Here is a 56,503-nt window from a genome sequence, read left to right as displayed (position 1 = left end):
CCGCGCCCGAGCACGCCTATACGCGTGAGCTGCTTGCGGCTGTGCCAGGGCAAAAGGAGCGCGCGACGGCGGCGTGAGAGATCCGTCGTGGCGGGTTCGCAAACTTTGCGATGGTTCCAAAAACTTGCTCGCTGCACGGCGCGAAACATATTTGATCCAGCAGCATTTGCCTTGTGAGACTGCCCCTGCTGATCACCGCAGGGGGGTAAGTAGACCCCAGCATCCGGTCGCTTGCGGGGCGCGGTCACGCGCTTGTTATGCCGTCGTGACTGGCCGCGCGGTTTCAAAGCCAAAGGCGGCACCATAGATGGCGTTAACATGATCAACGTCATCTCATGATGATGGACTTGTTAACTGATATCCGGAGCCAACATGGGCGAAATTATTCAGTTTGTCTCGAGGTCCGAGCGCGAGCGAGTACGCCTCATTCAGGAGGCACGCGCCATCTACGACAGCATCTTCCCGGCGGCCGATCCGGCCAGCGAAGAGCAGGATAAAACGATGGTTGGCCGCGCATTCATCGGCGGCGACAGAGGTAACCTGTCGTGATCAAGATCATCGCCGTGCTCTGCAGTCTCGCGTCTCCGGCCAATTGTCACGAGCAGATCGTCACCACCTCGGACTTTGCCCAGGTCTCGGTGCAGTCCTGCCTGATGGGCGCGCCGCAGCTCGCCGAGTGGATGAACCAGCATCCGGCCGAACGCCTGGCGGCATGGCGCTGCGTTATCGGTCAACAAAGCGGCCGGGGAATTTAGAGTAGCAGGCCCGCTGAAGGATTCGAGCCGCCTGGCGTTAGCGGGGGACCGACGAGGACTTTTTCGAGCCAAGAGCCGCTCGAGCTAGGCAGTGACGACATTCCATCGCCGGTGTAACCTGCAGTGCGGCCGTTGGCAGCAAGGGGGAAACCAGATGGAGGTCGCCAGCCTCGTTCTTCCCGTTTTCGCGATCATCGTCACCGGCTGGCTCGCCGGCGAGCTCGGCTATCTCTCCCGCTCGCTGGCCGACGCGCTGGTGCATTTCGCCTACAACGTGGCGATGCCTGCGCTGCTGATCGTCACGATCGCGCAGGAGGCGGCGCGCAATCTCCTGGAATGGCGCTTCCTGCTCGCATTCGGGGGCGGCTCGCTTGTTTGCTTCGCGCTGGTTTTCCTGGCCGTCCGCGCGGGCGGCAAGCACGATCTCGCCAGCAGCACGATCCATGGAATGGCAGCGGCGATGACGAATACCGGGTTCGTCGCGCTGCCGATCCTGCACGCGATCTACGGCCAGCCCGCCGTTCTGCCGGCTGCGGTTGCGACACTGTTCGTGGCGGCCGTGATGTTTCCGATCACGGTCATTCTCCTGGAAAAGCAGCAAGTGCGCGGGCCGGCTGCGGATTCTCCCGGGCTGGCGAAGCAGATTCTGCTCAATCCGATGGTGCTGTCGACCCTCATCGGACTCGTCTGGGCAATCACCGGTCTGCCGATTCCGGCGCCGGTCGCAGCCTTTCTGAATATGATCGCCGCGGCGCTCACGCCCTGTGCGCTCTTCGCGATCGGGCTCGGCCTGTCCGTCGAGGGACTGCGGTCTAACCTGAAGACATCGTTCGCGCTCGCGGTCGTGAAACTGGTGATCATGCCGCTGATCGTCTACGGACTCTGTGCGGTCCTGGGCCTCAATGCACTCTACACGGTCGCCGCCGTCGTCTGCGCGGCCGTTCCGACTGCGAAAACCGTGTATGTCCTCGCGCACGAACACAAGGTCGAGGAGAAGCTGGTCGCGGCCACGGTCTCGATCACGACAATGCTGTCAGTCGCAACATTGCTGGTCGCGCTCTACCTGCTCTCTGGCCTCGCGCCCGGCACACGTTGACCGGCAGCGGCTCACGTCTTGCAGAATGTGGTCCCTATCTGGTGGTGTTGCTCCAGGTGGGAACCGCGTTGGTTACGCCGACCGAGGGCCAATTGTACGATCCGATCGACGGCGCCGTGACCGTGCCGACCGTCTGTCCGGATGACCCATAAGACGCTCTGGGCTGCGGCGCCGGCGATGCGGCGCCCCCGTAGGCCGGGGCCACGACGCGCGTGCTGTAGTGTCTGCTCGACCGGTACTTCTTGGCTTCAGCCGCGAAGGGCGCGGCAAGCAGTCCGGCAGTGATGAGTGTAGCAATAGCGAATTTGATGGTTGTCATGGCTGATCCCTTCTGCGGGTCCGCTGTGCCATCTGTTGATTGATTGGAGGATTTCCATAGCACCCCGATCATAACTCCGTGCGCGCACGAAGGTGCCGCGGCGCGCCGTGTACGCTCCTCGCCTTCGGATGGACCCGAATCAGCGCTAGTGCATTCACCTCGGCGATCTCGCGTAACGAGGTGACATGACCGGCCCCGAACTGAAGCAACTCCGCGACGACCTCTCCGCGGCCCTCGAGCGGAAGCTCACGGCAGCTGACATGGCGAAGCTGTGCGGATTACCGGAGAAGGGCGGCGCCGACACCATCCGGCGCTGGGAGGTGCGCGGCCCAACGCCATCAGCGACCAAGGTGCTGCGCGTGCTTGCCATGGCGAGCGAGCGCTATCCGATCCTGGAAAATTTCGACGTCTTCGATCGCCACGACGTGCGCGAGGAAGACCGGCCAGCGCGTCGCGCGGCGTTCCGCGCGCAGATGCGCGACGAGGCGCTGCGGCGTCTTGGTTAACGAGGTATGCACGCAAGTTACCTGCGAGCTTCAAAGTTAAACCTTCCTTCAGCATTTCTTAAGTCGCCATTAAGTACAAAAAGCATTTACAGCCCAATAAGTTACGTTGGGTGCCGCTGTGCCATGCATGTGACAGCATTTTCGTCAAAAGCGGGCTATCTGCAAAACAACGACGGCGCAGAAAGCGCGCCTGCCGGGGACCTGAGTGTTGGAGTTAGGACTATGAAGAAGATTCTGTTTGCGACCGTGGCGCTGATCGTGCTGGGCGCGGCCGCGCCGGCCCTCGGTGCCGATCTCGGCGCCCGCCCCTATTACAACAAGGCCGCACCCGCCTATGCCGCGCCGATCTACAATTGGACCGGTTTCTATCTCGGCGCCCATGTCGGCGGCGCGTTCTCCAGCGACAACAATTTCAGCGGCCTCTCTACCGGCAACAACGGCAACGGCCGCTTTCTCGGCGGCGTGCAGGTCGGTGCGGACTGGCAGTTCAACCCGAACTTCGTGGTCGGCGTCGAAGGCCAGTATTCCTGGCTCTCCGGCAGCGTCGGCGCGGTGTTCCCCGGCGGCGTCGCCTACACCAACGACCAGCGCGGCCTCGGCTCGATCACCGGCCGCGTCGGCTACACCTGGGGTCCAGGCCTGCTCTACGTGAAGGGCGGCTACGCCTATTCGGACAACAACGAGAAGGTGACTGTCGGCGGCGTGCCAACCGCCTTCGTCATCACTGGCGATCACCGCAACGGCTACACCGTCGGCGCCGGCCTCGAATACATGTTCGCGCCGAGCTGGTCGGCAAAGGCCGAGTACCAGTACTACAATTTCGGCGACGCGCACTTCACGGGGGGCCCACTGGCGGGCACCGGCAACTTCACCACCGACGACCATACCGTCAAGGCGGGCGTCAACTACCGCTTCAACTGGGCCGGCCCGGTGGCCGCGCGTTACTGATCGGTTAGCAAAACCCTATGCTGACGAAGGGCCGGCACGTTTGCCGGCCCTTTCTTTTTTCGCTGTGCGGAACGCGCAACCGTTTGTGCAACTTGCGATTTTTTAACCCACACCACGGATACTCCGCAGCGAAAATATAAAGATCACACGTGGGGGAATTTCGATGGCGATCCGTCTTGGCCGTGTCCTCGGCCGTTTCAAGCCTCGCTTCAAGATGCCGAAATGGGGCGTGCGCGGCAGCCTGTTTGCGGCCTTCGCCGTGATCGCGGGCATGGGCCTCGTGATCTCGGCGGGCGCCGGCTTCGTGCTGCAGAATCTCGGCGGACGCATGACTGATCTGAGCGGACGGGACATTCCGCGCCTTGCCGCAAGCCTGCAATTGTCGGCACTGAGCGCGAGTCTCGCGGCACAGGGACCGGCGCTACTTGCAGCTCAAAGCGAGGATGCCCTGAACGAGCGCACCAAGAAGCTCAGGGAATTGCAGGAGCAGACGCAGCAGAAGCTCGGCGAGATCGTCGAGCTCGGCGCCGACAAGACCATCGTCTCCGGACTCAGCGAGACCATAAAGAGCATCAACGAGGCGGCCCAGAGCCTGGCCAAGGCCGCCCGCGAGCGGCTGGATGTAGCCGCACTCCATGACAAGCAATATGACGCGCTGCGCAGCGCACAGAGCGGTTTCGTCGGCGCGGCAAGTCCAGCGATGCTGAACGCCCAGACCCAGGTGAACGCCATTCTCGGGTCGGCCAACCTTTCCGCCGAAGATGCCACCGAAGCCGCCCAGACAGTCGGCCAGCTCGGCAACGTCGTCGCCAGCGGCAATCTCGCTGCCGCCGACATGAGCGCGGCACTGTCGGCGAACACGAGCGACAAGCTCGACGACATCCAGAAGGAATTCAAGACGGCACAGGGACGCCTGCGGTCCAACCTCGATCTGTTGCCGGACAATCAGGGCACCAAGATGCTGCGCGAGACGGCGGAAAAGCTGCTCGCGCTCGGCACCGGCAAGACCGGCGTGTTCAACCTGCGTGAGAAGGAGCTCGACGCCATCGACTACGGCCAGACCATCCTGGACGAGACCCGCAAGCTCAATGTCGGCCTCGGCATCAGCGTACAGCAGCTCGTCGACGGCGTGCAGAAGGAGACCAATGCCTCGACCTTCCAGGCGCGGCAGGAGATATCGCTCGCGACCACGAGCATGCTGGCGCTGGGTGCGCTGACGCTGGTCGGCTCGGCGCTGTTCGTCTGGCTCTATGTCGGCCGCAACATCCTGCGCCGGATCGGCGCCCTGCAGCAGTCGATGCAGCTGCTCGCGAACGGCGACCTCGAGACAGAGATCTACCGCTCGAACAATCACGACGACGAAATCTCGGTGATGGCGAACACGCTGCAAGTGTTCCGCGAAAGCATGATCGAAACCCGCGCGATGTCGAGCGAGCAGGACAAGGACCGCATCGCCAAGGCCGAGCGTGCCGCGCGCGTGGAGGCGAAGATCGCCGAGTTCGAGAGCACCGTGCGTTCCGCGCTCGACAATCTCGCGCAGTCGGCCAATTCGATGCAGTCGACCGCGCAGAGCATGTCGAACACCGCCGACCAGTCCAACGCGCTGGTGAACGCGGTCGCCTCCGCCGCCGAGGAGACATCGGTCAACGTGCAGACCGTGTCGGCCGGCACCGAGCAATTGTCGTCCTCGATTGCCGAGATCAGCCGTCAGGTCGTCACCTCGGCCGAGATCGCCAGGAAGGCGGTCGACGAGGCCGGCTCGACCGACGCCACGGTGCAGAGCCTTGCCGACAGCGCGAGCCGCATCAGCGTCGTGGTCGATTTGATCCAGACCATCGCCTCGCAGACCAATCTGCTCGCGCTCAACGCCACCATCGAGGCGGCGCGCGCGGGTGAGGCCGGCCGCGGCTTCGCGGTGGTCGCCTCCGAGGTGAAGAGTCTCGCGAGCCAGACCGCGAAGGCGACGGAGGAGATCCGCTCCCAAATCGCCAGGATGCAGCAAGTTACCACCTCGGCGGTCGGCGCCATCCAGGGCATCGGCCGGATCATCGGTGAGATCAACGACGTGACCACGACGATTGCCGCTGCGGTCGAGGAGCAAGGTGCGGCCACCCGCGAGATCGCTCGCAACATCCAGCATGCCGCCGGCGGCACCAGCGAGGTCTCCAGCAACATCGTCGGCGTCTCCACTGCATCAGCCGAAGCCGGCGCAGCGGCAAGCGAGGTGCTGGGCGCATCGGATGCGCTCCGCCGCGAGGCCGACATGCTGCGCGGAGAGATCGACGCGTTCCTCAACAACATGCGGGCGGCGTAAGCTTCGCTCCATCCGGGCTACGGAAAACTGGCTGGAATGACCGCTATGCGGGCCGGCCACGCGTCCTTTTTCGGCTGGCGCGCCGCAGCCAGTGGGTTTAAGCCGGTGGCATGAACTCAAAAACCGACACCGTGCAGTCCTCCGCCGAGGCCCTGCGCTATCCCTGGGATCAGCATCCCGGCCCCGAAGAGGTCGTGGAGATACGGCCAGGCGTGCTGTGGGTGCGGCTGAAATTGCCGTTCCGCCTCAACCACGTGAACATCTACCTGCTCGCCGACGGCGACGGCTATGCGATGGTCGATGCCGGCTTCGGCAATGAGGAAACGATCGAAGCCTGGACCAGGCTGTTCGATGGACCGCTGAACGGCGTCCACATCACCCGGCTGATCGTGACCCATTCGCACCCCGATCATGTCGGGCTCGCGGGGTGGATCGTCGAGCGTTTCAGCTGTCCGCTGGTGATGTCGCAGGTCGAATATCTGCAATCGGTCTATCATCAGAACCGCGGCACCGAGGAGCGGCGCGAGGCGCAGCGGCTGTTCTTCCGCCGTCACGGCATGGACGAAGACCTGACCGACAAGCTGCTCGGGCGCGGCCAGGATTATCTCAAGCGCGTCTCGGTGCTGCCGCCGTCCTACCGCCGCATCTCGCATGGCGACGAGGTCGTGATCGGCACGCGGCGCTTCAAGGTGATCACGGGCGGCGGCCACGCGCTCGATCAGGTGATGCTGTATTGCGCCGACGACAAGCTATTCCTTTCCGCCGACCAGGTGCTGAGCAAGATCTCCCCCAATGTCAGCGTCTGGGCAGTCGAGCCCGACCAGAATTCGCTTGGCGAATATCTGGCCTCGCTGGCCAGCCTCACCACCACGCTGCCCTATGACCTCTTGGTGCTGCCCGGCCACGGCGTGCCGTTCTACGGATTGAAGACCCGCATCAAGCAGCTCGCCGACCACCATGAGGACCGCTGCCGGCTGATTGCGGAGGCCTGCCGCGAGGTGCCGCAGACCTCGCGCGAGCTGGTGCCGGTGGTGTTCAACAAGTATCCCCTCGACGTGCACCAGATGGGCTTCGCCTCCGGCGAATTGATCGCCCATGTCAACTATATGCTGGTCGAGGGCCGGTTGACCGCCGAGACCGCCGACGGCGTGCTGCGTTTCAGGACGACGTGAGCGCTGCCTTCATCTCGCTATTTGATCGCTATTTGACCGTCGAGACCGACCGGGACGCCCCTATCGCACAGCAACATTGGCGATCCCGTCGGTACTTTTGACCCACGTCAAGCCGCCGCACGCCCGATAGGGCATTTTGCCCAAATGCCCCACAGGCCCAAATGTGGGATAGCGCATAGACATTAGAGCTGGAAAAGCTCTAAGAAGATGCGAGCCCTTGGTCAGGTTCCGTTGCAGGTTTTGCCGATGGATTACAGCCAGTTCTTCAATTCCGCCCTTGATCGTCTGCACACCGAGCGGCGCTACCGCGTGTTCGCCGACCTTGAGCGTATCGCCGGCCGGTTCCCGCATGCGCTCTGGCACTCGCCCAAGGGCAAGCGCGACGTCGTGATCTGGTGCTCCAACGATTATCTCGGCATGGGCCAGCACCCGAAGGTGGTCGGCGCCATGGTCGAGACCGCGACCCGCGTCGGCACCGGCGCAGGCGGTACCCGCAACATCGCCGGCACGCATCATCCGCTGGTGCAGCTCGAAGCCGAGCTCGCCGATCTTCACGGCAAGGAAGCCGCGCTGCTGTTCACGTCGGGCTATGTCTCGAACCAGACCGGCATCGCGACCATCGCAAAACTGATTCCGAACTGCTTGATCCTGTCGGACGAGCTCAACCACAATTCTATGATCGAGGGCATTCGCCAGTCCGGCTGCGAACGGATGGTGTTCCGGCACAATGATCTCGCCGATCTCGAGGCGCTGCTGAAAGCGGCCGGTCCGAACCGGCCGAAACTGATCGCCTGCGAGAGCCTCTATTCCATGGACGGCGACGTCGCGCCGCTGGCAAAAATCTGCGATCTCGCCGAGAAATATGGCGCGATGACCTATGTCGACGAGGTTCACGCTGTCGGCATGTACGGCCCGCGCGGTGGCGGCATTGCCGAGCGCGACGGTGTGATGCATCGCATCGACGTGCTCGAAGGCACGCTCGCCAAGGCCTTCGGCTGCCTCGGCGGCTACATCGCCGCCAACGGCCAGATCATCGACGCTGTGCGCTCCTACGCACCGGGCTTCATCTTCACCACCGCCCTGCCGCCGGCGATCTGCTCGGCCGCGACGGCAGCGATCAAGCATCTGAAGACCTCGAGCTGGGAGCGCGAACGCCATCAGGACCGCGCCGCCCGCGTCAAGGCGATCCTCAATGCCGCTGGCCTGCCTGTGATGTCGAACGACACCCACATCGTGCCGCTGTTCATCGGCAATGCCGAGAAGTGCAAGCTGGCCTCCGACCTGCTGCTGGAGGAGCACGGTATCTACATCCAGCCGATCAACTATCCGACCGTCGCCAAGGGCACCGAACGCCTGCGCATCACGCCCTCGCCTTATCACGACGACGGCCTGATCGATCAGCTCGCCGAAGCCTTGCTGCAAGTGTGGGACCGCCTCGGTCTGCCTTTGCGCGAAAAGTCGCTGGCGGCGGAGTAGGTCCGCTTTCGCCTCTCCTTACACTCAACTTGCACCGTCCCCGGAGCTACCCCCTCGCCAACCCTCCCCCCGCAAGGGGAGGGAGCGAGAGAGCTGTGCCTGCCTCACGTCGACTAGCCGCAACTGACGCCCAACGCAGTGCTTGTCGGGCCCTCGTTGCGACGATCGACGCCCTCTCCGTTCCCTCCCCCCTTGCGGGGGAGGGTCAGGGAGGGGGGTGCCACACGGGGACTCTCTCGTCGGATCCGAGAACGCCGCGCGCTCAGGCTTAACGACAACCCCAGCTCCTGCCCCAGCACGGCATTTCGCTGTCGCTTGCGCCTGCCCAACGCGCTAGATTTGCTGGGAAAATGAGATCGGGCGCGGAGCTGTCGCGCCCTGGGAGAGCCCGACGCAATGCTCCACGACTGGGGCGTGATCGCCGCCGCCTTCGGCTATATCGGCTTTCTGTTCCTGGTGGCGAGCCACGGCGACCGCCGCTCGCTGGCCGGGCGCGGCCGTGCTTCCGGGCTGATCTATCCGCTGTCGCTGGCGATCTATTGCACCTCCTGGACCTTCTTCGGCTCGGTGGGCTTTGCTACCCGCACCTCGACCGACTTCCTCGCGATCTATGTCGGCCCGATCCTGATGATCGGGCTCGGCACTGGCGTGCTCCGCCGCGTGATCCAGCTCGCGAAGGCTCACAACATCACCTCGATCGCCGACTTCATCGGCGCGCGCTATGGCAAGAGCCAGGCGGTGGCCGCAACAGTGGCGCTGATCGCGATCATCGGCTCGGTGCCCTACATCGCGCTGCAGCTCAAGGCGGTCGCCTCCTCGCTCGAAACCATTTTGAGCGAGGACCAGGCGTTCTCCCACATCCCGATCCTCGGCGACGTGGCGCTGGTGGTGACGCTGGCGATGGCGGCCTTTGCCGTGCTGTTCGGCACGCGACAGACCGACGCCACCGAGCACCAGCACGGCCTGATGCTCGCGGTCGCAACCGAATCCATCGTCAAGCTGGTGGCCTTCCTCGCCGCCGGCATCTTCGTCACCTTCTGGATGTTCTCGCCGCACGAACTGATCGAACGTGCCATGAAGACGCCGGAGGCGATGCGCGCGATCAACTATTCGCCGTCGATCGGCAACTTCCTCACCATGACGCTGCTGTCGCTCTGCGCGATCATGCTGCTGCCGCGCCAGTTCCATGTCAGCGTGGTCGAAAACTCCTCGGATGCCGAGGTCGGCCGCGCACGCTGGCTGTTTCCGCTCTATCTGGTCGCGATCAATTTGTTCGTGATCCCGATCGCGCTCGCGGGTCTCGTCACTTTCCCGTTTGGCGCCGTCGATCCTGATATGTACGTGCTGGCGCTGCCGATCGAGGGCGGCGCGAACCTGCTCAGCGTCGCCGTCTTCGTCGGCGGCCTGTCGGCCGCAACCGCGATGGTGATCGTCGAATGCGTCGCGCTCTCGATCATGGTCTCGAACGACCTCGTGGTGCCGCTGGTGCTAAAACGACGGCCGGAAGGGCGCACCGGCGGCGCCGATTTCAGCGACTTCCTGCTGCGCTCGCGCCGGCTCGCGATCTTCGCCATCATGGTGATGGCCTATTTCTACTACCGCGCGCTCGGCAACACCCAGCTCGTGGCGATCGGCCTGCTCTCCTTTGCCGCCATCGCCCAGTTGGCACCAAGCTTCTTCGGCGGGCTGTTGTGGCGGCGCGCAACCGCGCGTGGCGCCATCGGCGGCATGTTGGTCGGCTTCGCGGTTTGGCTCTACACACTGTTCATTCCGAGTTTCATGGACACCTCGACTTCAGGAATCCTGTTGCTCCAGCACGGGCCGTTCGGGATCGAGGCGTTGCGGCCGCAGGCGCTGTTCGGCGCCGACCTGCCGCCGCTGATGCATGGCGTCATCTGGTCGCTCTCGCTCAATATCCTCACCTATGTGCTGCTGTCGTTGGCGCGGCGGCCGAGCTCCATCGAGCTGGTGCAGGCCGATCTGTTCGTGCCCGACACGCTCGCCCCGATCTCTCCGAACTTCCGCCGCTGGCGCACCACCGTCACCGTGCAGGATATCCAGACCACGGTCGCGCAATATCTCGGTCCCGACCGCGCCCGGCATTCGTTCGAGGCGTTTTCGGCCCGGCGCAATGTGCGGCTGGAGCTCGCGGCGCCCGCTGATTTCGAGCTGTTGCAGCACGCCGAGCACCTGATCGCCTCGTCGATAGGCGCGGCCTCCTCGCGCCTCGTGATGTCGCTGCTGCTGCGCAAGCGGACGGTTTCCGCGAAAGCGGCGCTGAAGCTGCTCGACGATTCCCATGCGGCACTGCATTTCAACCGCGAGATTCTCCAGACCGCGCTCAACCACGTGCGCCAGGGCATCGCGGTGTTCGATGCCGACCTGCAACTGATCTGCTCCAACCGGCAGTTTGGCGATCTCCTCAACGTGCCGCCGCACTTCATCCAGTTCGGCACGCCCTTGCGCGAAATCCTGGAATTGATGGGCGTGAGCGAACCGGCCGATCCGATCGAGCGCGAGGCGATGCTGGAGCGCCGGCTGGCGGCCTACACCACCGACAGCGAGCCCTATCTCGAGCGCCTGCCCGACCGCCATATGGTGATCGAGATCTTGACCAACCGCATGCCCGGCGGCGGCTTCGTGATCACCTTCACCGACGTCACGCCGACGTTCGAGGCGGCTGAAGCGCTGGAGCGCGCCAATGCAACGCTGGAAAAGCGGGTGCGCGACCGCACCGAGGAGCTGACCCGGCTGAATTCGGAGCTGGCGCTGGCCAAGAGCGCGGCCGAAGACGCCAGCATCTCCAAGACCCGCTTCCTGGCGGCAGCCAGCCACGACATCCTCCAGCCGCTGAACGCGGCGCGGCTCTATGTCACCAGTCTGGTCGAGCGCCAGCATAGCGGCGAGGAGACGCGGCTGGTCGAGAACATCGACGAGTCGCTGCAGGCGATCGAGGAGATCCTCGGCGCGCTGCTCGACATCTCGCGGCTGGATGCCGGCGCGATGACCACTTCGATCTCGAGCTTCAAGATGGCCGATTTGATGCGCTCGCTGGAGATCGAGTTCGCGCCGATCGCGCGCGCCAAGAACCTGGAGCTCGCCTTCGTGCCCTGCTCCCTCCCGGTCGAGTCGGACCGGCTGCTGCTGCGGCGGCTGCTGCAGAACCTGATCTCCAACGCGATCAAATATACCCCGCGCGGGCGCGTGCTGGTCGGCTGCCGCCGCCGTGGCGCCTCGCTCAAGATCTGCGTCTACGACACCGGCGTCGGCATTCCACAGATCAAGCGCGGCGAGATCTTCAAGGAATTCCACCGCCTGGAGCAGGGCGCACGTATCGCGCGCGGACTGGGGCTCGGGTTGTCGATCGTCGAGCGGCTGGCGCGCGTGCTCAACCACGGCATCGCCATCGACTCCAATGCGAGCGGCGGCTCGGTGTTTTCGGTGACGGTGCCGACCGCGAAGGCGATTACCCACACAGCCGCCGTGACCAGCGCGACGCCGCTCGCACGCACGCCGATCTCGGGCGCTCTGATCGTGTGCATCGAGAACGATGCCGCGATCCTCGATGGCATGCGCACGCTGCTGAAGGCCTGGGACGCCGAGGTGATCGCGGTGGCCGATCCCGAGGGCGCGATCGCCGCCATCGAAGCCGCCGGGAGACGGGTCACTGGCCTGCTCGTCGACTATCACCTCGATCGTGGCAACGGCATCGCCGCCATTCGCGACATCCGCCGCCGCTTCGGCGACACTATCCCGGCGATCCTGATCACCGCCGACCGCAGCCCCGCCGTGCAGGTGGCCGCGCGTGATGAAAAGGTCGCGGTGCTCAACAAGCCGGTCAAGCCGGCCTCGCTCCGCGCGCTGCTCGGTCAGTGGCGCACGCAGCAGATGGTGGCGGCGGAGTAGGCTGGTGTCATTTCATGGCCCGAGCGAAGCGAGCCCGGATAACAACAGCAGTTGCTACCCCGTCGGGGTGCCCTGCCTCCACTGCCCGCCGGCGATCTTCGCGGCGGCGATCACAGCCTGGGTGCGGCTTTCGACACCGAGCTTTTGCAGAATCGCCGAGACATGGGCCTTGATGGTGGCCTCGGAAACACCGAGCTCGTAGGCGATCTGCTTGTTGAGAAGGCCCTCCGACAGCATCATCAGAACCCGCACCTGCTGCGGCGTCAGCGTCACCAGGCGGTCGCGCAGCCGGGTCATGTCGGGGTCGGCGGCGCCCGACAGATCGGTGTCGGCGGGAACCCAGACATCTCCCTCCATGACTTTGAGGATCGCATCGCGCAGCGTCTCGACCCCGAAGCGCTTCGGAATGAAGCCGGAGGCGCCGAAATCGAGCGAGCGGCGGATCGTGGCGCTGTCGTCGGAGGCCGAGACAATGACCACCGGGATCGCAGGATATTGCGCGCGCAGATAGATCAGGCCGGAAAAGCCTGAAATCCCGGGCATCGAGAGGTCGAGCAGGATCAGGTCGACATCGGACGTCTGCTCCAGGAACTTGGTCAAATCCTCGAACGATCCGGCCTCATCGATCTTGGCCGAGGTCAGGACGCCGGCCACCGCCTGCCGAAGCGCATCGCGGAATAGCGGGTGATCATCGGCGATGATGAGATGGGTCGAGGGAGCGTTCATCGATCTCTTGCTATCGTTCGCGCGGGGCCAGTCAGCCGAATCCGGGTCGGCTCAATTCTTCCCCGACCGGCCGTGGCATGCAAGTGCACATTATCCCTTTGTAGCAAAGGGGTTAATCCACAAGCCGCGTGCTACTGCGCGGCACCCAATACCCGCGCATCATGCGAGCGTCGGTGCGCAAGGCCGAAAGTCGTATTGGGGTCGGTTTCACGGCGATGTTACTTTAGTGGCAAGGCCCTGGTCGATCCGGGAGGATCCGGACGTCGGGGACATGAGGAAACACGTTTCGGGGAGCGATCGCAACATGTCGACAATGGCTGTGTCTCAGGCGCGCACAGGAGGTATGACGAAGGACGAACGTTTCGTCATTCTCGCCTCCTCGCTCGGTACCGTCTTCGAGTGGTACGACTTCTACCTTTACGGATCGCTGGCTTCGATCATCGGCGCGCAGTTCTTCTCGGCCTATCCGCCGGCAACGCGCGACATCTTCGCGCTGCTGGCGTTTGCTGCGGGCTTCCTGGTCCGCCCGTTCGGTGCCATCGTGTTCGGCCGTATCGGCGACATCGTCGGCCGCAAATACACCTTCCTTGTCACCATCCTGATCATGGGTCTGTCGACCTTCATCGTCGGCCTGCTGCCGAACGCCGCGACCATCGGCTTCGCAGCTCCCGTGATCCTGATCGCGTTGCGTCTCGCCCAGGGTCTCGCCCTCGGCGGCGAGTATGGCGGTGCGGCCACCTATGTCGCCGAGCATGCGCCGAACGGCAAGCGCGGCTACTACACCTCGTTCATCCAGACCACCGCGACGCTCGGCCTGTTCCTGTCGCTGCTGGTGATCCTGTTCACCCGTTCCGCGATCGGCGAAGCCGATTTCGCTGCGTGGGGCTGGCGCATCCCGTTCCTGGTCTCCGTGCTGTTGCTCGGCGTCTCGGTCTGGATCCGTCTCCGCCTCAATGAATCGCCGATCTTCCAGAAGATGAAGGACGAGGGCAAGAGCTCGAAGGCGCCGCTGACGGAGGCCTTCGCCAACTGGAAGAACGGCAAGCTCGTGCTGCTCGCGCTGCTCGGGGGCACGATGGGCCAGGGCGTGGTCTGGTACACAGGCCAGTTCTACGCGCTGTTCTTTCTGCAATCGATCCTGAAGGTCGACGGCTACACGGCGAACCTGCTGATCGCCTGGTCGCTCCTGTTCGGCACCGGCTTCTTCATCGTGTTCGGCGCGCTCTCGGACAAGATCGGCCGCAAGCCGATCATCCTCGGCGGCTGCCTGATTGCGGCGCTGACCTTCTTCCCGATCTTCAAGATGATCACCAGCAATGCCAATCCGGCGCTGGAGAAGGCGATCGAGGCAACGAAGGTCGAGGTGGTGGCCGATCCCGCGGGCTGCGGCGACCTGTTCAACCCGGTCGGTACCCGCGTCTTCACCTCGCCATGCGACACGGCACGCGCCTTCCTGTCGCAGTCGTCGGTCAAGTACGCAACAACCAGCGGCGCGGCCGGCTCCGGCGTCAAGGTCGTCGTCAACGGCAAGGACGTGGCCTACGCCAATGCCAAGGACAGCAACCCGGCGGTGCTCGCTGCGGTGCAGGCGGCCGGCTATCCCAAGACGGGTGACGCTGGCATCGTGAAGATGTCGAATCCGTTCGACATCTTCCGCCCGCAGGTCGCAGCGATCATCGGACTCTTGTTCATCCTGGTGATCTTCGTCACGATGGTCTACGGGCCGATCGCGGCGATGCTGGTCGAACTGTTCCCGACCAAGATCCGCTACACCTCGATGTCGCTGCCGTATCACATCGGCAACGGCTGGTTCGGCGGCCTGTTGCCCGCGACCGCATTCGCGATCGTGGCCTCGACCGGCGACATCTATGCGGGCCTCTGGTATCCGATCGCGTTCGCGGTGATCACCGCAGTGGTCGGCTTCCTCTTCCTCCCCGAAACCAAGGACGTCGACATCAAGTCGAACTGATCGCAGGATGCCGGCGTACGACGCCGGCTCCACGGACTACAAACCGGCCGCAGGCACCTGCGGCCGGTTTTATTTTGTCATCGCGACGCGCCGATAAATTGCAGCACGACCTCGCGCCGATGCGGGCGGATACGATGCTCGATCAGATAGATCGCCTGCCAGGTGCCCAGCGCAAGCGCGCCACCTAGGACCGGTACCTGCAACGAGGTCCCTGTCAGCATGGTCTTGATATGCGCGGGCATATCGTCCGGCCCTTCGGTGTCGTGAGTCCAGCCTGCATCTTCATCGTCCGGCGCGAGCCGCGCCAGCACCGTGGTGAGATCAACGAGCACGGAAGGATCGGCATTCTCCTGGATTGTCAGCGACGCAGAGGTGTGCCGGATAAACAGCGTCAGCGCGCCGTCCCGCGCATGAACGTCGGCGATGAACTTCGCAGCTTCGGGCGTGAGGTCGATGAAGCCGCAGCCTGAGGTCTGCACCGTCAGCGTCGCAGTGCTGACGCTCGTGGCGTGCACAGTCGACGGTGTCGAGCGGGTCTGCGCTTTGGTTGAGGTCATGAAAGCTCTCGATGCGTTTCCCCGGCAAAGGCCGGGGCACATACTCCCAAATGCCTGACGTGGCGAAAGGTGGCGACGCGCATCTGGAAAACAAAGACGCCGCGGCGTATGGGTTCCGGCCTACGCCGGGATGCCGCCGCAGACAATTCAAATCTTCCCCGACACGTCCTTCTGGACGCGGCTCGCCATGTCGATCAGCCGCCGCCAGGCCTTTTCCAGGAACGACATCACGCGGTCGATGTCCTGGTCACTCGGCAGCGGGATCTCGATCTTGCGGTCACCGTCGGCAACCTTCGGCTCCGCCTTCTTCAACGGATCTGACTTCGGCAGCGCCTCGTCGACCTTGCCCGACACAGTCGGCCCGGTAGCGAGTTGGCCCTTCAGCTTGTCCACCTCGGCCTGGAGCCGGCCGATCTCGGCATCGAATGCAGCGCGCTCGTCGGGCACTGCGTAACAGGCCCAGTCGGTGCCGTTCTTCGTGCAGGTCGACATCGTGCCCGTGCGGGTGTCGAGCCGCAGCACGCCCTCCGGGATGGGCGTCATGGAATAGCGGCCATTGTCGCTGTCGGGCGTGGATTGCGCGGCAACGAGGCCGCCGCTGATTGCAACCAGGGCGGCGAGCGCCAAGGCTGCAAGCCATGATGTTGTGGATGATTTGGTTGGTCTCATCGCGCTCTCCGCCACGGCGCTGCTGCTTCTTTCCTGCAAGTCTACACCGCGGCGGCGGTATCCGCCGCCTAAACCGGTCAATGAAATCAACGGCCGCAGCGATCCTTTTGATCCCGGCGGCATGGCGAAATCTCGGCCGCATCGGCAGATCGCGCGGGCAGCTGCTGCGCTGCGGCGTCACGCTATGTGCGGCGCTGGCGCGCACGACAATATCATCAATTAAATCAAATGGATAATCGGAGACGACGCATTCGTGACCCGGCTTGACTTGATTATGTGTGCTCAGTATGGTCCGCGCGGCTTTTGAGGGTGGCGGACGTAATTTCCACTTGGGCGCGGCGTTTCGGGTCTTTGTTGCATGGCACAGAGCGCGGGACACGGCGAGAATGGAAACGGCGATAGATCGTCCGAGGAAGCTGCGCTTTCCGAACGGCTCGGAAGTCTTGACCAACGGTTGTCCGAATTACGCGACCGACGGATCAAGACCGAGCAACCCGCAGGTGACGGTGAAGACAGAGCGGCCAGAGCCTCGGCGATGGCGCTTGGTTTTCGGTTATCCTCCGAGTTGGTCGCCGGGGTCGTTGTCGGAGCGGGGATTGGCTGGGGTTTCGACCGCTTGCTGTCGACGTCGCCTTTCGGATTTATCGTGTTCCTGCTGCTGGGCTTCGTGGCCGGCGTGGTGAATGTGGTGAGAACGGCAGGTGCGGGTCAAAACAGGCGCGGTGGGTCGTAGCTGATCCGACAAGAGGAGAGGAACTGATCGTGCCGGCTTCGCCGGTACGGGCCGGCCCGGCCGGTAGACCGAGACCAGCCGGCTAGTCCGGCAGACCAAGAGATGCCGCGCTGATGAAAATCGATCCGATCCACCAGTTCAACATCGAGCCTCTTTTCACGATCGGCCATATCGGCAATCACACGATCGCCTTCACCAATTCGTCGCTCTACATGCTGGTGGCAGTGGTGGTGATCTCGCTCCTGATGCTCGCCAGCGGCACCCAGCTGGTTCCCGGGCGCCTCCAGTCGGTCGCCGAGATCTCCTACGAGTTCGTGGCGTCGACCATCCGTTCGACTGCCGGCTCGGAAGGCATGAAGTTCTTCCCGCTGATCTTCTCGCTGTTCATGTTCATTTGCGTCTCGAACCTGGTCGGGATCATCCCCTACACCTTCACGATCTCGAGCCATCTGATCGTCACCGCGGCGCTCGCGCTGCTGGTCTTCTTCACCGTCCTGATCTACGGCCTTTACAAGAACGGCCTGAAATTCTTCAAGATTTTCGTTCCCCACGGCGTCCCCATCTACATCCTGCCGCTGGTCATGTTCATCGAGATCCTGTCGTTCTTCCTGCGGCCGGTCTCCCACAGCGTCCGTCTCTTCGCCAACATGCTGGCCGGCCACATCGCGCTGAAGGTGTTCGCGGGCTTCGTCGCGATGCTCGGCTTCTCGCTCGGCGCCGTCGGTTGGATCGGCGGCGTGCTGCCGCTGGCGCTCACGGTCGCACTGACATCGCTCGAACTCCTGGTCGCGTTCCTCCAGGCTTACGTGTTCGCGATCCTGACCTGCATCTACCTCAACGACGCCATTCATCCGGGACACTGAGCGGTCCGGGGAGTTCCCACCCACAACCCAATCTTTCCTCCAAGGAGTCAAAAATGGATCCGGCAGCAGCAAAACTTATCGGCGCGGGCATCGCGTGCATCGGCATGGGCGGTGCGGGCGTCGGCGTCGGCGTGATCTTCGGTAACTACCTCGCCGCAGCCGTTCGCAATCCGTCGGCTGCTCAGGGCCAGTTCGGCAACCTGATCTTCGGCTTCGCCGTGACCGAAGCGCTCGGCATCTTCTCGCTGCTGATCGCGCTGCTGCTGCTGTTCGTTCCGCTCTGAGGACGTACTTCGCGCCGCTTCAACCGAAGCGGCGCACTTGACAGCAACAGGAGTACTCCATGGCTGAAAGTCATGGCGGCGCAAAGAGTCCGGCGGCGGGCGCTCACACCGAGGCTGACGGTGGTCACCACGGTAGCGGCTTTCCGCCGTTCGAGAGCAGCACCTTTGCCTCGCAACTGGTGTCGCTCGCGATCTTCTTCGTCGTGCTTTACGTGATCGTGTCCAAGCTCGCTCTGCCGCGCATCGGCGGTGCGATCGAGGCGCGTCAGAACAAGATCGAGGGTGACCTCGCCGAGGCGCAGAAGCTGAAGGACATGTCCGACGCGGCGCTGAAGGCCTATGAAAGCGAGCTCGCTTCGGCGCGGGCGCGGGCGCAGGCGATCGGCAACGAGACCCGCGATAAGCTGAACGCACAGGCGGAAGCCGAGCGCAAGGCTTTGGAAGATCAGCTGGCAGCCAAGCTCGCCGAGGCGGAGAAGACCATCGCCTCGACCCGCACGGCTGCGATGAGCAACGTCCGTGGCATCGCGGCCGATGCGGCGGGCACGATCGTGCAGCAGCTCACCGGCGTTGTTCCGGACGCTGCGTCGATCAATGCCGCCGTTGACGCGTCCTTGAAGGGTTAGTCGATATGTTCTTCGAACCTGAATTCTGGGTCGCCGTCGCCTTCGTCATCCTGATGGTCGTGTTCGCCTATCTCGGCGTCCACAAGACCGTGCTGACGACGCTCGATCATCGCGCCGCCCGCATCAAGGCCGAACTCGACGACGCAACGCGTCTCAAGCAGGAAGCCGCCAAGGTGCTGGCCGGCTACAAGGCCCGCAGCGCCACGGCCGAGCGCGAGGCCGCCGATATCATCGCCAACGCCAAGGCCGAAGCCGACCGCATTGCGGCCGACGCCAAGGTGAAGATGGAAGACTTCGTCGCCCGTCGCACCAAGACCGCGGAGGGCAAGATCGCGCTCGCCGAGGCCCAGGCGCTCGCCGATGTCCGCGCCGCAGCCGCGGAAGCCGCCGTCCAGGCCGCCTCCACCATCCTGTCGCAGTCGGTCAAGGGCCAGGTCGCCGACGACCTGCTCGCCAAGGGCATCACCGAGGTCCGGCAGAAGCTGAACTGAGGCGAGCTTCCCTCACCAATCAAAAAGCCGGCGCGATGAGCGCCGGCTTTTTTTCTTTGGCAAGATGCTTCCCTATCGTCATGGCCGGGCCTTGTCCCGGCCATCTACTTTCTTATCGCACGGAGCCAAGGCGTGGATGCCCGGGACAAGCATGACGAGTTTGCGGAACGACCCGCCGCCCAAACGCGCATCGGGCTGTACGCTACTTCTTCTTTCCCCGCGGCTTCGGTTCGGGCGACAGCGCCTGCGGATCGAAGCCAACGTAGAAGATGTAGGAATCTGCGACCGCCGCCGAGGGCATCGGGTAGGAGAGATCCTCGGCGACGAATGTGAAGGGCACGCTGCCGGCCTCCGACATCTCGACCTTAGTCCGGTAGGCCTTCGAGGCGATCACCTTTTCCCCGATGCCGCCCTGGACCACAGCGACGCGCAGGGGGACATCGACCGAGGTCGGCGCGCCCGCAGGACCTGCAATGACGCGGCCCTGGATGCCGACACGCACGGTGATGTCGCCGCCGTTGCGGGCGCATTCGCGCGCCATCTTGGTGATGGAGGCCTGGAAGCGAACGTCATTGCCGACCGCCTGCTTGCCGTTGGCACCAACCGCATAGGTCGACGCTCCGGCACGCACCGTAACCTGGGGACAATCGATCTCGTCGTCGGCTGGCGGCTGCCCCGGCGCGGGCGCCGGCTTCGACTGGGCCGGCTCGTCGGACGTGCCGCCGAACAAGCCCTTGAAGCGGTCGGTCAGCGACTGGGCCGCCCCCGGCGAGATCGTCGCACACGAGACCGACAGCGCCAGCGCGATCACCGAACCTCGCCGTAGCGCATTCCGCAATGATCGAAGCTCCTTCATGAACGCCTGTACTCCTTGACACGTCCCGGCTGATGCCAGCCGGCCCGCGCCGTTATATCGCCAAAATCGGCGATCCCAAGGCAGGAAGTAGAGCAGGAAACCAGAGGGCTGGAATGAGATTGATCTCGCGCATGAAGCCCCCGGCTCAGCCGCGGAAATCCTCGTGCAGCAGGCCGAACAGCAGGTGGTCCTGCCAGATCCCGTTGATGCAGAGATAGCGGCGCGCCAGCCCCTCTCGAGAGAAGCCACACTTCTCCAGCACCCGGATCGACGGTGCATTGGTGGGAATGCAAGCGGCCTCGACCCGGTGCAGATTGAGCTCGCCGAACAGCGTCGGCAGCAGCACCCGCAGCGAGGCCGTCATGTAGCCGCGATGCGCATAGGGCTGCCCGACCCAGTAACCGATAGTGCCGGCCTGCACGATGCCGCGCCGGACATTGGCCAGCGTGATGCCGCCGACCATGGCGCCGTCGAGCTCCCGGAAGACCAGAAAGGGATAGGAGCGGTCCGCGGCGATGTCCTCGGAATAGCGGCGCAGGCGACGGCGGAAGCCGGACCGGGTGAGATCATCCGACGGCCAGATCGGCTCCCAGGGCGTGAGGTAGTCGCGGCTGGTCTCGCGCAGGTGGGCCCATTGCAGGTAGTCCGACATCTGCGGCGCGCGCAGCAATAGCCCGTTACCGCGCGGCGCGAGGGCGGCGGGTCCACTGGATGGCAGGCGAAACAGGGCCATGGTGATGCTTCCCGAAGCGGGCGGCCCGTACGCGGCTCCTAATGCAGCCGCGCCTTGGCGCGCGCCCGGGTCAATCCTTCCGCAAAAGACACCGCCGTGTCCAGACCTCTTCCGCTGCCCAATGCAACAACGGCGGGCCGGCTGCGCGAAAGCAGTGCACGCGCAGCATCGCGGGTCGATTCGACGCTGACGGCGTCAATCCGGGCCACCAGCTCCTCCACCGTCTGCGGCCGCCCATAGGCCAGCACGTGTCGGGCGAGCTGCTCGGCGCGCGAAGAACAGCTCTCCAGAGCCATCAGCAGGCCGGCCTTCATCTGCGCCTTGGCGCGCGCGATCTCGGCCTCGGTCAGCGTCTCGACCGAATCATTCATGATGTCGATGACGACCTCCATCATCTCGGGGGCGTCGGCGGGATCGGTGCCGGTGTAGAGGCCGAAGAAGCCGGTATCGGTATAGGGCGCGTGGAAGGTGTAGATCGAATAGCAGAGGCCGCGCTTCTCCCGCACCTCCTGGAACAGCCGCGAGGACATTCCGCCGCCGAGGATGTTGGTGAACACCTGAAGCGAGAACAGCGACAAGTCGGTCTGCGGCACGCCTTCGAGCGCTAGCGTCAAATGCGCCTGCTCGAGCTCGCGATGCACCACCTTGGCACCGCCCTTGCCGAACTGTGCGGCTTGGGGCTTCGGGCCCGGCGTCGCCTCAAAACCCGCAAAGCGCATCTCGGCCTCGGCAACCACCTGCTGGTGGTCGACGGCGCCTGCGGCCGCCACCACCATGTCGGGTCCGCGGTAATGCGTCGACAGATAGCTGCGCAACGAGTCGCGGCTGAAGCCGCGCAAGGTCTTTGCGGTGCCGAGCAGCGAACGTCCCATCGGCTGGTCGGGATAGCAGAGCTCGTTGAGATGCTCGAACACGACGTCGTCGGGCGTGTCCTGCGCAGCACCGATCTCCTGCACGATGACGTTCTTCTCGCGCTCCAGCTCGTCCGGCTCGAAGGCGGGATTGGCGAGGATGTCGGCGAGCACGTCGAGCGCGAGCGGGACGTCGGCCTTCAGCACCCGCGCATAGTAGGACGTCGTCTCGGTCGAGGTACCGGCGTTGAGATCGCCGCCGACCGCCTCGATCTCTTCCACGATCTCACGCGAGGAGCGCTTGGTCGTGCCCTTGAACGCCATGTGTTCCAGCAGATGCGAGATGCCATGCTCGTTCGGCTTCTCGTCGCGGCCGCCGACGCCGGCCCAGACGCCGAGCGCTGCGGTCTCGACGTGAGGCATCTTGTCGGTGACGACGGTCAGGCCGGAGGCAAGCTTGGAGATCTCGACGCTCATCCGGCAACTCCCTGTTTTGCGGCACGGCTGACCGACAGCGCGAACCGCTCGACCTCTGCCTGATCGTTCTTCATCACCTTCATGTGCTCGGATTTGGTCATGAGACCGTCGAGCCAGGCCGGCAGTTGCGGCCGCTGGCCGCAGGCCGCCTCCACGGCATCCGGGAACTTGGCCGGATGGGCGGTCGAGAGCACGATGTTGGGCACGGTCGTATCGGTGGTGTCGCGATCGGCGACCGCCAATGCCACCGCGGTGTGGGGATCGACGAGTTCGCCCGCCTCGCGCCAGGCGACCCGAATCGCAGCCGCGGTCTCGGTCTCGTCGGCGCGCCCGGCGTCGAACTCGTCGCGGATCGCCGCCAGCGTCGCGTCAGGCAGCACGAAGCGCCCGGACTGCTTCAGCGAACCCATCAGACGGCGAACGCCGGCCGCATCGCGCCGGCCGGCCTCGAACAGCAGCCGTTCGAAATTTGAGGAGATCTGGATATCCATCGAGGGCGACGCAGTCGCGTGCACCTCGCGCACCTCGTAGATCCCGGTCTTGAGCGTGCGGGCGAGGATGTCGTTGACGTTGGCGGCGATGCGCAGGGTGCGTACCGGCAGGCCCATCCGCTTGGCGACGTAGCCGGCAAAGATGTCGCCGAAATTGCCGGTCGGAACGATGAAGTCAACCGCGCGCGCCGGTGCACCGGCGGCAACGGCGGAGGTGAAGTAGTAAACCACCTGGGCAACGATGCGCGCCCAGTTGATGGAATTGACGCCGGAGAGCGCCGTCGCGTCGCGGAAGCGATGGTTGTTGAACATCCCTTTCACGAGCGCCTGGCAGTCGTCGAACGTGCCTTCGATGGCCAGCGCATGCACATTGGCCGCGCCCGTCGTCGTCATCATCCGCCGCTGCACCTCGGAGATGCGGCCGTGCGGAAACAATACGATGAGATCGACATTCTCCAGCCCAGCAAACGCTTCGACCGCGGCACCGCCGGTGTCGCCGGAGGTCGCGACCACGATGGTGGTGCGCTGGCCCCGCTTGGCCAGCACATGGTCCATCAGCCGCGAGATCAGCTGCATCGCCACGTCCTTGAAGGCGAGCGTCGGACCGTGGAACAGCTCCAGCACGAACTGGTGCGGCGACATCTGGCGCAACGGCACCACGGCCGGATGTCGGAAGGTGGCATAGGCCTCGTTCGCCATGCGGCCGAGCTCGGCGTCCGTGATCTCGCCGCCGGCGAACGGACGAATGATCTCGACGGCAACCTCCCAATAGGGGCGGCCGAAGAAGCTCGCGATCGTCTCCGCCGAAAGCTGGGGCCAGGTCGCCGGCACGTACAGACCGCCGTCGCGAGCAAGCCCGGTCAGCATCACGTCGCAAAAGCCAAGTTCGGGGGCCTCGCCCCGGGTCGATATATAACGAGTCAATCTGCCCTCCAAAGGCCGGCCGCGCCTGCGCTCAAGCCGTAAGCCTTTGATTTCACGATGCTCCTGGTTCGCAGCCAGAGGCTTTGCGGCACCATAGAGTGTTTTGCGGCATCGGGAAACCGCTTCCCCGTCCGGGCTCGCCCGACGAAAAAGGGCTGCGGCGATACCGCAGCCCTTCTCTTGGAAGGTCTGTCGTTGTGTGCAGACCGGTTTGCCTCGTTCCGAAGTCGCCTACCCCTGAATTGTGCGCGCAACCTTTCGTCGCCCGTCATCGCGACGTCAAGAGCCAAACGCCAGGCTCCGCGCAAATGTTCCTGTTTTTCCCGATGTGTCACGGCCGCAACCGGCTGCCGCGAGCCGGATACTTGCTGCAAATTGCCATGCTTTCCCGATTTGAGGCGCCGATTGCGGAACGAACGCCGTCTCGACCCATTGTGTCGGCGGATGGCGTCCCTGTAGGCCACGCATTGCCCGGCCGAATAGCGGCACCGATCCGCCGGCCGAACCGGCTGCATCCTGGAGCGGCCGGTTCGGTCCTGACGGGTCAATTCATCCCGATTTCCACCGCGATCCGGATCAGATCGGAATGATTCTTGGCGCCGAGCTTCTGCTTGAGGAGGGACGTCGTGTTGGCGACCGTCTTGTAGGAGATGCCGAGCGCCTCGGCGACCTCGACGATCTTGTCGCCGCGTCCGAGCAGGCGCAGAATCTCGAGCTCCCGCGGCGTCATCTGCGAGGCCGGGTTGGCCTTGATCGCGGCGCCCGAAAACGTCACGGCCTCTGCAAGCTGCGGCGAGATGAAATTATCACCTGCGACCACCTTGCGCACCGCCTTGAGCAGGATTCTGGGATCGTCACCCTTGGAGACATAGCCCTGCGCCCCCAGCTCGACCGCCCGTACCACGAAGGCCGGGTCGTCGTTCATGCTGAACATGATGATTTTGGCGTCGGGATCATCCTTGCGGATCCGCCGCATCAGCTCGAAGCCCGAGACGTCGGGCAGGCTGATGTCGATCACGGTGACGTCGGGCCGCTTGCTGATATAGGCACGGTGCCCGGATTTGGCGTCGGACGCCTCGTCGATGCGGATCGAGTGGTCGGCCGCGAACAGGGTACGGCAACCGGACAGCACCACGGGATGGTCGTCGACGATCAGAACCTTGGTCGCCGGCTTGGCGGTATCTTGCATCGCGCACTCTCTTGTTTTTCGACTCATAGACCGGCGGGAACAAATGGAAAGAGCAAATCCGGCCGATGCGCGTTAGAATTGACCTAATGTGGCAAAGGCTATCCTTCAGGACGCAACTGTTTCTTCCGCTCGGCGTCAGCTTCGTGGCTGCGCTGATCATGGGCGGCGTGCTGCTCCTGGCCTTCGCAACAGGCCAACTGGCCGACGAGAACGAACCGGCCCGACGCTCGACGAAGACGCTGGCCGCCGCGCTCAACAACACCCTGCGTAGCTCGGGCAATCCGCAGCAGACGCTCGATGCATTCGCCCATTCCCTGGACACCTCCTCCGATATCCAATTCCGTGCCGCGGAGGCAGGTCCCGCATCCTCCCCGCGGGACGGCCTACGCAACCTGCATGGCGTCCCGCAATGGTTCATCGACCTCCTTACCATCCCGGACACGGACGCCGCGTCTCCGGTGATGATCGAGGGCAGGCGTGTCGGCGATATCGTGTTTCTGCCTGATCTGTCGGCCGACCTGTTCGAGAAATGGATCGGCTTCCTCGCGCTGACCGGCCTCGTCGCTGCGCTGATGGGGTTCACCGGAATCATCGCCTACATCTTCGCCGGTTCGGCACTGCGCCCCCTGCAAGATCTCGGCGATGGCCTCACGCGGATTCGGCGTGGCGATTACGCAAAGCCGATCCCGGTCGGGGGACCGCCGGAAATCCGGCAAAGCTGCGAGGAGGCCAATGCGCTGGCCGCAACGCTCGCGCAATTAAGCCAGGACAATCGCGACCTGTTGCACCGCCTGGTGTCGCTCCAGGACGACGAGCGGCGCGATCTTGCCCGCGAACTGCACGATGAACTTGGCCCGCTGCTGTTCGGTATCCGTGCCGGCGCGATCGCCCTGATCGAGGCCTCTCCTTTGGCGGGAAATCCCGGCAATTCTGCGCAACAGGTGCTGCAATCGGTCGAGGCGCTGCAACAGACCAACCGCCGCATCCTCGACCGGCTGCGACCGCTGTACATTGAGCAGTTGGGATTGGACACCAGCGTGCAGACGCTGCTGCAGAACTTCCGCAAGCAGGCACCGCATATCGGCCTGACGGAGGCGATTGATCCTGCGCTCAACGGGATCGACGGACCGCTGGCGCAGACAGTCTATCGCCTGATCCAGGAAGGGCTCACCAATGTGTTGCGCCACGCCGGGGCGAGCAATGCCCATGTCCAGGCCGCCATCACGGGTGGCGCACTCGCCATCGAGATCTCGGACGACGGCGGCGGCTTTCCCGCCGACAATGTGTTCGGCCGCGGACTGACCGGCATGCATGAGCGCGTGCGCGCGCTCAGCGGATCGCTGTCACTCCTGCGCGCGGACGAACGAACCTATGTGCGTTGCCGCCTGCCGGTCGAATCAACGCGAGACGCGGCTGCGGCCGGCTAACACGCGCAGCCATCGGGCGGATTCTGCTGCGCCGGCTCGCACAGCGTGCTGTGGATCTTGCCTTCCCGACTGAAGCGAAACGAGGCGTGGATGCGCAGCGAGCCTGCGACGGTATATTCGAGATCGACACCATGCGGCACGGGATTGATCTCCTCCAGGCCGAACCCTGCCGATGAGAAAGCGTTGAGCCGCGGTCCCCAATAGGTTTCGAGCTCACCTCGTCCGCGATAGCGCCGCGTGCCGTTGCAGGTGCATTCGAGCTGGGCGTCATCCGCATAAAGGTCCAGCAGGGTCGCAAGGTCGCCTTTCCGGCAGGCGTCCACCCAGTCGACGACAATTCCCATCTGATCGAAATCGCCCACGCCGCAATCCTGTCTGCCGCGGAAAATTTGATGCGGCTTAGGACCACACTCGTCAATGTCCGCTGAATAATAAACCCCGGGCGATACCGGGTTCCTCAGAGAACCTACGAAAGGCTGGATCGGCGTCCCCTGACCCAAACGCCGAACGCGATCAGCACAGCGCCTGCGAGGGTGAACCAGGTGATGGCGTATTGCAGGTGATCGTCCTTCAGATTCACGTCGAGCGGCCCGGGGCGGGGAATGCCGTTCTCGGGCGCCGGCAGCTCCAGGTCGACGTAGAATGGTGCGACCGCGCCCCAGCCGAGCGCGCCGGCCATCGCCAGATGATCGCGCACGAACCACAGCCGCTTGTCGCGGTTCTCGGCCGGCGTCAGCCAGCCCGGCGCCTCGGGGAAGCGAAGGTAACCGGTGAGCGTGACCGGCGCGCCGGTCGCGAGCTTCTTCACCGCGCGATCTTCGACGCTGCGATCCTGCATCGTGTTCTCGACGAATCCAACATCGATCACGACCATCTCGCCGGTCGAAAGCCGTGCCGGCAGGAAGGCCCAGGTGCCCGGACCTGATGCGTCCTTGCGAACCGCGGAGCCGGGGGAATACACCATCGCGTCCGGCATGGGGGCATACGTTGCGGTAAAGCTGACGCGGCGGAATTCGTCGCGCGCGGGATTTAGCGCGGTCCATTGCGCGGGCGGCGGCAATGCGACCGGCGCGTCCGCAAGACGCTCGGTGAGCGCGGCGATCAATTCGTGCTTTGCGGTGCGGCGGTGCAATTGCCAGACGCCGAGTGCGGTGAAGGCGGCAGTCAGGAGCAGCGTGAACAGCGCGAAGCCGGCCACGCGAGGCTTGCGCGCAGGCTCGTTCATTTGGCGCGGTCGACCAATCGGCCTGGCGCCGCCTTGTGGTGGAATTGCAGCGCAATCAACAGAGACTTCATGGCGCGCAGCGGCAGCAGCGTGGTGGCGAGGATCAGCGGCAGCCACAGCACCGCATGCAGCCAGTACGGCGGCTGATACTTGACCTCGACGACCAGCGCGCAGCCGACCACGATCGCGCCGGCCAGCATGATGATGAAGATCGCAGGGCCGTCGCCGGAATCAATGAAGGCGTAGTCGAGGCCGCAGTGGTCGCAGGCCGGGGCGAGCGTCAGGAAGCCCGCATAGAGCTTGCCCTGGCCACAACGCGGACATTTGCAGGCAAGCCCGCGCAGCGCGCTCCTCAGGAGAGTAACTTCGGTCTCGGATGTGCCGGCGGTTTCATTCATGATGCGGAGTCTAGCACAGTTTCTGCCGAACCTCCGGCGCGTAGAAAGCGAAAGGGCGGCCCTGCGACCGCCCCCTCTCGATCCGATATATGGCCGCTCAGTGTGCGCCGTGCGCCATGGTCTCGGCGCCGTGTCCCCAGACATAGATGCAGAGGAACAGGAACAGCCACACCACGTCGACGAAGTGCCAATACCAGGCGGCAAACTCGAAGCCGAGATGCTGTGTCGGCGTGAAATGGCCGGCATAGGCGCGCGCCAGGCACACGATCAGGAAGATGGTGCCGACCAGAACGTGGAAGCCATGGAATCCGGTCGCCATGAAGAAGGTCGCGCCATAGACATTGCCCGCGAACGAGAACGCCGCATGGCTGTACTCATACGCCTGCACGCAGGTGAAGGTCGCGCCCAGGATGACGGTCAGGATCAGGCCGTATTTCAGGCCCTTGCGGTCGCCCTCGAGCAGCGCATGGTGCGCCCAAGTCACCGTAGTGCCGGAGGTGAGCAGGATCAGCGTGTTCAGCAGCGGCAGGTGCCAGGGATCGAAGGTTTCGATGCCATGCGGCGGCCAGGTGCCCGGCACCGAGCAGGCGCCGGCCTGGGTGCCGAGACCGCAGCCGAACACCGCGTCGCGGGTGGCGTGAACGGCGTCGGCCGGGAATAGCGCCGCATTGAAATAGGCCCAGAACCAGGCCACGAAGAACATCACCTCGGAGGCGATGAACAGGATCATGCCATAGCGGTGATGCAGCTGCACGACGCGGGTGTGGTCGCCCTTGTACTGGGCTTCCTTGATCACGTCGCCCCACCAGCTCGCCATGGTGTAGAGCACGCCGACAGAGCCGACGCCGAAGATGATCGGCGCGGCCGAGAACATGTGGTGCATCCAGGTGATCGCGCCAACCGCCATGATGAAGGCCGAGACGGAGCCGACCGCCGGCCACGGCGAGGGGTCGACCAGGTGGTAGTCGTGATGCTTGGTATGCGCCGTAGCCATAGCGGTCTCTCTCCTCAATCCCGTGCCCGTCCGGCACTTATCCCCTTGTTCCAACCCCCGAAGCGTGACTCCGGCGATCAGAGATTTCCCTTGCGTTTGTCGTCGTCGCCCGATGCAAGCGGCTTCGCCACGGGATCGCGCACCGGATAGAAGGTGTAGGACAGCGTGATCGTGCCCAGAGCGTCGTTCTCGTGATCGTCGACGATCGACGGATCGACATAGAACACCACCGGCATCTCGCGCTTCTCGCCGGGAGCCATGGTCTGCTCAGTGAAGCAGAAGCAGTTGATCTTCTGGAAATAGGATCCGACCGTCAGCGGCGCGACGTTGTAGGCGGCCTGCCCTGCGGTGGTGCGCGCGGCCTGGTTGGTCACGGTGTAATAAACGGTGGTGACCTGGCCGATATTAACCTCGATCTCACTCTGCTCCGGCTCGAACTTCCAGGGCAGGCCGGGCGCGACGTTGGAATCGAAGCGCACCGCGATTTTTCGCGCGATGGGACCCGTGGCGGGCGCGGAAGTCGCGACCTGAGTGGTGCCGTTGAAGCCGGTGGAACGGCAGAACCAGTTGTAGAACGGCACCGCTGCATAGGAGGCGCCGACCATCAGCGCAACCACGCCACCGCAGATCGAGGCGACCAGCGCGTCGCGGCCAAGGCCACTGAAACGACCCTTGGCGGCCGTCCGGCTCTGCTCCGGCGATATGGTCGGCTTCTGATCCATCTTCCCTACATCGGCCTAACTAGCACTGCCGGTCCCTTGACCATGGTGACGGCGAAAAACAGCAAGACGAGCACGCCGAGCGCGAGTGCGATTGCAACCGAGCGCTGACGGCGGCTCTTCTTCTGCGCCTCCGTGAGGACGATTCCATCTGGCTCAGGTTTGTCGGCCATCCCCGCGATCATGCGCCCCCTACGATCGGAGCAAGCGCCCGGAACACGACCTCGGCCAGCAGGGTCGCAAACAGCGCAAACAGATAGAAGATGGAGAAGGCAAACAGCTTGCGGGTCGCGCGCAGCGATTGGCTGCGCTCGCGGCGCATATACACGTTGATAGCAAACACCAGCATGCCCGCGCCGAGCACGAGCGAGGTAACGCCGTAGATGGCGTCGAAATAGCCGAGCGCCCAGGGTGCTGCGGCCACCGCGATCAGCACGATGGTGTAGAGCAGGATCTGGAGGCGCGTCGCGTCCGGACCGGCGACGTTGGGCAACATCGGAATGCCGGCGCGGGCGTAGTCGTCGGAGCGGAACAGCGCCAGCGCCCAGAAATGCGGCGGCGTCCAGAAGAAGATGATGGCGAACAGCAGCAGCGGCTCGACGTCGACGGTGCCGGTCACCGACGCCCAGGCCACCACGGGCGGCAACGCGCCGGCGGCGCCGCCGATCACGATGTTCTGTGCGGTCCGGCGCTTCAGTCCCATCGTATAGATGACGACGTAGAAGAAGATGGTGAAGGCGAGCAGCGCGCCCGCGATCCAGTTGACGAGAATGCCGAGCGTCATCACCGAGAAGAAGGCGAGCGTCATGCCGAACGTCATCGCCTCGGGCCGGGTGATGCGGCCGCGCGGTATCGGCCGGTTCGCCGTGCGCGACATCTTGGCGTCGATGTCGCCTTCGAGCGCCATGTTGAGCGCGCCGGAGGCGCCGGCACCGACGGCAATGCAGAGCAGCGAAGTGATGGCGAGCACAGGATGGAAGTGCCCCGGCGCCATCGCCATCCCGACCAGCGCGGTGAAGATCACGAGCGACATCACCCGCGGCTTGAGCAGCGCGATGTAGTCGCCGACCTCCGCCTCGGAGATCCTCGGATTGATGTCGATGGCGTTGTGATCGAGGACGGACACCTAAACCTACTCTTCGCTATAGAGTCGCGGCGCCCGACACGGACGCCGCGAAAGTCTGCTTACTGTACGCGGGGCAGCACTTCGAACTGATGGAAGGGCGGCGGCGAGGACAGCGTCCACTCCAGCGTGGTCGCGCCGGCACCCCAGGGATTGTTACCCGCCGGGACCCTGCGCATGAAGGCGTCGAACACGCAGTAGAGGAAGATCAGCACGCCGAAGCCGGAGATGTAGGAGCCGAGTGAGGACACCAGGTTCCAGCCCGCGAACGCGTCGGGATAGTCGACATAGCGGCGCGGCATGCCCGACAGACCGAGGAAGTGCTGCGGGAAGAACACCAGGTTGACGCCGACGAAGGTGAACCAGAAATGCGCCTTCGCGAGCGTCTCGTTGTACATATAGCCCGACATCTTCGGAAACCAGTAGTACCAGCCGGCGAAGATCGCGAACACGGCACCGAGCGACAGTACGTAGTGGAAGTGCGCGACGACGTAGTAGGTGTCCTGAAGCACGCGGTCGACACCGGCATTCGCCAGCACGACACCGGTGACGCCGCCGACCGTGAACAGGAAGATGAAGCCCACCGCCCAGATCATCGGGGCGCGGAATTCGATCGAGCCGCCCCACATGGTGGCGATCCAGGAGAAGATCTTCACGCCGGTCGGAACTGCGATGACCATGGTAGCGGCGACAAAATAGGCCTGCGTCGCCGAGGACATGCCGACCGTGTACATGTGGTGCGCCCACACCACGAAGCCGATGCCGCCGATCGCGACCATGGCATAGGCCATGCCGAGATAGCCGAACACGGGCTTGCGCGAGAAGGTCGACACGATCTGGCTGACCATGCCGAAGCCCGGCAGGATCAGGATGTACACTTCGGGGTGACCGAAGAACCAGAACAGGTGCTGGAACAGCACGGGGTCGCCGCCGCCGTCGGCCGCAAAGAAGGTGGTGCCGAAATTGCGATCGGTGAGCAGCATGGTGATCGCGCCGGCGAGCACCGGCAAGGACAGCAGCAGCAGGAACACCGTCACCAGGATCGACCACACGAACAGCGGCATCTTGTGCAGGGTCATGCCCGGTGCGCGCATGTTGAAGATCGTGGTGATGAAGTTGATGGCGCCGAGGATCGACGAGGCACCCGCCAGATGCAGCGACAGGATCGCGAAATCGACGGCCGGGCCCGGATGGCCGGAGCTCGACAGCGGCGCATACATGGTCCAGCCAGCGCCGACGCCGTTGGCGCCCGGCTCACCCTCGACGAAAGTCGACAGCAAGAGCAGCGCGAAGGAGGCCGGCAGCAGCCAGAACGAGATGTTGTTCATGCGCGGGAACGCCATGTCCGGCGCGCCGATCATCAGCGGCACGAACCAGTTGCCGAAGCCGCCGATCATCGCGGGCATGACCATGAAGAAGATCATGATCAGGCCGTGACTGGTCACGAACACGTTATAGGTGTGCGTCTCATGGAATATCTGCACGCCCGGATACATCAACTCGGCACGAATCGCGATCGACATCGCGGCACCGATGACGCCGGCGATGACCGCGAAGATCAGGTACATCGTGCCGATGTCCTTGTGGTTGGTCGAATAGACGTAGCGCCGCCATCCGGTCGGATGGGCGTGCTCGTCATGTCCGTGGTCTTGCGCGTGATCGCCGTGTGCCGCTGCGCTCGTTGCCATTTTCAAATCCTGCCTTGCGTCCCATTCGGACCTTTTGGAGGTCCCGCCCTTTATGTCGCTTTCAGTCCCCTTGCCCGACACTCACTGCGTCGGGCCGGCCGTGGAGGCGTAAGTGTCGGTGCCACCGCTCGCATATTTCTTCTTCGCCGTTTCAACCCAGGAGGCGAACTCCTGGTCGCTCACCACGCGTATGGCGATCGGCATGAAGGCGTGGTCCTTGCCGCACAATTCCGAGCACTGGCCGTAAAACATGCCGGTCTTGGTGGCCTTGAACCAGGTCTCGTTCAGTCGGCCCGGAATGGCGTCGATCTTGACGCCGAAGGCCGGCAGCGCGAAGGCATGGATCACGTCGGCCCCGGTCACCTGAACCCGGACCACTTTGTTGACCGGCACCACCATCTCGTTGTCGACACCGAGCAGCCGCGGCTGTTTCTCCTGGGCCATCAGCGAGTCGAACTCGAACTTGCCATTATCGGGATAGGCGTAGGACCAGTACCACTGCTTGCCGGTGGCCTTGATGGTCAGATCCGCCTTCGGCACGTCAAGCTCGAGGAACAGGAGGCGGAAGGACGGCACCGCAATGCCCACCAGGATCAGCACCGGAATCAGCGTCCAGGCTACCTCGATCAGCGTGTTGTGGGTGGTCCGCGACGGCACCGGATTGGCCCGCGCGTTGAACTTCATCACCACGATCACGAGCAGCGCCAGCACGAACAGCGTGATGATGGTGATGAGGACAGACAGGAAATTGTGGAACCAGACGATGTTGTCCATCACCGGCGAAGCTGAACTCTGGAGATGCCATTCCCACGGCTCAGGCTGGCCGAGCTCGGCGAAGGCCGCGCCGCCCGTTGCCAGCATCATGCCGGCCGCTACCGCGGCAACGGCGGCCAATCCCAGCAGATGTCGGCCCAACCGACCCATCGACATGCTCATGCCGTTCGCGCTCCCCTTACGAAATCACCCCAGATGCGCTCCCCTATTTCCGGGCAACGCTTATTCGACCCGCCCGTCCGACAAACCGCCGCTTAAGAATACCTCCAAGAATACCTCTAAGAGGAATTCGGGCCAGATCGCTAGAACGCCGAAATCAAGCTTCTCAAACCATAATTCTTGATCTATCGCAATGCAGTCTTGAGCCCCCTCTGCCAGCGATCACCCGCAAGATATTTCCTAGTAACTTCAGACAAAAATACCGTTTCCCGGGACGCTGCGGCTTGACAGCGCAATTGCCCGCGGTAGGCACTTGCGGACGGCTGCGCAAGAATCTGATTCGTGCAGGCGATGACGGCTGAGGCGGCGCGGGATTTGCTTGGGAATCGCCCTCAAGACGCCGTCATTCCCGTATCAGTCGACCAGCGCGAGCGATCCAGGCGAGAAGGGCGACCCCGATGGGGCTTTCGAGATCCATGGCAAAATCCCTGGCAAAATCCCTGGCAAGGCAGATTAACGGCCTTACGGTGCTGGCGACCCTGCTGATTGCGGTCGTCCTCCTGGCCGTCCCCGGCCTTGCCCATGCGCAGGGTGCGGTGCGCTCCGTCCATGGCGACTGGCAGATCCGCTGCGACACCCCCCCGGGCGCCCAGACCGAGCAATGCGCCCTGATCCAGAGCGTGGTGGCCGAGGACCGCTCCAATGCCGGCCTTACCGTAATCGTGCTGAAAACCGCCGACCAGAAGAGCCGCCTGATGCGGGTGGTCGCCCCCCTCGGCGTGCTTTTGCCCTCCGGCCTCGGGCTGAAGCTCGACAACCAGGACGTCGGCCGCGCCGGCTTCGTCCGCTGCCTGCCCAATGGCTGTGTCGCCGAGGTCGTCATGGACGACAAGCTGCTCGGCCAGCTCCGCACCGCCAAGACCGCGACTTTCATCATCTTCGAGACACCGGAAGAGGGCATCGGCTTCCCGCTCAGCCTGAACGGACTGGGCGAGGGCTACGACAAGCTGCCGTAAACCTGGTCGGACCTGCGGCGAACCTATTGTTTCCGTAATGTGAGGCTTCGCGCCCTCGCGGAACCGTTCCGAAACCATTATCTTGCCTCACATCATCCGATAATGGACGGACGCATGACAAATCCTGCCACGACCTCCCTGCTCGAACGTGCCAATCTCGACCGCGACCAGGTTCGCCACGAGGTCGCGCGCGGGCTTGCGGGCGCTGACGACGGCGAATTGTTCCTGGAATACAGCCAGACCGAAGCGCTGATGTTCGACAATGGGCGGCTGAAGCAGGCGACCTACGACACTTCGCAGGGTTTTGGCCTGCGCGCCGTCAAGGACGACGCCGTGGGCTATGCGCATTCCTCCGACGTATCGGTGCCGGCGCTGATTCGCGCAGCCGACGCGGTCGCCGCCGTGCGCGGCGGCTATTCCGGCAGCTTTGCAGCGCCGCCTCCGCACACCAATGTGCGGCTCTACGGCGACGAAAATCCGCTCGACGCGCCGGGCTTCGAGACCAAGGTGAAGCTGCTTGCCGAGATCGACGCTTACCTACGCGACAAGGATCCGCGGGTGCGGCAGGTCAGCGTCAGCCTGGGCGCGACCTGGCAGGTCGTCGAGATCCTGCGGCCCGACGGCGAGAGCTATCGCGACATTCGCCCGCTCGTGCGCGTCAACATTTCCGTCGTCGCCGGGCAAGGCGACCGGCAGGAGAGCGGCAGCAAGGGTTATGGCGGCCGCGCCGGCTATGCCGAATTCATCGAGAGCAAGAACTGGCGTGACGCGGCCGACGGCGCGCTGCGCGAGGCCCTGGTCAATCTGGAATCGATTCCCGCTCCCGCCGGCGAAATGGATGTCGTCCTTGGCGCCGGCTGGCCCGGCGTGATGCTGCACGAAGCGGTCGGTCACGGGCTCGAGGGCGATTTCAACCGCAAGAAGACGTCCGCGTTTGCCGGGCTGATGGGCCAGCAGGTCGCGGCCAAGGGCGTCACCGTGATCGACGACGGCACCATTGCTTCAAGGCGTGGCTCGCTCTCGATCGACGACGAGGGCACGCCGACCAACCGCACCGTGCTGATCGAGGACGGCGTTCTCGTCGGCTACATGCAGGACCGCCAGAACGCACGGCTGATGAACATGAAGCCGACCGGCAACGGCCGCCGCCAGGGCTACGCCCATGTGCCGATGCCGCGCATGACCAACACCTATATGCTCGCGGGTGACCGCGATCCGGCAGAGATCCTCGCCTCGGTAAAGAACGGCGTCTTTGCCGCAAATTTCGGCGGCGGCCAGGTCGACATCACCTCGGGCAAATACGTGTTCCAGTGCACCGAGGCCTACAAGATCGAGAACGGCAAGTTAGGCGCGCCGCTGAAGGGCGCCATGCTGATCGGCAACGGGCCGACCGACCTGCACCGCATCCGCATGATCGGCAACGACCTCGCGCTCGACACCGGCATCGGCACCTGCGGCAAGAACGGCCAGGGTGTGCCGGTCGGCGTCGGCCAGCCGTCGCTGTTGATGGAGCGTATTACGGTGGGCGGAACGGGCGCATGAGTGTCGAGAAGGCGACCGTCGCCAGCAAGCGGAAGAGCAGCGGCTGGGGCGGACAGCTGGTGCAGCTCGCCGGCATCGTAGTGGCCGTGTTCATCGCCAAGGGCGCACTGGCCGAGCCGTTCTACGTGCCGTCAGGCTCGATGGAGCCGACGCTGCTGATCGGCGACGCCTTGATCGCCTCGAAATTCCCCTACGGCTACGGCACTTCATCGCTGCCGATCCAGATCAACCTTCCCGAGAGCGGCCGTGTCTTCGCAGAGACGCCGAAGCAAGGCGACGTCGTGGTGTTCCGCTGGCCGGGCGATCGCTCGCAGGCCTGGGTCAAGCGCGTCGTGGGGCTGCCTGGCGACCGCATCCAGATGCGGCAGGGCCAGCTCTTCATCAACGACCGTCCCGCCGAGCTGAAGCCGGATGGCGTCGGCGCAGCCGAGGACGATAATGGCAGCAACGAGCCCGCCTATCGCTATGTCGAGACGCTGCCGAACGGCGTCTCGCATCTGATCTTCAAGATGCGCGACAGCGGTCCGCTCGACAACACGCAGGAAGTCACGGTGCCCGCAGGACATCTGTTCGTGCTCGGCGACAACAGAGACAATTCCGCCGATAGCCGCGTGCCGCTGCGCTCCGGCGGCGTCGGCCTCTTGCCAATCGACAATCTGATCGGGCGCGCGGACGCCGTGCTCGGCTCCTGGGATCTCGGCATGCGCAGCCAGCCGGTATGGACCTGGCTGTCCGGTTTCAGACTCGCGCGTTTCTTTACCGCCGTGCACTGAGCGAAGCGTAGGGTGGGCAAAGCGGAAGCGTGCCCACCATTTCCGTCACAACGAGGAGAGACGGTGGGCACAACGCGCGAAGAGCGCGCCTTTGCCCACCCTACGATTCCCTGTGAACCGCGATGAATTCCTGGCGCTGGCGCTGAAGAATCCCGTCAACGTTGCCATCATCGACGAGTTGGCGCTGCTGGCGCTGCCGGACGCGTGGCTGGTCTCGGGATGTCTGGTGCAGACGGTGTGGAACGTGCTCACAAGCCGCGCGATAGATCACGGCATTGCCGACTACGACGTATTCTACTTTGACCCTGATACCTCATGGGAAGCGGAGGACGCCGTGATCCGCGACGTCAACGCGCGGCTCGGACATCTCGGCGTCAAGATCGAGACCCGCAACCAGGCCCGCGTGCATCTGTGGTACCCCGGCAAGCACGGCCTGCCCTATCCGCCCCTGACGTGTTCGACCGATGTCATTGACCGCTTCCTCACGCAAAATACGCAAGTAGGCGTGAGGCGCGCAGGCTACGACTACGACGTCTACGCGCCGCATGGGTTTGACGACATCGCAGGCCTCGTCGCGCGCCCCAATCCAGGCCCGAATTTCTCCGCAACGAACTACGGAGCGAAGACCCAGCGATGGAAGGCGCTGTGGCCCGAGATCACGGTGCTCGCGGTGGAGTGAGATGCGGTAGGGTGGGCAAAGCGCAGCGGGCCCACCACAACTGAACGCGATTGCGGAGGGATGGTGGGCACGACGCTTCGCGCCTTCGCCCACCCTACCGGCACGCGAACTCTACCGCACCACGCCCGATGTGAACCCGGCTTTCCGGCGTGGTGGCTTGATTTCCTTTTTCAGGAAGCAGCGCGCCTCGCGCCCGGTATAGCCGGGCCGGGCGTAGGTGAAGGCGCGGCACTTGTTGTCGGCGGTGCAGGCAGCCTTGCAGCCCTCCTCGCCTTCGCTGGACTTGAGCTCGAAATTGCGCAAATCACCGCCGGGGCGGTCAATCGATGTCTCCACGCCCGCGATGCGCGGCTCGATCACGCCGGCGCCGCGCACGCCCGAAATGCAGCAGCTTTCCGGCACCCGCGGCGGTACCGTGCTCTTGAGCCAGCACACTGCCGAGCCGCCTTCTACGTCGGGGTAGCTGAAGCTCCAGGAACGGCAACGGCGATCGCGCTCGCACAGCAGCGCGCAATCCTCGGGATCACCCGACGTGACCGGCGTGTTGAAATAGTCGCCGCCGGGCCGATCGAATGCCGTCTGGGCGCGCGCCGACACGCCTGCAAGCACAAGCAGCAGCGCGACGCTTGCCATGACGGCCCAAGGCAGGCGGCCCTTCCCCATCGGAACAGCTTTCGAGTTATTGACGACGCTCAGGTTTTTTTCAGCCTGTCATTTGATCGCCGCAAACCTGTATGGGCGATGAACGGCCGAAGTCCTGCGGGGTCGGTCGCTCTAACTAGAAAGCGTATTCGGCGTAGGCCGGTTCCACCGAGCCGTTCCAGGAGCCGTTGAACTTGTCCAGCATCTCCTCTGCCGGCGTCCGGCCGGCATCGATGATGCGATCGAGCGGCTCCAGATGCCGGGTCTCGTCGCGGCCGAGCTGGTCGATCCGGCCACGCCGACGCAAACCGGCATGTGCCAGAACGAGGCATTCCTTGGCGATCTCGAAGATATAGCGGTCCCTGATACGCGCTTTGAAGCCGAAGCGCGGCACGTCGTCGCGCAGCGCCTGCCGCTCATGCGCCGTCCAGTGCTTCACCATGTCCCATGCGGCATCGAGCGACACATCGTCGTAGAGCAGCCCGGCCCAGAACGCCGACAATGCAGGCAGGCGACCCCACGGGCCGCCATCGGAGCCACGCATCTCGAGATAGCGCTTGAGCCGCACCTCCGGGAAGATTGTGGAAAGATGGTTGGCCCAGTCCGACAGCGTCGGACGCTCGCCGGGGAGGTTGTTGTTGCGGCCGTCGAAGAAGGCGCGGAACGAGGAGCCCGACACGTCGATATACTCCTCACCGCGCTTGACGAAATACATGGGTACGTCGAGCGCGTAATCGACATAGCGCTCAAATCCCATGCCGTCCTCGAACGCCCACGGCATCATGCCCGCACGCGCGTTGTCGGTGTCGCGCCAGATCTCGGAACGGAAGGAGAGGAAGCCGTTCGGCTTGCCCTCGGTGAACGGCGAATTGGCGAACAGGGCGGTGGCGATCGGCTGGAGCGCGACCGACACGCGCAGCTTCTTGACCATGTCGGCTTCGGAGGAGAAGTCCAGATTGGTCTGTACCGTGCAGGTCCGGTACATCATGTCGAGGCCGTATTGGCCGACCTTCGGCATGTAATTGGTCATGATCTTGTAGCGGCCCTTGGGCATCACAGGGATGTCGGCGCGCGACCAGGACGGCGTCATGCCGAGACCGAGGAAACCGATACCGAGCGGCGTTGCGATCTCGCGCACCTGCGCCAGATGCGCCATCAGCTCGCTCTGGGTCTGGTGCACGGTCTCGACCGGCGCGCCGGAAAGCTCGAACTGTCCGCCGGGCTCGAGCGAGATCGCGCCGCCACCCGTGACGTCGTAGAGGCCGATGATGTTGCCCTTCTCCATGATCGGCTCCCAGCCGAGCAGGAGCTTCATGCCTTCGAGTAGCGCGCCGATGCCCCGCGCGCCTTCGTAGGGCACCGGCCGATGGCCTTCGAGCGTGAACGGCGTCTTCTCGTGCTCGGTGCCCATGCGGAATTCGGACGGATCCTTGCAGCCGGCCTCGAACCACGCAACGAGCTCGTCGCGCGATTGCAGCGGTGTCATATCGATCTGGTCTCGCGCCATATTAAACTCTAATCAAAAGCGCTTCGATCGAATGCGCGCGGGTGGCAGGGATGGTCCGCGAACCCAGCGGGCGCGCGGACATGCTGGTTTGCCGCGCGATCATCGCGGCGGCGTGCTTTCGTTGACGTTGGCGACGGGCGGCAGCTTCATCTCGCCGCACGAGCAGCCCAGGCGGTCGAGCAAACCGCTGAGCTTGACGGCATCGGCATCGGACAGTTTCGAGCCGACATATTTCTCGATCGCGGCCGAATAGGCGCCCCACATCCGCTTCTGCAATTCGCGGCCGGCTTCGGTGATCTCGACGAACTGGCCGCGCTTGTCGATCTTGCATTCGCGCCGGGAAGCCAATCCCTCGTCGACCAGGCGGTCGATCAGCCGCGAGGTAGAATATTGCGGGATCAGCATCTGCCGTTCGAGCTCGACCGGCCGCAGCTCGCCCGACGGCGCCCGCGACAGTTCGAGCAGGGCGTCGTACCATGCGAGCGGCGGAAAGCCGGCCTTCTTCAGGTCCTGCTCGACGCAGTCGAGCACACGGCTTTGCACCCGCATCAGGCGGATCCAGGCGGAGGTTGCCTCGGTCGATGGTTTGCGTTTCATGGTTCCGCTCAAACTCGTCGCCCGTCTCTTACCCCATTCGATGCACCTGCATCAATCTCGACTATTTCAAGCAGATGCATGTAGTCGTTCTTTCGCCCGAACCAAGCGTCAAGAGGAGGAAATTCCATGAAACTCTATTACACGCCCGGCGCCTGCTCCCTGTCCCCCACATCGCGCTCCTGGAAGCCGGGCTGCCCTATGAGCTGGTCAAGGTCGATATCCGGGCCAAGAAGCTCGAAAATGGTGAGGATTATCTGAAGCTGAACCCCAAGGGCCAGGTCCCTGCGCTGGGCCTCGATAGCGGCGAGATCGTGACCGAAGGACCGGTCATTGTCCAGATGATCGCGGATCAGGCCCCGGCAACGGCGCTGACCCCTGCCCGCGACAGTTCCGAGCGCTACAAGTTGCTGGAGTGGCTGAACTTCCTCACCTCGGAGGTGCACAAGAGCTTTGGTCCGCTGTTCGCGCCGGCACTGAACGACGAGGCCAAGGCGTTCTTCAAGGACCGCGTCCTGGGCAAGCTGAAATACATCGACAGCCAGCTCGCCGGCCGCGACTATCTCATGGGCAAGCAGTTTACGGTCGCCGACGGCTATCTCTTCACGATGCTGACCTGGGGCGACCGGATGAAGTTCGACCTCTCGGCGATGCCGAACCTCACCGCCTATAAGGCCCGGGTCGCGGCCCGGCCGATGGTGCAGGAAGCACTGAAGAAGGAAGGGCTGGTGCAGGCCTCGTAAAGCGATTGCCGCCACCGCGACGCGAAAGGCCGGATCGGTGATCCGGCCTTCGCTAGACGATCTCAAACGATCAGGCAGCAGCGGCCTTCTTCGGCGCGAAGCGGCCGTAGAAGGTTTCTCCCTTCGCCGCCATCTCTTCCAGCAACTTTGGCGGGGTGAAGCGCGAGCCGTACTTCGCCTCGAGCTTATGGCAGAGCTCGACGAATTTCTTAGGTCCCATGAAGTCGATGTAGGACAGCGTGCCGCCGGTGAACGGCGCAAACCCGAAGCCGAGGATCGAGCCGACATCCGCCTCGCGCGGATCGACGATGACGTGGTCCTCCACCGTGCGTGCGGCTTCCACCGCCTGCACCACCAGGAAGCGCTGCTTCAGCTCCTCGACGTCGAGCGTGTCGGGATCAAGCTGCTTCGGCTGCAGCGCTGATAGCCCCGGCCACAGGCTCTTCTGGCCCTTGCCCTTCTCGGGATAGTCGTAGAAGCCCTTGCTGTTCTTGCGGCCAAGTCGGCCCTGCTTCTCGACCATCTCCACCATCAGCTTTTTCTGATCGGGATTGATGGCGTTGGGGCCGAGATCGGCCTCGGTCGCCTTCATGATCTTGAGGCCGAGATCGAGCGCGACCTCATCCGACAGCGAGAGCGGGCCGACCGGCATGCCGGCCATCTTGGCGCAGTTCTCGATCATCGCCGGCGGCACGCCTTCCAAGAACATCTCGTTGCCTTCGGCGACGTAGCGGCCGACGCAGCGGTTGGCGAAGAAGCCGCGAGAGTCGTTGACGACGATCGGCGTCTTGCCGATCTGCCGGACGTAGTCGAGTGCGGTCGCGAGCGCGAGATCGCTGGTGTTCTTGCCAAGAATGATCTCGACCAGCATCATCTTCTCGACCGGCGAGAAGAAGTGGATGCCAACGAACTTGCCCTGGTCCTTGAAGGCTTCCGCAAGCGACGTGATCGGCAGCGTCGACGTGTTCGACGCGAACACCACGTCAGGCTTTAGGTATTCCTGCGCCTTGGCAAAGGTCTCCGCCTTGACCTTGCGATCCTCGAACACCGCCTCGATGACGAGGTCGACATCGCCGAGCGCGGCATAGTCCGCAGTCGGCGTGATGCGCGCGAGCAGCGCTTCAGCGTCAGCGGGCTTGGCGCGCCCCTTCTTGATCTGCTCCTCGATCACCTTCTGCGCATGCGCCTTGCCTTTGTCGGCGCTCTCCTGGTCGCGGTCGATCAGGACGACGTCGAGACCGGCACGGGCCGAGACGTAGCCGACGCTCGCGCCCATGAAGCCGGCGCCGATCACGGCGATTTTCTTCACCTTGGTCGGCGGCACATCCTTCGGACGGCGCGCACCCTTGTTCAGCTCCTGCATCGACAGGAACAGGCTGCGGATCATCGCAGCCGCTTCCTTCGAGCGCAGCACCGAGGTGAAGTAGCGCGACTCCACCCGGAGCGCCGCGTCGATCGGCAACTGCAGGCCCTCGTAGACGCAGCTCATGATCGCGCGCGCGGCCGGATAGTTGTCGTAGGTCTCACGGCGATAGATCGCGTTGCCGGCGGGAAACATCATCATGCCGGCCTTGGAGAACACTGGACCGCCGGGCAGCTTGAAGCCCTTCTCGTCCCAGGGCGCGACCGCCTTGCCGCCGCCCTTGATCCAGTCCTTGGCCGCCTTGACAAGGTCGGCCACTGGCACGATGGCGTGAATCAGATTGAGCTGCTTGGCCTTCTCGATCGTGACCGGATCGCCCTTGAGCAAAATGGTCATCGCGTCCTGCGGCGGCACCAGACGTGGCACGCGCTGCGTGCCGCCCGCGCCCGGGAACAGCCCGACCTTGACCTCGGGCAGGCCGAGGCGCGTCTTGGGATTTTCGGCCGCCACCCGATAGTGGCAGCACAGGGTGATCTCAAAACCGCCGCCGAGCGCGAGACCGTTGATCGCCGCAGCCCACGGCTTGCCGGAGGTCTCGATCGAGCGCAGCACCTGCGAGAAGCGGCGGCTTTGCTCGAACAGCATCTGGTTCGCCGCTGTCTCGCCCTGCTCCTTGAGGACCTTCGCATAAGCCTGGTTCATGCCCTCGAGCATGGACAGATCAGCACCGGCGCAGAAGGCGTCCTTGGCGGAGGTGATGACGACGCCCTTGACCGCAGCGTCAGCCGTGGTCGCCTTGACGATCGCATCGAGCTCGTTGGTCGAGGTGTCGTCGAGCACGTTCATCGAACGTCCCGGGATGTCCCAGGTCACGAGCGCGATGCCATCGGCGTCGGTCTCAACCTTGAAGTTCTTGTAAGCCATGTGGTGCTCCCTGGTGCCGGCAGCCGATCTCAGGCGCGGCGGTTGACTTTGATCCGGTAGGGTGGGCAAAGGCGCTCTTGCGCCGTGCCCACCATCATTTGCTGGGACGTCAACGGTGGGCACGCTTCGCTTTGCCCACCCTACGCAGTTACACCCGCTCGATGATGGTCGCGGTGCCCATGCCACCGCCGATGCACAAGGTCACCAGCGCGGTCGACTTGTTGGTGCGTTCCAGTTCGTCGAGCACGGTGCCGAGGATCATCGCGCCGGTGGCCCCGAGCGGATGGCCGAGCGCGATCGCGCCGCCATTGACGTTGATCTTGGCGTTGTCGATGTCGAAGGCCTGGATGTAGCGCAGCACGACGGAAGCGAAGGCCTCGTTGAGCTCGAACAGGTCGATGTCCGACGTCTTCATGCCGGAGCGTGCGAACAGCTTTTCGGTGACGTCGACCGGTCCGGTCAGCATCATCGCAGGCTCCGAGCCGATGTTTGCGAACGCGCGGATCTTTGCACGCGGCTTGAGGCCGTACTTGCTGGCGGCTTCCTTGCTGCCGAGCAGCACGGCGCCGGCGCCGTCGACGATGCCCGAGGAGTTGCCGGCGTGGTGCACGTAATTGACGCGCTCGATCTCCGGATGCGACTGCACGGCGACGCCATCGAAACCGCCCATCTGCGCCATCATCGTGAAGGCGGGCTGGAGCTGCGCCAGCGACTGCATCGTCGTCGACGGACGCATGTGCTCGTCCTTGGCGAGGATGGTGAGGCCGTTGATGTCCTTGACCGGCACCACCGATTTGTCGAATCGCCCCTCGTCCCAGGCCTTGGCTGCGCGCTGCTGGCTCTGCACTGCATAAGCATCGACGTCGTCGCGGGAGAAGCCGTATTTGGTGGCGATCAAATCGGCCGAGACGCCCTGCGGCATGAAGTAGGCCGGCACCGCCATCGACGGATCCATCGGCCAGGCGCCGCCGGAGGCGCCGATGCCGACGCGGCTCATGGATTCGGCGCCGCCTCCGATCACCAGCTCGTGCTGCCCGCTCATGATCTGGGCGGCGGCGAAATTCACGGCATCGAGGCCGGAGGCGCAGAACCGGCTGATTTGCACGCCCGGCACCGCCTCGCCGAGACCTGCCTTGAGCGCCGCGAAGCGCGCGATGTCGGAGCCGGCTTCACCGACGGGATCGACCACGCCGAGAATGACATCGTCGACGCAATCTTCCGGCAGGTTGTTGCGATCCTTCAGCGCCTTCAGCGGCACCGTGGCGAGCGCGAGTGCGGTCACTTCGTGCAGCGCGCCGTCGGCCTTGCCGCGGCCGCGCGGGGTGCGGACGTGATCGTAGATGAATGCCTCAGGCATGACGCCCTCCTGATGTGATGATCTTGATCTGGTCGTGGACGGGTGGCGGCGGGAGCAGCTTCAGAAAGCTTCCGCCGGCAATTCCATGATGGTGGCGCATCCGGCCTGGATGCGCGCGAGATTGGCCGCGGTCTCCGGCAGCATCCGCTCCATGAAGAAGCGACCGGTGACAAGTTTTGTCGACAGATAGGGCGTGGCGCCGCTTTCGGCAATCTTGGTCTGGGTGACCTTCGCCATGCGCGCCCACATGTAGCCGAGCGTGACGAAACCGAACAGATGCAGGTAATCGGTTGCGGCGGCGCCAGCATTGTCCGGCTTCATCATCGCATTCTGCATCAGCCAGGTGGTGGCCTGCTGGAGATGGCCGAGCGACGTCGAGAGCGGGGCAACGAAAGGCTTCATCGCCTCGTCGCCGCCGTTCTCCTTGGCAAAGCCCATGACCTCGCCGAAGAACGCCATGATGGCGCGGCCGCCGTCGCGCGGCAGCTTGCGGCCGACGAGGTCGAGCGCCTGGATGCCGTTGGCGCCTTCATAGATCATGGCGATGCGGGCATCGCGCACGAACTGCTCCATGCCCTGCTCGGCGATGTAGCCGTGGCCGCCATACATCTGCTGCGCCTGCACCGCGTTGGCAAAGCCGTAATCGGTGAGGAAGCCTTTCAGCACCGGCGTCATCAGGCCCATATGATCGTCGGCAGCCTGACGGTCCTTGGGATCCTCGGAGCGGTGGGCGACATCGCTCTTCAGCGCGGTCCACATCACGAACGCGCGCGCGGCCTCGTTGAAGGAACGGATCGAAAGCAGCGTGCGGCGCACGTCGGGATGCACGATGATCGGGTCGGCTTGTTTGTCCGGCGCCTTGGTGCCGGTGAGCGAACGGCCCTGGATGCGCTCGCGCGCGTAGGCGACCGCGTTCTGATAGGCGACTTCGGACTGGGCGAGACCTTGGACTGCGACGCCGAGGCGGGCCTCGTTCATCATCACGAACATGCCCTGCATGCCCTTGTTCTCTTCGCCGATCAGCCAGCCGGTGGCGCTGTCGTAGTTCATCACGCAGGTGGAATTGCCGTGGATGCCCATCTTGTGCTCGATCGAGCCACACACCACGCCGTTGCGGGCGCCGATCGAACCGTCGGCGTTGACCAGGAATTTCGGCACCACGAACAGCGAGACGCCCTTGATGCCGGCGGGCGCGCCCTCGATGCGGGCGAGCACGAGGTGGATGATGTTGGGCGCGAGGTCATGCTCGCCGGCCGAGATGAAGATCTTGGTGCCCGTGATCTTGAAGCTGCCGTCGGCCTGGCGCACCGCCTTGGTGCGGAGCATGCCGAGATCGGTGCCGCAATGCGGCTCGGTCAGGTTCATGGTGCCGGTCCATTCGCCGGCCACCATCTTCGGCACGTAGGCCTGCTTCTGTTCGGGCGTGCCGTGCACGAGAAGTGCCGCGGTCGCGCCCATGGTGAGGCCGCCATACATCGAGAACGCCATGTTGGCGGAGATCTGGAATTCGTTGACCGCCTGGCTCAGCGTCACCGGCAGGCCCTGCCCGCCGAATTCGGTCGGCGCCGACAGTCCGAGCCAGCCGCCTTCGGCGACCTGCTTGAAAGCCTCCTTGAAGCCTTTCGGCGTGGTGACGCTGCCGTCATCGGCACGCTTGCAGCCTTCGAGATCGCCGACGCGATTGAGCGGCTGGAGCACCTCTTCGGCGAGCTTTGCGGCTTCGCCCAAAATCGCCTCGCGCACGTCGCTGGAGGCATCGCTGAAGCCGGGCAGATTGTCGTAGCGGTCGATCTGGAAGACGTCGTTGAGCAGGAAGTTCATGTCTTCGACGGGGGCTTTATAGATCGGCATGGCGTTCTCCCGGCATGGGCCTTGAAGTAGTGGAAGCTACTACGATTCTGCGGCGAGTTGCTCCGCCATCAAGCGATGCAGCATGTTGATGGCTTTGAGCGGACGCACCATCACCTTGAAATGCGTGATGCGGCCGTCAGTGTCGAAGGTGATGATGTCGACGCCGTTGATCTCGATACCGTCGATCATGGTCTTGAATTCGAGCACAGCGCCGCTCTCACTCCTCCACTCACCGACATAGGTGAAGCCGGGGCCACCGAGCACCTTCTCGGCGCTCGACAGATATTTAAAGGTGATGTCGCGGCCGCGCTGCGGCGAGTGCACGACGGGACTTTCGAAGACGGCGTCGGGATGCAGCAGGTCCCAGAGCGCAGCGCAGGCTTCAGTGCGGGCTTGGGACTTCATGTAGCCGTACCAGGAATCGAGGCCGGTCATTCTCAGGTGCCTCCCTAAAGGCCTGGACAAAAAGACGCGAAAACAACCCCATGCACAGTAGCGAAAAGGTTGATTTCGCTGGATCTTCGGGACGGGTCTTTGGCCCGCCTCTAAGCCGGTTTATATGCACATTGACGCATATGCGCCGATACGCATAAAGTCAAGCCGATTGTTAACATCCAAGACGAGAGGCCGATGCCATGGCGCTGGGCGACGCGATCCTCGCATGCCTGACCGAACGTCCGATGACGGGCTATGAGCTCGCCAAGACGTTCGACTCCTCGATCGGCTTCTTCTGGAAGGCCGACCACCAACAGATCTACCGCGAACTCTCCAAGCTGCGCGACCGGGGCTACATCCTGGGGCGCGAAGTCGTGCAATCAGGCAAACCCAATAAACTCGTCTATACGCTCACTCCCGAGGGCCGAACAGCGCTGCGGCACTGGGCCGCGCGGCCGAGCACGCCGCCCTCGATCAAGGACGACCTCCTGGTGCGGCTGCATGCGCTGGACAGCATCGACATCGAGCCGCTGCGCACCGACCTGATGGCTCGGCTCGAGCACCATCGGGACCGCCACGAGAACTACGAGCGCATCCTGAAGAAGCGCTTTCCGGAAGGAACGGCCTCAGGCGTGGTCGACCTTGGTAATTTGCTCCTGCTCCGCCTCGGCGCCCGGCACGAGCAGATGGTGGCGGACTTCTGCGAAGAGGCGCTCGAGGCGCTGTCGGCCATGAGCGCCACGGGCACGGTGGTGCCGCTCGAGGACGGCAAGCGCGAGGGGAAGAGTTGAGGCGTCGGCGGTGCTCGTCACCTCTCCCGCTTGCGGGAGAGGTCGCGCCGAAGGCGCGGGTGAGGGCTTTCTCCTCTGGGGGGTTCTCGATTGCAGAAGCACCCTCTCCCCAACCCTCCCCCGCAAGCGGGGGAGGGAGCGTACCGACCATGTGGCGAAAGCTCAAAGCCAAGCCCACCGAGCTCCCGCCGCCCAACTTTAAGACACCGTCAACGCGTTCCTTAACCCGTTATTTACCGTAACAGACAAAAGTCGGTTTTCGAGGCAGACGACCCGCGCCAAATTCGATTGTCTTGCAACCGGCACGCGTGGGGAGGCTGGAGGCGCCGGGTGGGGCGCCGGAGTCGGGACCGGACAGAGTCATGAATTCGCGCGTATCGTGGAGTGTTGACGGCATCGATCCATCCGTCCGGGAGCGGGCCGAAGCTGCTGCGCGTCGCGCCGGGATGTCGCTCAACGATTGGCTGAACTCCACGCTTGGCGAAGCCGCCCCGCCGAACTTTCGCGGACCTTACGAGCAGCGTCCGCAAGCAGCCCACGTCCCGAGCCAGGAAAGCCGCGAGGTCGCGGACATCCACCAGCGGCTCGACGCGATCACCCAGCAGATCGAACGGATTTCCAAGCCGGCGCCGCGCCAAGACTTTTCGCGCGAACAAGACTCTTCGCGCGAAAAAGAGGCCTCGCGCGAGCAGGGCGTTGCGCGGCAGCTGAACGATGCGATCTCGCGGCTCGATGCCCGGCTGTCGCAAATCGCAAAGCCGCAACAAGCCCCGCCGCCGCGGCAGGCGCCGGTTGAACCGCGCCAGCGCCAGGCCGATGCGGTCGAGCGCGCCGCCGCGCAGGTCTATCGCAACTCCCCCCCGCTGAGCCCGACTTCGTTCGACGTCGCGGTCGCCGAGATCACCGCGCGCCAGAGCGAGCTCGACGGCTTCGTGCCGCGGCAGATGCCGCCGCGCGCCGCGCCATCGATCGCACCCACCGCCACGCCCGTGCCGCCGATGGCGCCGCCTGCATCCGCCTACGCGCCACCGCCCCCGCCGCCGGGACCGGATTTCTCGTCGCTCGAACGGCACCTGCTCAAGATCACCAGCCAGATCGAGGCGCTGCAGCGCCCCGACAATTCCGAGCAGGCGATCAACGCCTTCCGCAGCGAGCTCGCGGAAATCCGCCACGCCATCACCGAGGCGATGCCGCGCCGCGCGATCGAATCGATCGAGAACGAGATCCGCTCGCTGCACCGTCGCATCGACGAAACCCGCTCCACCGGCACCGACGGCCAGGCACTGGCCGGCGTCGAGCGCGCGCTGTCCGAGATCAAGCAGGTGCTGCGCACGCTGACGCCAGCCGAGCAGCTCACCGGCTATGACGAGGCGATCCGCAATCTCGGCGCCAAGCTCGACTTGATCCTGCGCGCCAATGACGATCCCTCCACGGTACGGCAGCTCGAAGGCGCGATCTCGGCGCTGCGCGGCATCGTCTCCAACGTCGCCTCCAACGAGGCGCTGGCCCGGCTTTCCGACGACGTGCAGCTGCTGTCGTCCAAGGTCGACCAGATCACCCGCGCGTCCGGCCCCAGCGACAGTTTTGCCGTGCTCGAGCAGCGCATTGCGGCGCTCACCGCCGCACTGGAGACGCGCGAACGGCCGGCACCGTCCGAAAGCACCGAACATCTGGAAAGCGCCATCCGCGCGCTCTCGGACCGTTTCGACCGCATGCAGGTCGGCAGCGACTCGGCCTCGACCTTTGCGCATCTCGAACAGCGCGTCTCGTACCTGCTCGAGCGGATCGAAGCCGCCTCCGATCCGCGCAGCGGAAATCTGAGCCGCGTCGAAGACGGGCTGCACGACATCCTGCGGCACCTTGAGCGACAACAGGCGACCTATTCGGCGCTCGCCGAGAGCCGCAATTCGCCGCCGCCTGCCGATTCCGGCGTGGTCGATCTCGTCAAGCGCGAGCTCTCCGACATCCGCTTCAATCAGGCCGAGACCAACCGGAGCACCCAGGATTCGCTGGAGGCCGTGCACAACACGCTCGGCCACGTCGTCGATCGCCTCTCCATGATCGAGGGCGATCTACGCGCGGTGCGCACCGCGCCGCCGGCCCCTGCGCCGCAGCCAATGCCGATGCCGGCCGCTCCCTCCTTGCCGATCGAGCCCGCGCCGATGGCGCGCGAGCAGCGGCCGCCGCCACAGCAGCAGCCGAAATACGATCCCAAGCCCGAGCTGCCCAATCCCGCCGCCGCGCAAGCGGCGCAGGCCGCCTTCGTGGCTGCGCCGCGCGAATTCCATGCGGCCGCACCGCCGCCAATGCCGATGGCGCCGCCTGTTCCGCCACGCGCGATCAGCGAAATTCTCGAGCCGCATACGGCGCCCGCACGCGCCGCCATTGCGCCCGAGCTGCCGCCGGATCATCCGCTCGAGCCGGGCACACGGCCGGGCGGACGCGTTGCCACGCCGTCGGAGCGCATTGCCGCGTCCGAAAGTGCCATCAGCGAAATTCCTGTCGCGCCGAAAGAGCCGGTGTCGTCGTCGAGCTTCATCGCAGCCGCGCGCCGCGCTGCGCAAGCCGCAGCCGCGCAGCCCGAGAAGCCCGGCCGCGGCGCCAAGGCGGCGAGCGCCGGCCGCACCAAGGACAAAGGCCAGGGAGCCGGCTCGACCATCACCTCGAAGATCCGCTCGCTGCTGGTCGGCGCGAGCGTGGTCGTGATCGTGCTCGGCACCTTCAAGATGGCAATGAACCTCCTCGAAGGCGGCAGTGCGCCGCCGCCGCAAGCGATGGAGAATTCTAGCGAGCCTGCGCCGCAGGCCCCGCCGCCGGTCGAGAACAAGCCGGCCACGCCGGAGCAGGTCACGCCGTCAATGACCTCGCCGACGCCGATCGGCCGGCAATCCCAGAACAATGCTGCGCCGGCTCCCGCGAGCCCCAGTGGTACGGCTTCGGTCGAAATCCCGCCGCCTGCTGCTGTGGCACCGCCCTCGCCCGCGGCCAGCGATATCACCGGCGCGCTTTCGGGCACGAGCCGCGCGAAGCTCGGTCAGGTCCAGGTGCCGCCGGGCGAGAAGCTGCCTGACGGCATCGGCGGCCCGGTGCTGCGCGCCGCCGCGATGAAAGGCGATGCGGCCGCGGCCTACGAGCTCGGCGTGCGCTTTGCCGAGGGCAAGGGCACGCCAGCGAATTACGACGAAGCCGCCAAATGGTACGACCGCGCGGCGCAGGCCGGCGTGGTGCCCGCGACCTTCCGGCTCGGCACGCTGTACGAAAAGGGCCTCGGCGTGAAGAAAGACGCCGACATCGCCCGCCGCTACTACACGCAGGCGGCAGAGCGCGGCAACGCCAAGGCGATGCATAATCTCGCGGTGCTCGATGCCGACGGTGGCGGACGCGGCGCCAACTACAAAAGCGCGGCGCAGTGGTTCCGCAAGGCCGCCGACCGCGGCGTCGCCGACAGCCAATTCAACCTCGGCATCCTTTACGCCCGCGGCATCGGCGTGGAGCAGAACCTCGCCGAGTCCTACAAATGGTTCACCCTCGCGGCAGCCCAGGGCGACGCGGATGCGGCAGGCAAGCGCGACGATATCGCCAAGCGCCTCGACCCGCAGTCGCTCGCCGCCGCCAAGCTCGCGATCCAGACCTTCAGCGCCGAGCCGCAGCCCGACGACGCCGTCAATGTGACGGCGCCCGCCGGCGGCTGGGACAGCGCAGCACAGACGAGCGCAAAGCCCGCACCGAAGCCGGTCGCAACCAAGCGCTCGGCCTCGGCTGTGCATTAGAGTCTGACGCTTTAGATCGAACCAAGCCGGCCGCGGGCTCGGTGCACCTCTCCCGCTTGCGGGAGAGGTCGGCGCGCAGCGCCGGGTGAGGGCTTTATCCTCTTGGGGAGTCTCACTGCGGAGGCACCCTCTCCCCAGCCCTCCCCCGCAAGCGGGGGAGGGAGCGCACCTTTGTCCTGGCAGCTGTTGAACCCAATCTCATCACGCGGACCCGCCTCATTCACCACACCCGAAATTCCTGATCCCTCCCGTCAGCGAATTCGGCTATTGAGGGGCGCGGCAATCGTTCCGTCTTCCTGCGAGCATTCCGCGAAATCGATCCGTCTCGCCGGAGCGTGGTCCCCGATGCAGCTCTACCTCCCGATCGCCGATCTTCCGGTCAACGTGTTTCTCGTTCTGGCGATGGGCGCCGCGGTCGGCTTCGTCTCCGGCATGTTCGGAATCGGCGGCGGGTTTCTGATGACGCCGCTCCTGATCTTCATCGGCATCACGCCGGCCGTCGCGGTCGCCTCGGTCGCGAGCCACATTGCCGCCTCGTCCTTTTCCGGTGCGCTCTCCTATTGGCGGCGGCGCGCGATCGATCCGGCGCTTGCGAGCGTCTTGCTCTGCGGCGGCGTGACCGGCACCGCGCTCGGCGTGTGGACGTTTACGCAGCTTCGCGCACTCGGGCAGCTCGACCTGATGATCGCGCTGTCCTATGTCGTGCTGCTCAGCACGGTCGGCAGCGTGATGTTCTCCGAGGGCCTGCGCGCCCTGATGCGAACCCGGCGCGGTGCGGTGCCGCCGCGCCGTGCGCACAACTGGATCCACGGCCTGCCGCTGAAAATGCGCTTCAAGCGCTCGAAGATCTATCTGTCGGTGATTCCCGTGGTGATCGTCGGCATCGTGATCGGCTTCATCGGCGCCATCATGGGCATCGGCGGCGGCTTCATCCTGGTGCCGATCATGATCTACCTGCTGCGGGTGCCGACCTCGACCGTGATCGGGACCTCGATGATTCTCACGCTCGTCACCATGTTGTTCGCGACCTTGCTGCATGCCGTGACTAATCATCTGGTCGATGCGGTTCTGGCGCTGATCCTGATGATCGGCGGCGTCACCGGTGCGCAGTTCGGCGCACGCGCGGGCCAGAAGATCCGCGGCGAGCAGTTGCGGCTGCTGCTGGGCCTTTTGATCCTCTCGGTCGGCGTCCGCTTCGCCGTCGAGCTCGTGATCCGGCCCGAGGATCTCTTCACCATCCGCGAACTGGGGGTGAGCGGATGATTCGCGCACTTCTTGCTGTTGCTCTCACCCTGATGCTCGGCGGCGCAGCGCGCGCCGAACGGCTGATCGTCTCGGTTTCCAACCATCGCGTCACGGTGACGCCGAACTATTCCGGCGAGGAGCTGGTGCTGTTCGGCTCGGTCGAGAAGGACGCCTCGACGCCCGCAGACCGCACGACTTACGATCTGGTGGTGACCGTGATGGGTCCGCGTGCCGACATGGTGACGCGGCGCAAGGAGCACACGTTCGGCATCTGGATCAACACCGACTACCGGCAGTTCCTGCAGGTACCGAGTTATCTGGCGCTGTTCGCCAACCGCTCCTTCGAGGCGATCACCTCGCCCGAGATCGCACGGCGGCAGCAGATCGGGCTCAACAACGTGCTGTTGATGCAGCGCGTCAGCGGCGACTATGCCGACGTGGTGCCGAACGATGCGTTCCGCTCGGCCTTCATCCGCCTGCGCACCCAGCGCGGGCTCTATCGCGAGGACGCCGCCGCGGTGACGTTCCTGACGCCGACGCTGTTCCGCACCGGCATTCCGCTGCCCGCGGAGGTACCGATCGGGACCTATGAGGTCGAGATCAAGCTGTTTTCGAACGGCGCGTTCATCGGCAAGACCGACACCGCCTTCGAGATCGTCAAGGTCGGCTTCGAGCAATTCGTCGCGACAAACGCGCGGCAGAACGGCTTGGTCTACGGCCTCGTCACCGCAGCGATGGCGCTGATGACGGGGTGGATGGCGTCGATCGTGTTTCGGAAGGATTGACCACATACTCCGTCATTGCGAGCGCAGCGAAGCAATCCAGGCTGCCTCTGCGGCGACAGTCTGGATTGCTTCGTCGCAAGGGCTCCTCGCAATGACAGGTGTGGCAGCTACGGCGCCTCCACCACGCCGTCATGCCCGGGCTTGTCCCGGGCATCCACGTTCTTACACGCGGCGACGAAGACGTGGATGGCCGGGACAAGCCCGGCCATGACGAGGAGAGAGTGAACCAGATGGCGCTTACGGCGCCTCCACCACCGTCGGCACGCCCGGCTCCAGCAGCCGCAACCGCGTCCCGAAACCCAGCATGTCGAAGGTCTTGCGCAGATCCTCGCTGTTCTGTCGGAAATGCGCCCACCCCTCCGTGTGCACCGGCACGATCATCGCATCCGGGAAGGCGCGCGCGGTCTCGATCGTGTCGTTGGTATCCATGGTGAGGTGGAACGGCCCGCGCGTTTGCGCGGCGCCCGCGAACGGCATCACCACGCCGCATTTGAAGCGGCGCGCAACCTCGGCGACGCCGTCGAACCAGGTGGTGTCGCCGCTGATATAAAGTGGGCTGGTGTCTTTCCTGCTCGACGACACCACGAAGCCGATGACGTCACCCGACAGCGGCTCGATGCCGGCCGGACCGTGACGCGCAGGCGTCGCGGTGATGGTGAGTGAGTTGCCGTCGCGATCTTTCACATGCGCGGTGCCCCAGGGCGTCAGGCCCTCGACATGCCCGCCGAGGCGCTTTGCACCGGCCTCGGTGGTCAGCACGCGCTTTACATTCTTCAAGAACTCGCGGCCGGAATTGTCGAGATTGTCCGAATGCTGGTCGTGACTCAGCAGGACCGCATCGACCGGACCGATCGCGTCGGCTTTCAAGGCAGGTCCGATCGTCTTCTCCAGCTTCACATGCGGCAGCTGATAGGCGCCCGGAGAATCGAACGTCGGATCGGTGAGCAGGCGAAAGCCATCGATCTCGATCAGCGCGGTCGGGCCGCCGATCAGGGTGATGGAAATGGGCATGGTCAACTCCTCCTACGAAACGGGCTTCGCGGCAGGCCGCGTCACCAAATAAATGCCGAGCGCAACCGGGATGATGCCGAAGAGGTCGCGCGCCTCGACATGCTCGCCGAGCACCAGATACGCGAACAGCACGCCGAGCGGCGGCATCAGGAAATGATAGGCACTGGCGGCGGTGGCGCCACACACTTTCAGGAGATGAAACCAGAGCCAGTAGGCCATGATCGAGCCGCCCAGCACCAGGAACGCAAAGGCGCCGATCAGGCTCGGCGTGAAGTCAATCGCATGGACATCGGCGAAGGTGAGCGCGATCGGCGTCAGCACGATGCCGGCAGCGAGATTCTGCACGCCGTTGCCGATCCACAGGCTGCCCTTCGGCGCCAGCAGCTTGAACAGGATCGTGCCGGCGACGATGGAGGCGAGCGAGGCCAGCGTGAACATGATGCCGTGAAATGAGTCGGTGCCGACCGACAGCCGGTGCCAGACGATCGCCGTCACGCCGATGACGCCGAGCAGGAGGCCGCTCGCCTTGCGCCAGGTCATGCCTTCGCCGAGCAGGAGCGCGGCGAGGCCCGCCGTGAACACCGGATTTGCCGAGACGATCAGGCCGCCAAGACCGGCCGAGGCCGATTGCAGGCCGGTATAGCCAAGCCCGAGATAAAGCGCGTTGTTGGCGATACCGAGCACCGTGAAAATCGCGGCGTCGCGCCAGGACAGCGACCAACCGTCGCCGCGGATCAGCGTGGCGCTGACGATCAAAATGCCGGCGAGCGAGAAGCGCGCGGCGAGCAGGATCAGCGGCGGGCAATGGGTGACGCCAATCTTGCCGGCGACGAAGGCATAGCTCCAGAGCAGGCAGAACAGGCCGATAGCGAGCGGCAGCGTGTTGAAGCGGCTGCGGGGAACCGAAATCGAGGGGGCAAGCGACATGGAAGCATTCTCCTGAGCCCCCGATCTAGGGACTAGGCTTGTCATTTAGAAATTAAATGATTAACTGCTGATCAGTGGATTTTCGAATGGAGGCGGCTATGCTCGATCTCGAGCTGCTGCGCAGCTTCGTCTCGGTGGTCGATGCCGGCGGCTTCACCCGTGCCGGCGAGCGCGTCCACCGCACGCAATCGACCGTCAGCCAGCAGATCAAGCGGCTCGAGGAGGATGTCGGCCAGGTGCTGCTGCATCGTGACGGCAAGGATTTGCGCCCGACCGAAGCCGGCGAGCGGCTGCTGTCCTACGCGCGGCGGCTGTTGTCGCTCGCCGAGGAGGCGCGCGACGTGCTGCGCCAGCCGGACAGCGAAGGCGCGATCCGGCTCGGCATCCCCGAGGATTTCGCGGCATACCGGCTGGCAAAACTGCTGGCTGCGTTCTCGCGCTCGCATCCGGGCCTGCGGCTCGATGTGCGCGCCGACCAGAGCAAGAACCTGGCGCGCGATCTCGAACGCGGCGAGCTTGATCTTGCGCTCTTCAAGCGCGCGGCCGGCGGGAAGGACGCGATTGCGGTGTGGCCGGAGCGGGTGCACTGGGTCACCAGCAAGAGCCATCCGATTGACGCGGACGCCGCCTCCGTGCCGCTGATCGGATTCCCGCTCGGCTGCCTCTACCGCGCCGGCGCGATCCACGCGCTCGAAAGCGCCGGCCGGCCCTGGCACATGGCCTACACCTCATCGAGCCTCGCCGGCATCCAGGCCGCTGTTGCCGCCGGCATGGGCCTGAGCATCTTGTCGGAGATGGCGATCCAGTCCGATCACCGCGTGCTGACCGCCAAGGACGGCTTTGCGCCGATCAACAAGACCGAGGTCGCGTTGATGGCGTCGCCTGGCGCCAGCCCGGCGACGCTGCGGCTCGCGGATCGGCTCGCCGAGTTTTGCGATAACGTGCAGGCGAAGGCGGCGTAATGATACTGCGTAGGGTGGGTTAGCTCTGCGGCTGCGCGAAGCACAGTCCGCTGGCGTAACCCACCCCTGCTTGTCGCCGCGGAAGCAAAAGAGGTGGGTTACGCCGAGCAGATGCGCTTCGCGCATCTGCAGGGCTAATCTTACTGCG

At 64.5% G+C, this 56,503-nt stretch carries 54 protein-coding genes and 1 pseudogene (1 of these 55 cut by a window edge); 28 read left to right on the top strand and 27 right to left on the bottom strand.

The genetic code is table 11. The features are described from left to right. From FXV83_RS25300 to FXV83_RS25290, 4 genes are all read left to right on the top strand, one after another. Positions 1 to 77: the 3' portion of an ABC transporter ATP-binding protein gene (locus FXV83_RS25300; RefSeq protein ID WP_187436144.1), read on the top strand. Its footprint begins 1,543 nt before the window's first position; 77 of the gene's 1,620 nt are visible here — the last part of the coding sequence; the start codon falls outside the window, past its left edge; its stop codon occupies positions 75 to 77. Between the two features lie 295 nt (positions 78 to 372). Then, entirely contained in the window at positions 373 to 549 is a 177-nt protein-coding gene (locus FXV83_RS42995) for a hypothetical protein (protein WP_187436143.1), read from the top strand. Then, on the top strand, positions 546 to 755 hold the full coding sequence (locus FXV83_RS25295) for a hypothetical protein (protein ID WP_148742295.1): 210 nt from the start codon (positions 546 to 548) through the stop codon (positions 753 to 755). Before FXV83_RS42995 ends, FXV83_RS25295 begins: the two co-directional genes overlap by 4 nt. 154 nt (positions 756 to 909) lie before the next feature. Next, on the top strand, positions 910 to 1,851 hold the full coding sequence (locus FXV83_RS25290; protein ID WP_148742293.1) for an AEC family transporter: 942 nt from the start codon (positions 910 to 912) through the stop codon (positions 1,849 to 1,851). A 34-nt stretch (positions 1,852 to 1,885) separates the two neighbouring features. On the opposite strand, the gene FXV83_RS25285 is transcribed toward FXV83_RS25290, so the two are convergent. Further along, a complete protein-coding gene (locus tag FXV83_RS25285) occupies positions 1,886 to 2,170 on the bottom strand; it encodes a hypothetical protein (protein WP_148742291.1) in 285 nt (94 codons plus the stop codon). 185 nt (positions 2,171 to 2,355) lie between these two features. On the opposite strand from FXV83_RS25285, the gene FXV83_RS25280 reads away from it, so the two are divergent. From FXV83_RS25280 to FXV83_RS25255, 6 genes are all read left to right on the top strand, one after another. Beyond that, entirely contained in the window at positions 2,356 to 2,676 is a 321-nt protein-coding gene (locus tag FXV83_RS25280; protein ID WP_148742288.1) for a hypothetical protein, read from the top strand. 222 nt (positions 2,677 to 2,898) lie between these two features. After that, positions 2,899 to 3,624: an outer membrane protein gene (locus FXV83_RS25275; RefSeq protein WP_148742286.1), complete on the top strand. Its 726-nt coding sequence runs from the start codon at positions 2,899 to 2,901 to the stop codon at positions 3,622 to 3,624. Between the two features lie 163 nt (positions 3,625 to 3,787). Then, positions 3,788 to 5,938 (top strand): methyl-accepting chemotaxis protein, encoded by a 2,151-nt coding sequence (locus tag FXV83_RS25270; protein ID WP_148742284.1) that lies wholly within the window; start codon positions 3,788 to 3,790, stop codon positions 5,936 to 5,938. A 110-nt stretch (positions 5,939 to 6,048) separates the two neighbouring features. Then, on the top strand, positions 6,049 to 7,110 hold the full coding sequence (locus FXV83_RS25265) for an MBL fold metallo-hydrolase (RefSeq protein WP_148742282.1): 1,062 nt from the start codon (positions 6,049 to 6,051) through the stop codon (positions 7,108 to 7,110). A 246-nt stretch (positions 7,111 to 7,356) separates the two neighbouring features. Then, positions 7,357 to 8,586: a 5-aminolevulinate synthase gene (hemA, locus tag FXV83_RS25260; protein ID WP_148742280.1), complete on the top strand. Its 1,230-nt coding sequence runs from the start codon at positions 7,357 to 7,359 to the stop codon at positions 8,584 to 8,586. 396 nt (positions 8,587 to 8,982) lie between these two features. Further along, the gene (locus FXV83_RS25255; RefSeq protein ID WP_148742278.1) at positions 8,983 to 12,492 is read left to right on the top strand and encodes a PAS domain-containing hybrid sensor histidine kinase/response regulator; all 3,510 of its coding nucleotides are present in this window, start codon (positions 8,983 to 8,985) and stop codon (positions 12,490 to 12,492) included. Between the two features lie 54 nt (positions 12,493 to 12,546). On the opposite strand, the gene FXV83_RS25250 is transcribed toward FXV83_RS25255, so the two are convergent. Further along, positions 12,547 to 13,218, bottom strand: a complete 672-nt coding sequence (locus FXV83_RS25250; RefSeq protein ID WP_148742276.1) for a response regulator — start codon at positions 13,216 to 13,218, stop codon at positions 12,547 to 12,549. 343 nt (positions 13,219 to 13,561) lie between these two features. On the opposite strand from FXV83_RS25250, the gene FXV83_RS25245 reads away from it, so the two are divergent. Further along, on the top strand, positions 13,562 to 15,187 hold the full coding sequence (locus tag FXV83_RS25245; protein WP_187436142.1) for an MFS transporter: 1,626 nt from the start codon (positions 13,562 to 13,564) through the stop codon (positions 15,185 to 15,187). Positions 15,188 to 15,264: 77 nt separating this feature from the next. Here the strand turns inward: FXV83_RS25245 and FXV83_RS25240 are convergent, their stop codons facing one another. Both FXV83_RS25240 and FXV83_RS25235 read right to left on the bottom strand, forming a co-directional pair. Beyond that, a complete protein-coding gene (locus FXV83_RS25240; RefSeq protein ID WP_148742272.1) occupies positions 15,265 to 15,744 on the bottom strand; it encodes a secondary thiamine-phosphate synthase enzyme YjbQ in 480 nt (159 codons plus the stop codon). A gap of 147 nt (positions 15,745 to 15,891) precedes the next feature. Continuing rightward, positions 15,892 to 16,413: a hypothetical protein gene (locus FXV83_RS25235; RefSeq protein ID WP_148742270.1), complete on the bottom strand. Its 522-nt coding sequence runs from the start codon at positions 16,411 to 16,413 to the stop codon at positions 15,892 to 15,894. Between FXV83_RS25235 and FXV83_RS42990 the strand changes: the two genes are divergently transcribed. The 6 genes from FXV83_RS42990 to FXV83_RS25205 all read left to right on the top strand — a co-directional run bounded on the left by FXV83_RS42990 (position 16,301) and on the right by FXV83_RS25205 (position 19,410). Then, a complete protein-coding gene (locus FXV83_RS42990) occupies positions 16,301 to 16,636 on the top strand; it encodes a hypothetical protein (RefSeq protein WP_187436145.1) in 336 nt (111 codons plus the stop codon). The two genes, FXV83_RS25235 and FXV83_RS42990, sit on opposite strands and share 113 nt — an antisense overlap. 135 nt (positions 16,637 to 16,771) lie before the next feature. After that, entirely contained in the window at positions 16,772 to 17,146 is a 375-nt protein-coding gene (locus tag FXV83_RS25225) for an AtpZ/AtpI family protein (RefSeq protein WP_148742268.1), read from the top strand. A gap of 113 nt (positions 17,147 to 17,259) precedes the next feature. Beyond that, positions 17,260 to 18,009 (top strand): F0F1 ATP synthase subunit A, encoded by a 750-nt coding sequence (locus FXV83_RS25220; RefSeq protein WP_148742265.1) that lies wholly within the window; start codon positions 17,260 to 17,262, stop codon positions 18,007 to 18,009. Positions 18,010 to 18,062: 53 nt separating this feature from the next. Next, positions 18,063 to 18,293 carry a F0F1 ATP synthase subunit C gene (locus FXV83_RS25215; RefSeq protein ID WP_007599451.1) on the top strand — a complete coding sequence of 77 codons (231 nt, stop codon included), beginning with the start codon at positions 18,063 to 18,065 and terminating at the stop codon, positions 18,291 to 18,293. A gap of 59 nt (positions 18,294 to 18,352) precedes the next feature. After that, on the top strand, positions 18,353 to 18,919 hold the full coding sequence (locus FXV83_RS25210) for a F0F1 ATP synthase subunit B family protein (protein ID WP_148742263.1): 567 nt from the start codon (positions 18,353 to 18,355) through the stop codon (positions 18,917 to 18,919). Positions 18,920 to 18,924: 5 nt separating this feature from the next. After that, positions 18,925 to 19,410 carry a F0F1 ATP synthase subunit B family protein gene (locus tag FXV83_RS25205; RefSeq protein WP_148742261.1) on the top strand — a complete coding sequence of 162 codons (486 nt, stop codon included), beginning with the start codon at positions 18,925 to 18,927 and terminating at the stop codon, positions 19,408 to 19,410. 202 nt (positions 19,411 to 19,612) lie between these two features. On the opposite strand, the gene FXV83_RS42985 is transcribed toward FXV83_RS25205, so the two are convergent. From FXV83_RS42985 to FXV83_RS25180, 5 genes are all read right to left on the bottom strand, one after another. After that, positions 19,613 to 20,266, bottom strand: a complete 654-nt coding sequence (locus tag FXV83_RS42985) for a hypothetical protein (protein WP_187436141.1) — start codon at positions 20,264 to 20,266, stop codon at positions 19,613 to 19,615. A 145-nt stretch (positions 20,267 to 20,411) separates the two neighbouring features. Beyond that, a complete protein-coding gene (locus FXV83_RS25195; RefSeq protein WP_148742259.1) occupies positions 20,412 to 20,999 on the bottom strand; it encodes a GNAT family N-acetyltransferase in 588 nt (195 codons plus the stop codon). Positions 21,000 to 21,037: 38 nt separating this feature from the next. Further along, entirely contained in the window at positions 21,038 to 22,327 is a 1,290-nt protein-coding gene (locus FXV83_RS25190; RefSeq protein ID WP_148742257.1) for a M16 family metallopeptidase, read from the bottom strand. Next, positions 22,324 to 23,742 carry a threonine synthase gene (gene thrC / locus FXV83_RS25185; RefSeq protein ID WP_187436140.1) on the bottom strand — a complete coding sequence of 473 codons (1,419 nt, stop codon included), beginning with the start codon at positions 23,740 to 23,742 and terminating at the stop codon, positions 22,324 to 22,326. Before thrC ends, FXV83_RS25190 begins: the two co-directional genes overlap by 4 nt. A gap of 544 nt (positions 23,743 to 24,286) precedes the next feature. After that, positions 24,287 to 24,931, bottom strand: coding sequence for a response regulator transcription factor (locus tag FXV83_RS25180; RefSeq protein ID WP_148742253.1), 645 nt, complete (start codon positions 24,929 to 24,931; stop codon positions 24,287 to 24,289). A gap of 86 nt (positions 24,932 to 25,017) precedes the next feature. On the opposite strand from FXV83_RS25180, the gene FXV83_RS25175 reads away from it, so the two are divergent. Continuing rightward, on the top strand, positions 25,018 to 26,358 hold the full coding sequence (locus FXV83_RS25175) for a histidine kinase (RefSeq protein ID WP_148742251.1): 1,341 nt from the start codon (positions 25,018 to 25,020) through the stop codon (positions 26,356 to 26,358). Here FXV83_RS25175 and FXV83_RS25170 read toward each other — a convergent pair. The 9 genes from FXV83_RS25170 to coxB all read right to left on the bottom strand — a co-directional run bounded on the left by FXV83_RS25170 (position 26,355) and on the right by coxB (position 33,441). Beyond that, complete coding sequence (locus FXV83_RS25170; protein WP_148742249.1) at positions 26,355 to 26,720, bottom strand: nuclear transport factor 2 family protein; 366 nt, start codon at positions 26,718 to 26,720, stop codon at positions 26,355 to 26,357. The genes FXV83_RS25175 and FXV83_RS25170 overlap by 4 nt on opposite strands. 104 nt (positions 26,721 to 26,824) lie before the next feature. Then, entirely contained in the window at positions 26,825 to 27,583 is a 759-nt protein-coding gene (locus FXV83_RS25165) for an SURF1 family protein (protein ID WP_148742247.1), read from the bottom strand. Further along, on the bottom strand, positions 27,580 to 27,981 hold the full coding sequence (locus FXV83_RS25160; protein ID WP_148742244.1) for a DUF983 domain-containing protein: 402 nt from the start codon (positions 27,979 to 27,981) through the stop codon (positions 27,580 to 27,582). Before FXV83_RS25160 ends, FXV83_RS25165 begins: the two co-directional genes overlap by 4 nt. Before the next feature lie 97 nt (positions 27,982 to 28,078). Then, the gene (locus FXV83_RS25155) at positions 28,079 to 28,975 is read right to left on the bottom strand and encodes a cytochrome c oxidase subunit 3 (protein ID WP_148742242.1); all 897 of its coding nucleotides are present in this window, start codon (positions 28,973 to 28,975) and stop codon (positions 28,079 to 28,081) included. A 77-nt stretch (positions 28,976 to 29,052) separates the two neighbouring features. After that, positions 29,053 to 29,697, bottom strand: coding sequence for a cytochrome c oxidase assembly protein (locus FXV83_RS25150; RefSeq protein ID WP_148742240.1), 645 nt, complete (start codon positions 29,695 to 29,697; stop codon positions 29,053 to 29,055). 5 nt (positions 29,698 to 29,702) lie between these two features. Beyond that, entirely contained in the window at positions 29,703 to 29,879 is a 177-nt protein-coding gene (locus FXV83_RS25145; RefSeq protein WP_148742238.1) for a CoxF protein, read from the bottom strand. Next, entirely contained in the window at positions 29,876 to 30,820 is a 945-nt protein-coding gene (locus tag FXV83_RS25140) for a heme o synthase (RefSeq protein WP_148742236.1), read from the bottom strand. Before FXV83_RS25140 ends, FXV83_RS25145 begins: the two co-directional genes overlap by 4 nt. A gap of 59 nt (positions 30,821 to 30,879) precedes the next feature. Next, complete coding sequence (gene ctaD, locus FXV83_RS25135; protein ID WP_148742234.1) at positions 30,880 to 32,505, bottom strand: cytochrome c oxidase subunit I; 1,626 nt, start codon at positions 32,503 to 32,505, stop codon at positions 30,880 to 30,882. Between the two features lie 81 nt (positions 32,506 to 32,586). Next, the gene (coxB, locus tag FXV83_RS25130) at positions 32,587 to 33,441 is read right to left on the bottom strand and encodes a cytochrome c oxidase subunit II (protein ID WP_148742232.1); all 855 of its coding nucleotides are present in this window, start codon (positions 33,439 to 33,441) and stop codon (positions 32,587 to 32,589) included. 455 nt (positions 33,442 to 33,896) lie between these two features. Between coxB and FXV83_RS25125 the strand changes: the two genes are divergently transcribed. The 4 genes from FXV83_RS25125 (at position 33,897) to FXV83_RS25110 (ending at position 37,448) form a co-directional block, all read left to right on the top strand. Next, positions 33,897 to 34,454, top strand: a complete 558-nt coding sequence (locus FXV83_RS25125) for an invasion associated locus B family protein (RefSeq protein ID WP_148742230.1) — start codon at positions 33,897 to 33,899, stop codon at positions 34,452 to 34,454. A 114-nt stretch (positions 34,455 to 34,568) separates the two neighbouring features. Next, the gene (gene tldD, locus FXV83_RS25120; protein ID WP_148742228.1) at positions 34,569 to 35,996 is read left to right on the top strand and encodes a metalloprotease TldD; all 1,428 of its coding nucleotides are present in this window, start codon (positions 34,569 to 34,571) and stop codon (positions 35,994 to 35,996) included. Further along, the gene (lepB, locus tag FXV83_RS25115; RefSeq protein ID WP_148742226.1) at positions 35,993 to 36,769 is read left to right on the top strand and encodes a signal peptidase I; all 777 of its coding nucleotides are present in this window, start codon (positions 35,993 to 35,995) and stop codon (positions 36,767 to 36,769) included. Before tldD ends, lepB begins: the two co-directional genes overlap by 4 nt. Positions 36,770 to 36,881: 112 nt before the next feature. Next, a complete protein-coding gene (locus tag FXV83_RS25110; protein WP_148742224.1) occupies positions 36,882 to 37,448 on the top strand; it encodes a nucleotidyltransferase family protein in 567 nt (188 codons plus the stop codon). A 111-nt stretch (positions 37,449 to 37,559) separates the two neighbouring features. On the opposite strand, the gene FXV83_RS25105 is transcribed toward FXV83_RS25110, so the two are convergent. From FXV83_RS25105 to FXV83_RS25095, 3 genes are all read right to left on the bottom strand, one after another. Then, on the bottom strand, positions 37,560 to 38,111 hold the full coding sequence (locus FXV83_RS25105) for a PAN domain-containing protein (protein ID WP_148742222.1): 552 nt from the start codon (positions 38,109 to 38,111) through the stop codon (positions 37,560 to 37,562). A 115-nt stretch (positions 38,112 to 38,226) separates the two neighbouring features. Further along, positions 38,227 to 39,597: a glutamate--cysteine ligase gene (locus tag FXV83_RS25100; RefSeq protein WP_148742220.1), complete on the bottom strand. Its 1,371-nt coding sequence runs from the start codon at positions 39,595 to 39,597 to the stop codon at positions 38,227 to 38,229. A gap of 99 nt (positions 39,598 to 39,696) precedes the next feature. After that, the gene (locus tag FXV83_RS25095; RefSeq protein WP_148742218.1) at positions 39,697 to 40,194 is read right to left on the bottom strand and encodes a MarR family winged helix-turn-helix transcriptional regulator; all 498 of its coding nucleotides are present in this window, start codon (positions 40,192 to 40,194) and stop codon (positions 39,697 to 39,699) included. 126 nt (positions 40,195 to 40,320) lie between these two features. On the opposite strand from FXV83_RS25095, the pseudogene gstA reads away from it, so the two are divergent. Continuing rightward, positions 40,321 to 40,934 (top strand): annotated as a pseudogene (gene gstA, locus FXV83_RS25090) (glutathione transferase GstA). 70 nt (positions 40,935 to 41,004) lie between these two features. Here the strand turns inward: gstA and FXV83_RS25085 are convergent. The 4 genes from FXV83_RS25085 to FXV83_RS25065 all read right to left on the bottom strand — a co-directional run bounded on the left by FXV83_RS25085 (position 41,005) and on the right by FXV83_RS25065 (position 46,864). After that, the gene (locus FXV83_RS25085; RefSeq protein WP_148742216.1) at positions 41,005 to 43,221 is read right to left on the bottom strand and encodes an FAD-dependent oxidoreductase; all 2,217 of its coding nucleotides are present in this window, start codon (positions 43,219 to 43,221) and stop codon (positions 41,005 to 41,007) included. A 148-nt stretch (positions 43,222 to 43,369) separates the two neighbouring features. Continuing rightward, positions 43,370 to 44,578 (bottom strand): acetyl-CoA C-acetyltransferase, encoded by a 1,209-nt coding sequence (locus FXV83_RS25075; protein WP_148742214.1) that lies wholly within the window; start codon positions 44,576 to 44,578, stop codon positions 43,370 to 43,372. A 60-nt stretch (positions 44,579 to 44,638) separates the two neighbouring features. After that, the gene (locus FXV83_RS25070; RefSeq protein ID WP_148742212.1) at positions 44,639 to 46,429 is read right to left on the bottom strand and encodes an acyl-CoA dehydrogenase C-terminal domain-containing protein; all 1,791 of its coding nucleotides are present in this window, start codon (positions 46,427 to 46,429) and stop codon (positions 44,639 to 44,641) included. A gap of 39 nt (positions 46,430 to 46,468) precedes the next feature. After that, complete coding sequence (locus FXV83_RS25065) at positions 46,469 to 46,864, bottom strand: nuclear transport factor 2-like protein (RefSeq protein ID WP_148742210.1); 396 nt, start codon at positions 46,862 to 46,864, stop codon at positions 46,469 to 46,471. Between the two features lie 200 nt (positions 46,865 to 47,064). Between FXV83_RS25065 and FXV83_RS25060 the strand changes: the two genes are divergently transcribed. The 4 genes from FXV83_RS25060 to FXV83_RS25040 all read left to right on the top strand — a co-directional run bounded on the left by FXV83_RS25060 (position 47,065) and on the right by FXV83_RS25040 (position 53,455). Next, entirely contained in the window at positions 47,065 to 47,655 is a 591-nt protein-coding gene (locus tag FXV83_RS25060; RefSeq protein WP_148742208.1) for a PadR family transcriptional regulator, read from the top strand. Between the two features lie 362 nt (positions 47,656 to 48,017). Next, positions 48,018 to 51,425 carry a tetratricopeptide repeat protein gene (locus FXV83_RS25055; protein ID WP_187436139.1) on the top strand — a complete coding sequence of 1,136 codons (3,408 nt, stop codon included), beginning with the start codon at positions 48,018 to 48,020 and terminating at the stop codon, positions 51,423 to 51,425. Positions 51,426 to 51,770: 345 nt separating this feature from the next. Next, a complete protein-coding gene (locus FXV83_RS25045; RefSeq protein ID WP_148742204.1) occupies positions 51,771 to 52,688 on the top strand; it encodes a sulfite exporter TauE/SafE family protein in 918 nt (305 codons plus the stop codon). Next, positions 52,685 to 53,455, top strand: coding sequence for a TIGR02186 family protein (locus FXV83_RS25040; RefSeq protein ID WP_148742202.1), 771 nt, complete (start codon positions 52,685 to 52,687; stop codon positions 53,453 to 53,455). Before FXV83_RS25045 ends, FXV83_RS25040 begins: the two co-directional genes overlap by 4 nt. 237 nt (positions 53,456 to 53,692) lie before the next feature. On the opposite strand, the gene FXV83_RS25035 is transcribed toward FXV83_RS25040, so the two are convergent. Both FXV83_RS25035 and FXV83_RS25030 read right to left on the bottom strand, forming a co-directional pair. Then, positions 53,693 to 54,466 (bottom strand): MBL fold metallo-hydrolase, encoded by a 774-nt coding sequence (locus FXV83_RS25035; RefSeq protein ID WP_148742200.1) that lies wholly within the window; start codon positions 54,464 to 54,466, stop codon positions 53,693 to 53,695. A 12-nt stretch (positions 54,467 to 54,478) separates the two neighbouring features. Next, entirely contained in the window at positions 54,479 to 55,393 is a 915-nt protein-coding gene (locus FXV83_RS25030; RefSeq protein WP_148742199.1) for a DMT family transporter, read from the bottom strand. A gap of 98 nt (positions 55,394 to 55,491) precedes the next feature. Between FXV83_RS25030 and FXV83_RS25025 the strand changes: the two genes are divergently transcribed. Beyond that, the gene (locus FXV83_RS25025; protein WP_148742197.1) at positions 55,492 to 56,355 is read left to right on the top strand and encodes a LysR substrate-binding domain-containing protein; all 864 of its coding nucleotides are present in this window, start codon (positions 55,492 to 55,494) and stop codon (positions 56,353 to 56,355) included. Positions 56,356 to 56,503: the final 148 nt, after the last annotated feature.

The organism is Bradyrhizobium hipponense (assembly GCF_008123965.1).
GTDB classification, from domain to species: Bacteria; Pseudomonadota; Alphaproteobacteria; order Rhizobiales; family Xanthobacteraceae; genus Bradyrhizobium; species Bradyrhizobium hipponense.
Note: the sequence above shows the minus strand (reverse complement) of the source record. Positions and strands in the feature narration are given on the sequence as shown.

Coding starts and splice junctions, on each gene's coding strand:
- FXV83_RS42995 (WP_187436143.1), top strand. CDS start 373: ATGGGCGAAATTATTCAGTTTGTCTCGAGGTCCGAGCGCGAGCGAGTA.
- FXV83_RS25290 (WP_148742293.1), top strand. CDS start 910: ATGGAGGTCGCCAGCCTCGTTCTTCCCGTTTTCGCGATCATCGTCACC.
- FXV83_RS25285 (WP_148742291.1), bottom strand. CDS start 2,170: ATGACAACCATCAAATTCGCTATTGCTACACTCATCACTGCCGGACTG.
- FXV83_RS25280 (WP_148742288.1), top strand. CDS start 2,356: ATGACCGGCCCCGAACTGAAGCAACTCCGCGACGACCTCTCCGCGGCC.
- FXV83_RS25275 (WP_148742286.1), top strand. CDS start 2,899: ATGAAGAAGATTCTGTTTGCGACCGTGGCGCTGATCGTGCTGGGCGCG.
- FXV83_RS25270 (WP_148742284.1), top strand. CDS start 3,788: ATGGCGATCCGTCTTGGCCGTGTCCTCGGCCGTTTCAAGCCTCGCTTC.
- FXV83_RS25265 (WP_148742282.1), top strand. CDS start 6,049: ATGAACTCAAAAACCGACACCGTGCAGTCCTCCGCCGAGGCCCTGCGC.
- hemA (WP_148742280.1), top strand. CDS start 7,357: ATGGATTACAGCCAGTTCTTCAATTCCGCCCTTGATCGTCTGCACACC.
- FXV83_RS25255 (WP_148742278.1), top strand. CDS start 8,983: ATGCTCCACGACTGGGGCGTGATCGCCGCCGCCTTCGGCTATATCGGC.
- FXV83_RS25250 (WP_148742276.1), bottom strand. CDS start 13,218: ATGAACGCTCCCTCGACCCATCTCATCATCGCCGATGATCACCCGCTA.
- FXV83_RS25245 (WP_187436142.1), top strand. CDS start 13,562: ATGACGAAGGACGAACGTTTCGTCATTCTCGCCTCCTCGCTCGGTACC.
- FXV83_RS25240 (WP_148742272.1), bottom strand. CDS start 15,744: ATGACCTCAACCAAAGCGCAGACCCGCTCGACACCGTCGACTGTGCAC.
- FXV83_RS25235 (WP_148742270.1), bottom strand. CDS start 16,413: ATGAGACCAACCAAATCATCCACAACATCATGGCTTGCAGCCTTGGCG.
- FXV83_RS25225 (WP_148742268.1), top strand. CDS start 16,772: ATGGCACAGAGCGCGGGACACGGCGAGAATGGAAACGGCGATAGATCG.
- FXV83_RS25220 (WP_148742265.1), top strand. CDS start 17,260: ATGAAAATCGATCCGATCCACCAGTTCAACATCGAGCCTCTTTTCACG.
- FXV83_RS25215 (WP_007599451.1), top strand. CDS start 18,063: ATGGATCCGGCAGCAGCAAAACTTATCGGCGCGGGCATCGCGTGCATC.
- FXV83_RS25210 (WP_148742263.1), top strand. CDS start 18,353: ATGGCTGAAAGTCATGGCGGCGCAAAGAGTCCGGCGGCGGGCGCTCAC.
- FXV83_RS25205 (WP_148742261.1), top strand. CDS start 18,925: ATGTTCTTCGAACCTGAATTCTGGGTCGCCGTCGCCTTCGTCATCCTG.
- FXV83_RS42985 (WP_187436141.1), bottom strand. CDS start 20,266: ATGAAGGAGCTTCGATCATTGCGGAATGCGCTACGGCGAGGTTCGGTG.
- FXV83_RS25195 (WP_148742259.1), bottom strand. CDS start 20,999: ATGGCCCTGTTTCGCCTGCCATCCAGTGGACCCGCCGCCCTCGCGCCG.
- FXV83_RS25190 (WP_148742257.1), bottom strand. CDS start 22,327: ATGAGCGTCGAGATCTCCAAGCTTGCCTCCGGCCTGACCGTCGTCACC.
- FXV83_RS25180 (WP_148742253.1), bottom strand. CDS start 24,931: ATGCAAGATACCGCCAAGCCGGCGACCAAGGTTCTGATCGTCGACGAC.
- FXV83_RS25175 (WP_148742251.1), top strand. CDS start 25,018: ATGTGGCAAAGGCTATCCTTCAGGACGCAACTGTTTCTTCCGCTCGGC.
- FXV83_RS25165 (WP_148742247.1), bottom strand. CDS start 27,583: ATGAACGAGCCTGCGCGCAAGCCTCGCGTGGCCGGCTTCGCGCTGTTC.
- FXV83_RS25160 (WP_148742244.1), bottom strand. CDS start 27,981: ATGAATGAAACCGCCGGCACATCCGAGACCGAAGTTACTCTCCTGAGG.
- FXV83_RS25155 (WP_148742242.1), bottom strand. CDS start 28,975: ATGGCTACGGCGCATACCAAGCATCACGACTACCACCTGGTCGACCCC.
- FXV83_RS25150 (WP_148742240.1), bottom strand. CDS start 29,697: ATGGATCAGAAGCCGACCATATCGCCGGAGCAGAGCCGGACGGCCGCC.
- FXV83_RS25145 (WP_148742238.1), bottom strand. CDS start 29,879: ATGATCGCGGGGATGGCCGACAAACCTGAGCCAGATGGAATCGTCCTC.
- ctaD (WP_148742234.1), bottom strand. CDS start 32,505: ATGGCAACGAGCGCAGCGGCACACGGCGATCACGCGCAAGACCACGGA.
- coxB (WP_148742232.1), bottom strand. CDS start 33,441: ATGAGCATGTCGATGGGTCGGTTGGGCCGACATCTGCTGGGATTGGCC.
- FXV83_RS25125 (WP_148742230.1), top strand. CDS start 33,897: ATGGGGCTTTCGAGATCCATGGCAAAATCCCTGGCAAAATCCCTGGCA.
- tldD (WP_148742228.1), top strand. CDS start 34,569: ATGACAAATCCTGCCACGACCTCCCTGCTCGAACGTGCCAATCTCGAC.
- lepB (WP_148742226.1), top strand. CDS start 35,993: ATGAGTGTCGAGAAGGCGACCGTCGCCAGCAAGCGGAAGAGCAGCGGC.
- FXV83_RS25105 (WP_148742222.1), bottom strand. CDS start 38,111: ATGGGGAAGGGCCGCCTGCCTTGGGCCGTCATGGCAAGCGTCGCGCTG.
- FXV83_RS25100 (WP_148742220.1), bottom strand. CDS start 39,597: ATGGCGCGAGACCAGATCGATATGACACCGCTGCAATCGCGCGACGAG.
- FXV83_RS25095 (WP_148742218.1), bottom strand. CDS start 40,194: ATGAAACGCAAACCATCGACCGAGGCAACCTCCGCCTGGATCCGCCTG.
- FXV83_RS25085 (WP_148742216.1), bottom strand. CDS start 43,221: ATGGCTTACAAGAACTTCAAGGTTGAGACCGACGCCGATGGCATCGCG.
- FXV83_RS25075 (WP_148742214.1), bottom strand. CDS start 44,578: ATGCCTGAGGCATTCATCTACGATCACGTCCGCACCCCGCGCGGCCGC.
- FXV83_RS25070 (WP_148742212.1), bottom strand. CDS start 46,429: ATGCCGATCTATAAAGCCCCCGTCGAAGACATGAACTTCCTGCTCAAC.
- FXV83_RS25065 (WP_148742210.1), bottom strand. CDS start 46,864: ATGACCGGCCTCGATTCCTGGTACGGCTACATGAAGTCCCAAGCCCGC.
- FXV83_RS25060 (WP_148742208.1), top strand. CDS start 47,065: ATGGCGCTGGGCGACGCGATCCTCGCATGCCTGACCGAACGTCCGATG.
- FXV83_RS25055 (WP_187436139.1), top strand. CDS start 48,018: ATGAATTCGCGCGTATCGTGGAGTGTTGACGGCATCGATCCATCCGTC.
- FXV83_RS25045 (WP_148742204.1), top strand. CDS start 51,771: ATGCAGCTCTACCTCCCGATCGCCGATCTTCCGGTCAACGTGTTTCTC.
- FXV83_RS25040 (WP_148742202.1), top strand. CDS start 52,685: ATGATTCGCGCACTTCTTGCTGTTGCTCTCACCCTGATGCTCGGCGGC.
- FXV83_RS25035 (WP_148742200.1), bottom strand. CDS start 54,466: ATGCCCATTTCCATCACCCTGATCGGCGGCCCGACCGCGCTGATCGAG.
- FXV83_RS25030 (WP_148742199.1), bottom strand. CDS start 55,393: ATGTCGCTTGCCCCCTCGATTTCGGTTCCCCGCAGCCGCTTCAACACG.
- FXV83_RS25025 (WP_148742197.1), top strand. CDS start 55,492: ATGCTCGATCTCGAGCTGCTGCGCAGCTTCGTCTCGGTGGTCGATGCC.